The organism is Streptomyces sp. NPDC059696 (assembly GCF_042733745.1).
Lineage (GTDB): Bacteria > Actinomycetota > Actinomycetes > Streptomycetales > Streptomycetaceae > Streptomyces.
In genome coordinates, this window is sequence record NZ_JBHWFG010000041.1 from 1 (window position 1) to 57,026 (window position 57,026).

Sequence of the window (57,026 nt, forward strand, 5' to 3'; positions counted from 1 at the left end):
TGTCCGTCCTCGGAACGGCGCGATGGGGTTGCGCGCCGACTGACTGGCGTTGACGCGCCAACCGCTGCGGGCGGACACCCCCCGACACGTCCCCTTGCCTACGACGGCGGGTGCGGGTGCGTGGGGGCTTCCGCCGGCCCGGGCAGGTGGTGTCAGACCTTGTCCCGTACCGGAGTCGGTGTCGTCGTGCGGGCCGGGGCCAGGAACAGGGCCAGGGTCGGGATCAAATAGAGGAGCCAGACCGCTACTTGGAGGGTGGTGGGGTCGGGCTGGAAGTTGAGGACGCCCTTGAGGAGGGTGCCGTACCAACTGTCCGGCGGGATCGTGCCGGAGATGTCGAAGGCCTTGTCGGTGAGGCCGGGCAGGAAGTCGGCCTCCTGGAGGTCGTGGACGCCGTAGGCGAGGACACCGGCCGCGACGACCACCAGCATGCCGCCGGTCCAGGTGAAGAACTTGGCGAGGTTGATGCGCAGGGCGCCGCGGTAGAACAGCCAGCCCAGGAGGACCGCCGTGAGGAGGCCCAGGGCGACGCCGAGCAGCGGGCGGGGCGTGCCGTCGCTCGCCGCGTGGACCGACGCCCACACGAACAGAGCCGTCTCCAGGCCTTCCCGGCCCACCGCGAGGAACGCCGTGGCGACCAGTGCGCCCGTGCCCATCGCGAGGGCGGCGTCGAGACGGCCGTGCAGCTCCGACTTCAGATGCCGGGCCGTGCGGCGCATCCAGAACACCATCCACGTCACCAGTCCGACCGCGAGGATGGAGAGGGACCCGCCGAGCGCCTCCTGCGCCTGGAACGTCAGTTCCTGGGAGCCGAATTCGAGGGCGCAGCCGAAGCCGAACGCGAGGGCGATCGCCACGGCTATGCCGGACCAGATCGGCTTCAGGGCGTCCCTGCGGCCGGTCTTGACGAGGTAGGCGATGAGGATGCAGACGACGAGGCTCGCCTCCAGGCCCTCGCGCAGACCGATCAGGTAGTTGGAGAACATCGGGTCTACGCCTCCTTGGAGAACAGGGTGCGGCCCCACCAGTCGTCCTTGTCGCGGACGCCCGGCGGGACGGCGAAGAGGGCCGAACCCACGTGCTGGATGTACTCGTTGAGCGCGTCCGTGGCCAGGCTGCGCTGGATGGGGATGAAGCCCTTGCGGACGTCGCGCTGGAACGCAAGGAAGAACAGGCCCGCGTCCAGGCGGCCGAGACCGTCCGTGCCGTCGGTGAAGGAGTAGCCGCGGCGCAGGATCGTCGCCCCGTGGTTGCTGTCGGGGTGCGCGAGCCGGACGTGCGCGTCGGGCTTCATCGCCTTCAGGAACGGCTCGTCGCGCTCCTTGGCCTTGCCGACCGGCGCGCCCTCGCCCTTGTCCCGGCCGAAGATGTCCTCCTGCTCCTGCAGCGAGGTGCGGTCCCAGGTCTCGATGTGCATGCGGATGCGGCGGGCGACCAGGTAGGAGCCGCCCTCCATCCAGGACGGGCCGTCCTTGCCGTCCACCCAGACGAACTTCTTCAGGCGGTCCGTCTCCGTGCCCGCGATGTTGCGGGTGCCGTCCTTGAAACCGAACAGGTTGCGCGGGGTCTGCCCGTCGGGCGTCGTCGAGGACGTCTTGCCGAAGCCGAGCTGCGACCACTTGATGACGACCTTGCCGAAGCCGATGCGCGCCAGGTTGCGGACCGCGTGCACCGCGACCTGGGGGTCGTCGGAGCAGGCCTGGATGCACAGGTCGCCGCCGCTGCGGTTCTTGTCGAGGTTGTCGCCCGCGAACTTCGGCAGGTCGACCAGGGCCTCCGGGCGGCGGTCCGCGAGGTCGAACTTCTCGAACAGGGACGGGCCGAAGCCGATCGTGAGGGTCAGCCGGGAGGGCTTCAGGCCCAGTGCCTCGCCGGTGTCGTCCGGGGGAGCCTCGGCGAGGCCGCCGTAGGCGCCCTCGCCGACCGGGCGGCCGGCCGTCATGCGCCGGGCCGCCTCGGTCCAGTCCTTCAGCAGCTGGACGAAGGCCTCCCGGTCGTCGGTCGTCACGTCGAACGCGGCGAAGTGCAGGCGGTCCTGGACCGGGGTGGCGATGCCCGCCTGGTGCGGGCCGTGGAAGGCGATCGCCGAGCCGGACGCCGGTGCGGTGTCGTCCTCGGTGCGGGCCATCGCCACGGCGCCGCCCGCCGCGGCCGCGCCGAGTGCCAGGCCGGCGCCGCCCCAGCCGAGCAGGGAACGGCGGCTGGGGGAGGGGGAGCCGGTGTCCGTCATGGTTACTTCACCACCGCCGCGGCGAGCTTCGACAGCGGTTCCGCCAGGGCGTTGACCGCGTCGGAGAGCTCCTTGCGGTCGGCCTTGCCGACCTTGTCGTAGGAGGTGAACTCGTACGACGTGGTGTCCGGGCGGTACTGGTCGAGCAGCTTGTCCAGGGCCGCGAACTGCTTGTCGAGTTCGGTGACGAGGGCCGCGTCGTTCTCCTTGGCGACCGGCTTCAGCAGGTCGTAGGACTTCTCCGCGCCCTCGACGTTGGCCTTGAAGTCGACCAGGTCGGTGTGCGAGTAGCGCTCCTCCTCGCCGGTGACCTTGCCGGTGGCGACCTCGTCGAGGAGTTCCTTGGCGCCGTTGGCCATGGAGGTGGGGGTGATCTCGGCCTTGCCGACCCGGTTCTGCCAGTCCTTGAGGTCCTTGATCAGCAGGCCGGCGAGGTCCTTCTCCCGGTCGCCGATCTTCTTGTCCTGCCAGAGGGCCTTCTCCAGGCGGTGCCAGCCCGTCCAGTCGGTGGCCGGGTCCTGGCCGTCCTCCAGTCCGTCCTCGCGGACGTCGACCTTGGGGTCGATGTCGCCGAACGACTCGGCGACCGGCTCGGTGCGCTCCCAGCCGATGCGGGAGGGGGCGTAGGCCTTCTTCGCCGCCTCCAGGTCGCCGTCCTTGACCGCCTTGGCGAACGCCTCGGCCTTCGGCAGCGTCTCGTCGGCCTGCGCCTGCACGTAGGCGCGGTAGGCGGCGACGGCCTTGTCCAGGCGCGGGTCGCGCTGGACGGCCTTGCCGCCGGTGGCCTTGACGGCCTGGCGGATGCCGTCGCCCTTCATGCCGGGCTTGCAGGCGATCTGGTAGTCGCCTGCCTTCACCTCGGCGGTGACCCGCTGCTTGGTGCCGGGGCCTATGTTCTCCCGCTCGGTGACCACACGGTCGTCGGGGAAGAGCACGTAGACCTCGGTGGTCTTGGAGCCCTTGTTCTCGACGGCCAGCTCGACGTGCCCGGCCGGGAACTCCTTCTTCGACACCTGGCACTTGTCGTCGGTCGCCGTCACGTTGATCACGTGGTCGCCGTCCTTGCCGTCGCTCTTCGCGGTGCAGCCGGTGACGGCGGCCAGGGCCGCCGCGGCGACGAGGACGGCGGAAGCGGGACGAGCGGGTCGCATGTGGGCTCCAGGAGGGACGTAGGTGAGGCTCACCTAAGATAGCGCACATAAGGATGACCTAAGTGGCTCAAAGTCGCCGCAATGATTTGGTCAAGGGGAAGTCAAAGGTCGCGCGTGGTCCGGGCTGGGCCCGGTGGTGCGGACGTCCGGGACGGTGGCCGCGCGGGCGATGCTTGAATGCCTGCGTGACTGACTACGACGTGCTCCGCGTCTTCTGCGGGCCGAACGGTGGCTACGGCAACGAGCTCGGGGTCGTGCGCGAAGGATCCGTGATGCCCGAGCGGGACGAGCGGCAGGCGTTCGCCGCGAAGGCCGGGTTCAGCGAGACGGTGTTCGTCGACGACCCCGAGCGCGGTGTGATCGACATCTACACCCCCACGCTGCGGCTGCCCTTCGCCGGCCACCCCTGTGTCGGTACGGCCTGGCTGCTCGACGTGCCCGAGCTGGTCACGCCCGCCGGTGTGGTGGGGGCCCGGCAGGACGGGGAGTTCTGCTGGATCGAGGCCCGGGCGGAGTGGGTGTCGCCGCGGACGCTCCGGCAGTACGGCAGCGCCTCCGAGGTCGACGGCCTGGCCGTGCCGCCGCCGGGGGAGTGGCTGTACGCCTGGGCCTGGGAGGACGAGTCCGCCGGGCGGATCCGGGCCCGGGCCTTCCCCGGCCGGGACGACGGCATCGACGAGGACGAGGCGACCGGGGCGGCGGCCCTGCTGCTCACCGACCGGCTGGGCCGGGCCCTCAACATCACCCAGGGAGCGGGGTCCCAGATCCTCACCGCCCCCCAGCCGGGCGGGTGGACCGAGGTCGGCGGGCGGGTACGTCTGGAACGCTGACCCGGGCGGCGCGCGCCCGTACGGGTGGAACAGCGTGTGTGCACGGCGGCGAGCGGGGACCTCTGGGCGTGACCAAGCACCACCGCGAGAGGAATCTCATGCGCATTCGATCCGCTCTGGCCGTCGTCGCCCTGACCGCCGCCCTGTCCGCCACCGGCGCGGCCACGGCCTCCGCCCACGACGACGCGGAGTACCGCGACGACCACCACGTGGCGTGCAGCCCGTACTTCGGTGAGCTCGAGGCCGAGACCGCCGAGATCGAGTGGGGCGGGGCCGTCTGCCACAACGGTCCGTTCGACATCTGAGCCGGACGGGACCGGCTCTCTCCCGAGCCGGAGCCGGGGCCCCCTCGCCGCGCGTGAGGGGGCCCCGCCCGTTTCACGCCGTCAGGGGGAACTCCTCGCCCAGCGCCTCGAACATCTTGTTGTTCAGCGCGTACGCCCGCTTGCACTCGGCCACGGTCCGCTGCCGCTCCAGCTCGTCGCCGGGCAGCGCGTCGAGCAGCGCGCAGTAGGTCCGCTTGAAGGCGGCCGGGTTGGGGATCTCCTCGAAGACGTAGAAGCGGACCCCGTCGCCCTTCTTCGGGAAACCCCACGTCCGCTCGGCCGTGTCGCGGATGATCTGCCCGCCGGAGAGGTCGCCCATGTACCGCGTGTAGTGGTGGGCGACGTACCCGGCCGGCCAGGTGCGGGCGCACACGCTGATCCGCTCCGCGTACTCCAGGGTGGCCGGCAGCGCGTCGGCCGTCGTCCGCCAGCCGGGGCCGCGCAGATGCTCCAGGTCACGCTCCAGCGCCGCCATGCGGAACAGCTCGGGGCGGACGAAGGGGCCCGCCACCGGGTCCGCGGCCAGGTGCCGGGCGCCGGCCTCCAGGGCCCCGTACACGAACCACAGCTGCTCCGTGTAGCGCGCGAACGCCTCCACCCCGAGCTTGCGCCCCAGCAGGTCGCCGATGAAGGACGAGCCCCTGACCTCCTCGTGCTGCTCGCGGGAAGCCGTCCGAAGAAGCACCGAGAAGGATTCCATGGTCCCACTTTTCCCGACGTGCTGTCGGTAAAAACCCCGCGCGGCCGAAATCCCCGCAGCGCGAGATCAACAACAGCGTGAGATCAACAACAGCGTGTGATCACACAGCGTGTGATCGCACGGCGCGGACATGGCGGCGGCCCGCCCTCCGGAGAGGGCGGGCCGTGCCGTGCGGGACGGTGCGGGCTACGGGAGCGTGAGGATCTCCGCGCCCGAGTCCGTGACCACCAGCGTGTGCTCGAACTGGGCCGTCCGCTTCCGGTCCTTGGTGACGACCGTCCAGCCGTCGTCCCACATGTCGTACTCGTGCGTGCCGAGCGTCAGCATCGGCTCGATCGTGAAGGTCATGCCGGGCTGGATGACCGTCGTCGCGTGCGGGCTGTCGTAGTGCGGGATGATCAGGCCCGAGTGGAACGACGAGTTGATGCCGTGCCCGGTGAAGTCCCGGACCACCCCGTAGCCGAAGCGCTTGGCGTACGACTCGATGACCCGGCCGATGATGTTGATCTGCCGGCCCGGCTTGACCGCCTTGATCGCCCGCTCCAGCGACTCCCGGGTCCGCTCGACCAGCAGCCGCGACTCCTCGTCGACGTCACCCACCAGGTACGTGGCGTTGTTGTCGCCGTGCACCCCGCCGATGTACGCCGTCACGTCGAGGTTGACGATGTCGCCGTCGCGCAGGACCGTCGAGTCCGGGATGCCGTGGCAGATGACCTCGTTGACGCTGGTGCACAGCGACTTGGGGAAGCCGCGGTAGCCCAGCGTCGAGGGGTAGGCGCCGTGGTCGCACATGTACTCGTGCGCCACCCTGTCCAGCTCGTCCGTGGTGACCCCGGGCGCGATCAGCTTCGCCGCCTCCGCCATCGCCCGGGCCGCGATCCGGCCGGCGACCCGCATCGCCTCGATCGTCTCGGGCGTCTGCACCTCCGGACCGGTGTACGGCGTCGGCGCGGGCTTGCCGACGTACTCGGGGCGACGGATGTTTCCGGGCACGGAACGGATGGGGGACAGCTCCCCCGGAACGAGCAGCGACTGGCCAGACATGCCAGCGAGTCTAACCAGCGGCCATGGGGGAACATGACGATGGCGAGAGGAGCTGGTCATGGCCCTGTTCAAGAAGCGCACGGTCGGCAAACCGGGCGAGTGGTACTACTGCCTGGAGCACAAGAAGGTCGAAGAGGGGCCGGAGTGCCCCAACAAGGACCGGTTCGGGCCGTACGCCTCCCGCACGGAGGCCGAACACGCGATGGCGACCGCCCGCGAGCGCAACCTCCAGTGGGAGAACGACCCCAAGTGGCACGACGCCCCGGCGGGCGGCCGGGACGAGGACGCCTGATCCGCCCGGACGCCCCGGGCCGCGACCGTGCGGCCCGGGGCACCCGGGTCCGTCCGGGAGCCTCCGTCGGACCCGGTGTCACCAGCGGGCCGGCGGCGGTGCCGTCAGGTGCTCCGCCAGCCGCGCCACCCGGTCCCGCAGCCGGCGCCGCCCCCGGGGGTTGGGCAGGAAGTTCTCCCCGGCCGCGGCGCTGACCAGGTGCTGCACCGTGTCGAGGTCCAGTTCCGAGCCGTCGGGGACGCCCAGGGTCTCGTGCGCCATGGACGGCAGTTCCCCCTCGGCGGGGCCCAGGGCCAGGACCGTCGCCCCCGCGCGACGGGCGCCGGACACCCGTTCCAGGAGTGGCGCCGCGGGCCCCTCGGGGGCCACCACCAGCAGCGTCTCACCCCGCCGGGCCGCCTCCAGCCGGCCCAGGCCGACCGCCAAATGGGCCGGATCGGAGGGGCGCGCGTCGTGCCGTACCAGCGTCGGGGCCAGCTCCGGTGTGCCCGACCACGCGGCCTCGTCCACCAGATGCGCGGCCAGATGCCACGGCTCGTACTCCCGGGTGCCCACGAGCAGCAGCCCGCCGCCGTGCGACACCACCGAGCCGCGCAGCGCCCCGGCGAACCGCCGGGTGGCCCCCAGCCACTCCGTCCCGGCGAGCACTTCCCGAAGCAACGCGACCCGTACCGCATCCATGGGGCCGCATCCTGCCGCAAGCGGTCACCCGTGACGTGGAGTTCACCCCGCATTCGCCCCACCTGGGTAAGCCGACCGGTCATCCGTACCGTCGTCGAACGACCGGAGGAGCCCGCCCATGACCGAGGCCAGCGTCCCCTTCCGCGCCGGACAGGAGGGATACGCCAGTTTCCGTATCCCCGCCGTCGTCGCCACCCGCACCGGTGACCTGCTCGCCTTCTGCGAGGGCCGGGTCGGCTCCCGGGACGACTTCGGGAACATCGACGTCGTCCTGAAGCGCTCCACGGACGGCGGCCGCACCTGGGGCCCGCTCCAGGTCGCCGCGGCCAACGGCGACGCCCTCGCCGGCAACCCCGCCCCGGTCGTCCTCGACACCGGCCGGGTCCTCCTCGTGCACGTGTGCAACGCCGCCCACGCCACCGAGGACGCCATCCGGCGCGGCACGGTGAGCGCGGCGGACGGACGCCGGGTCTGGGTGCGGCACAGCGACGACGAGGGCCGCACCTGGTCGGCGCCCAGGGAGATCACCCGGGAGGCCAAGCGGCCCGCATGGCGCTGGTACGCCACCACCCCCGGCCACGCGATCCAGCTGACCACCGGCCGGGTCGTCGTCCCCGCCAACCACTCCCTGCCGCCCACCGGCACCGACAACGGCACCGAGGGCCGCTACAACGGCGGCCACTGCCTGCTCAGCGACGACGCGGGCGCCACCTGGCGGATCGGCTACGTCGACGACGACACCGACGGCTACATCAACGCCAACGAGACCACCGCCGCCGAACTCCCCGACGGCCGGGTCTACTTCAACACCCGCAACGACTCGCCCTCACCCGGCACCCGGGCAGACGCCCACTCGGCCGACGGCGGCCGGACCCTGGTGAAGCCCTTCCGCCCGCAGGCCTCACTCGCCGCCCCCGTCTGCGAGGCCGCCGTCCTCCAGCTCCGCGACCCCGACCTGCTCCTGTACTCCGGCCCCGCCGACCCGGGCTTCCGCGCCCTGATGACGATCCGCGCCTCCACCGACGGCGGCACCACCTGGCGCCCGGCGTACACGGTGGACGGCCTGCCCGCCGCGTACTCGGATCTCGTGCGGATCGACACGGACACCGTGGGCCTGCTGTACGAGACCGGCGACTTCGGCGCCTACGAGACGATCACCTTCCGGCGGGTGCCCGTGACGGAGCTGACCTGAACCGTCCGGGGCGGCGCCGCGGTCGTAGAGTCTGGCCATGACCTCTACCGACAGTGCTGCCACCGACAACGCCCAGAAGGCGCCCGCCAAGGACCCCTGGGACCTGCCCGACGTCTCCGGACTCGTGGTCGGGGTGCTCGGCGGAACCGGGCCGCAGGGCAAGGGCCTGGCCTACCGGCTCGCCAAGGCCGGCCAGAAGGTGATCATCGGCTCGCGGGCGGCCGAGCGGGCGCAGGCCGCCGCCGAGGAACTCGGCCACGGGGTCGAGGGCGCCGACAACGCCGAGACCGCGCGCCGCAGCGACATCGTGATCGTCGCCGTGCCGTGGGACGGCCACGGCAAGACCCTCGAATCCCTGCGCGGGGAACTGGCGGGCAAGCTCGTCGTCGACTGCGTCAACCCGCTCGGCTTCGACAAGAAGGGCGCCTACGCCCTCAAGCCGGAGGAGGGCAGCGCCGCCGAGCAGGCCGCCGCCCTTCTGCCGGACTCCCGGGTCACGGCCGCCTTCCACCACCTGTCGGCCGTCCTGCTCCAGGACCCGGAGATCGACGCGATCGACACCGACGTGATGGTGCTCGGCGAGGTCCGCGCGGACGTGGAGATCGTCCAGGCCCTGGCCGGCCGCATCCCCGGGATGCGCGGCGTCTTCGCCGGACGGCTGCGCAACGCCCACCAGGTGGAGTCGCTGGTGGCCAACCTGATCTCCGTCAACCGCCGCTACAAGGCGCACGCGGGGCTCCGCGTCACCGACGTGTGAGCCGGTGAGACACATGGGGGACACTGGACGGCACAGCCGTGCCAGCAGTGTCCCCCTGACAGGAGCCGACCGTCATGCCCCGCCTCGCCGTCTACGCCCTGATCGTCTGCGTGCTCTCCGTGGCCGCCGCCGTGGTCTCCTTCGTGCGCGGCAGCTTCCTCGGGGTCGTCTGGGTGCTGCTCGCCGGCCTGTCGTCGAACATGGCCTGGTACTACCTCAAGCGCGCCAAGGCGCAGAAGTCGGTCACGTCCTGACCGCCTCCGTCACGGGGCCGCCTGGCAGAACTCGTTCGAACCCTGCCAGAAGCGGTAGAGCTCCTGACCGCAGTACGTCTCGAAGTCGCTGATCCCGAGGGACTTCAGGATCGTGTCGATCACGTCGAAGAAGACGCCGTTGACCGCCGGCAGCCACAGCAGCGCGAACACGAACAGCAGGCCGAACGGCGCGAACGGCTCCACCTGGCGCCGGATGCCGTACGACAGCCACGGCTCGATGACGCCGTAGCCGTCCAGGCCCGGCACCGGCAGGAAGTTCAGCAGCGCGGCCGTCACCTGGAGCAGCGCGAGGAAGGCGAGGGCGAAGCGGAAGTCGTCCGGCACGCCGTCCAGCGCGCCCAGCCAGAACGGGGCGGTGCAGACCACGGCGAACAGCACGTTCGTCAGCGGGCCCGCCGCCGAGATCAGACTGTGCTTCCAGCGGCCCCGGATCCGCCCCCGCTCGATGAACACGGCACCGCCGGGCAGACCGATGCCGCCCATGATCACGAAGATCACCGGGAGCACGATGCTGAGCAGCGCGTGCGTGTACTTCAGTGGGTTCAGGGTCAGATAGCCCTTCGCGCCGACCGAGATGTCGCCGCTGTGCAGGGCGGTGCGCGCGTGCGCGTACTCGTGCAGGCACAGGGAGACGATCCACGCCGCCGTCACGAACAGGAACACGGCGACGCCGGGCTGCTCGGCGAACCCGGTCCAGGTCGCCCATCCCGTGACCGCCGTCACGGCGAGGATCCCGACGAACACGGGACTGACCCGCCGCTCGCTGTGGCGGGTGGTGGCGGTGGTCATGGGGCTCCCTGCACTCGTCGACACGGGATGGGACGGCCCGACGCTACCGGGCCCAGGTGAAAAACGTCTCGCGCGGGGCGGTCGGTTCCGGGGAGGGTGGGGGAATGGGGCTGTGGCACGTGATCTACGAAGACTGGCAGATGGAGTGCTGCGGCACACCGTTCTCGGTGGGGGACGAGGTGAGCTGGCCCCTGCTCCTGGAGGACGCCGGCCACGTGTTCGGCGGCGGCTGGCACGACCAGCTCAGCAAGGTGTGCGGGCCGGTGGAGGACGTCGGCGGTGTCCGGGTCGTGCGGGAGGAGACCGGCCTCACCGTCGCCCTGGGCGGGGACCCCGACGACGAGGAGGACCGGCGGCCGGAGCCGGGGGACCGGATCCGGTCGGTCGGGCTGCTGTCCGTCGAGCGGCACGGCGCGCGGTGGCCCGAGGCCGGCGGGCGGGTGCGGGCCGTGCAGGTGCTCACCCAGGCCTACGCGGAGACCGCGCCCGGCTCGCGCACCTGGCAGCCGGTGGCGGGGGAGCGGCGGCTGCGGCTGGTGGAGCGGTGCCCGAAGCGGTTCACCGAGGGACCTCGGGAGCAGGGCCGGCAGTGGAGGGAGTCGGGCGTGCTGGTGACCCTGGAGGTGCCGGGCACGGATTCCTGGCTCTCCCACACCCTCCGCGAGGCCCGGGGCATCTCCCACCGGGACGCCGCGCCCGGCACGGAGACGGAGGGCCTGCCCGCGGCGGAACTGGCGCTCCTGCTGGAGAAACTGAGCACGACGGCGACCCCGCCGAAGCACCGCGACCGCCCGAGACGCCGGCATGGCTGACCACGTTCCGCCGCCCGTCACCCGCACCGGCGGGCCGGCCCGCCCCCGCGGACCGGCCGACGGACGCCCGCCCCGCACCCCCACCAGTCGTCGTCGGGTCGTCGTGACCGGCCTCATGTCACCGGAGACAATGGACCCCGTGCGCTACCGCATCCTCGGCACCACGCAGGCGCTCCGCAGTGACGGGACGGCCGTCCCCGTCGGCGGGGCGCGGTTGCGTGCGCTGCTGACCGTGCTCGCCCTGCGGGCCGGACGGACCGTGCCCGCGGGGCTGCTCGTCGACGAGGTGTGGGGCGGGCAGCCGCCCGCCGACGCACCCGGGGCGCTGCAAGCCCTCGTCGGGCGGCTGCGCAGGACGCTCGGCGCCGACGCGGTCGCCTCCGTCGAGGGCGGGTACCGGCTCACCGCCGCGCCCGACGACGTCGACCTGCACCGGTTCGAGCGGCTGGCCGGCGAGGGGCTGCGGACGCTGGCCGACGGCGACCCCGCCAAGGCGGCCGTGCTCCTCGACGACGCCCTCGCCCTGTGGCACGGCCCCGCCCTCGCCGACCTGCCCGACCGCACCGCCGAGGCGGCCCGCCGGGAGACCCGCCGCCTCGACGTGCTGCGCGCCCGCCACACCGCCGCCCTCGCCCTCGGCCAGGCCGTGCAGTCCCTGCCGGAACTGACCGCCCTGTGCGACGCCCACCCGCTGGACGAGCCCCTCCAGAGCCTGCGGCTGCGCGCCCTGCGGGACGCCGGCCGTGCGGCGGAGGCGCTGGACGCCTACGAGGACGTGCGGCGTCTCCTCGCCGGCCGTCTCGGCGCCGACCCGGGACCGGAACTGCGTGCCCTGCACGCGGAGTTGCTCCGCCTCGGCGACGCCCCCGCGCCGGTGCCCGCCGCCCCGGGGCGCGGCGGCCCCGCCGGCAACCTCCGGGCCCGCCTCACCTCCTTCATCGGCCGCGAGGCCGACATCGAGACGATCCGCGGGGATCTCGCCGCGGCCCGGCTGGTCACCCTGCTCGGGCCCGGCGGCGCCGGGAAGACCCGCCTGTCGCAGGAGGCCGCCGAGTCCGTGCGCGCGGACATGTCCGGCGGTGTGTGGCTGGCCGAACTCGCCCCGGTCGACGACCCGGACGCCGTCCCCGAGGCCGTGCTCACCGCCCTCGGCGCCCGCGAGACCGTGCTGTACGGCGCGGGTGCCGAGGGCATCCGTGCCGCCGTCGCCGACCGGCTCGACGACCCCGTCGAGCGGCTCGCCGAGCACTGCTCCCGGCCCCGCATGCTGCTGATCCTCGACAACTGCGAGCACGTCGCCGACGCCGCCGCCCGCCTCGCCGAGGAGCTGCTGGCGCGTTGCCCCGACCTCACCGTCCTGGCCACCAGCCGTGAACCCCTCGGCGTGCCGGGGGAGTTGCTGCGTCCGGTGGAGCCGCTGCCCGAGCCGGTGGCGCTGCGGCTGCTCGCCGAGCGGGGGGCGGCGGCCCGGCCCGGGTTCCGCACCGAGGAGGACCCGGAGGCGTGCGCCGAGATCTGCCGCCGTCTCGACGGCCTGCCGCTCGCCATCGAACTGGCCGCCGCGCGCCTGCGGATGCTCACCCCCCGCCAGATCGCCGACCGGCTCGACGACCGTTTCCGTCTCCTCACCTCCGGCAGCCGCACCGTCCTGCCCCGCCAGCAGACCCTCAGAGCCGTCGTCGACTGGTCGTGGGACCTGCTCGACGAGGACGAACGGGACGTCCTGCGGCGGCTGTCGGTGTTCGCCGGCGGCTGCGACCTGCCCGCCGCCGAGGCCGTCTGCGGACCGGCCGCCCTGGAGGTGCTGGGCTCCCTCGTCGACCGTTCCCTGGTCGTGGCCGCCCCGCCCGGCGAGTCCGCCGAGGGGCAGATGCGCTACCGGCTGCTGGAGACCGTCGCCGAGTACGCCGCCGAACGGCTGGACGAGTCCGGGCAGCGCGCCGGGGCCGAGCGCGCCCACCTGACGTACTACCGCGAACTCGCCCGCACCAGCGACCCGTTGCTGCGCGGCCGGGACCAGCTCACCGCCATCCGCCGGCTGGAGCGCGAGTACGAGAACCTGCGCACCGCGCTGCGCCACGCCGTCGTCCTGCGCGACGAGCAGGAGGCGCTGTGCCTGGCGCTGTCCCTCGTCTGGTACTGGCAGATGCGCGACCTGCGCATCGAGGCCCGCAACTGGTGCCGCGAGGTCATGGCGCTCGGCCCCGACCCCTTCACCGAGCCCGTCCGCCCCGCCGCCGCGGTGTGGCAGCGCTGCACCGACGCCCCGCCGCCGATGACCGGCGAGGTCCTGCGGGAGGCCCGGCGCGGCATCCACCTGGCCCATCTGGCCTGCATGGACACCGAGTTGGACGCCTGGCAGAACGACCGGTCCCAGCGGAAGCTGCGGACCATCGCCGCCACCTACGAGCCGGGCCTTCCGCAGAACTGCCGCATGCCCGGTCTGCTCTGGTTCTTCGCCGTGATGCTGACCGGCGACATGGACCGGCTGCGCGTCATCGTGGACGCGTCCATCCGGACCTGCCGCGAGGCGCCGGGCTTCGACTGGGAGCTGGCCTCCGGCCTGCAGATGCGGGCCAACTTCCTCGCCAACCGCTCCGACTGGGCGGGCGACGCCGCCCGTGACGCCGACGAGGCACTGGAGATCTTCCGCCGCCTCGGCGACGACTGGGGCACCGCCGAGGCGCTCTCCGCCCGCGCCGAGGCCCATGAACGCAAGGGACACCACACCCTGGCCGCCGCCGACTACGAGGCGGCCATCGCGCACGCCGAGCGGCTCGGCGCCCGTGCCCAGGTGGCGGTGCTCAGCGCGCGGCTGGGCAGCGCGCTGCTGGAGGCGGGTGACGGTGAACGGGGGGAGCGGCTGCTGCGCGAGGTGATCGCCCAGCGCGAGGACTCGCACAGCGAGGCCATGCCCGCCGCCCGGTTGTTCCTCGCGGGCCGGCTCGGCATGACGGGCCGCTTCACCGAGGCCCGCGAGCAACTGCGGCGGCTGCGCCAGGACTTCAGGATCGCCAACTTCGTCGTCTTCGACGCGTTCATCCTCGGTGCGGAGGCCTGGCTGGACGCCGCCGAGGAACGCCACGAGGCGTGCCTGGACCGGGTCCGCTCGGCGCTGGAGCGGGCCGACGATCCGCTGTCCGCGGCCATCGCGCCCTATATGCGCGCGGTGTACCTGACCGTCGGGGCCGGAGCGCTGGCCGCCGTGGAGGGCGGGCGCCGCGCCGCGGACGCGGCCCGCTGCCTCGGCGCCGCCGACGCCCTGCTGCCCTGCGGCCACGTGGCCCCGATGCAGGAGCGCGAGGCCCGCGAGCGGGCGGAACGCCGGGCGCGCGCGGTCCTCGGCGACCCGGCGTACGAGAGCGCCTACGCGCAGGGCGGCGGTCTCTCCCTCGAGGAGGCCGCCGCCCTGCTGTGACGCGCACCGGGCGCGCCCGGTCAGCTCTTGGTCCGGAACTTGTGGATCGCGACGGGCGCCATCACCGCGGTGATGGCCACCGACCAGCCGAGCGTCACCCACAGGTCGTGGGCGACGGGCCCGCCCACCATCAGTCCGCGCGCGGCGTCCGCGAGCGTGGACAGCGGGTTGTAGTCGGTGAAGGTCTGCAGCCAGCCCGGCATCGACGTCGGCGGCGCGAAGATCGACGAGCCGAACTGGAGCGGGAACAGCACCAGGAAACCCATCGCCTGCACGGACTGCGCGCTCTTCATCATCACGCCCAGGGTGAGGAACACCCACATGATCGACGAGGCGAACACGGTGGACAGGGCCACGGCCGCGAACAGCCCCGGCCAGTGGGTGATGTCGAACCCGACCGCCACGGCGACGATCATCAGCACGGCCGTCGCGAACAGCATCCGCAGCAGTTCCACGGAGATCTTCGCGAACAGCACCGAGCCGCGCCCGATGGGCAGGGACCGGAAGCGGTCCATGACACCGGAGTTGAAGTCCTGGCTGAAGCCGGTGCCGACGCCCTGGGACAGCGTCATGCTCATCATCGCGATCATGCCGGGGATCACGTACTGCACGTACCGGTCCTGCCCGCCGCCCAGCGCCTGCCCGATCGAGCCGCCGAAGACGAACACGAACAGCAGGGTGAAGATGACCGGCATCAGCAGCGCGTCGGCCATCGACTCGGGGTCCTGGCGGATCCACAGCAGGTTGCGGCGGACGAGGGCACCGGTGTGCCGCAGGTGCCCGCGCAGCGAGATGCGCGCGTCGTCCGTGGTCGCCGGGCTGGAAAGGGTGGTGGCGCTCATACGGCGACCTCCTCGCGGTCCTCGGTGGGCGTGGCGTCCTGCGGGGCACTGGCACGGTGGCCGGTGAGGGACAGGAACACCTCGTCCAGGCTGGGCAGTTCGGTGGTGACGGCGGCGAGCGTGATGCCGCGGGCGGTGACGGCGCCGACGACGGCGGTCAGCTGCTCGTCGCTGAGGATCGGCACGAGGAGGGTGCCGGAGTCGGTGTCCACGGTGGTGGCCGCGAGTCCGGTGATGCCCAGGTCGTCGAGGTGTGCGGCGAGCGGCCGCAGGTGGAGGGCGTCGGCGGGCCGGATCCGCAGGGTCCGCCCGCCGACCCTGGCCTTGAGCTCCTCGATGCCGCCGCCCGCGACGACCCTGCCCTTGTCCACGACCGTGAGCTCGGAGGCGAGCTGCTCGGCCTCCTCCATGTACTGGGTCGTCAGCAGGACGGTCACACCGTCGCCGACCATGGCCTTGACCTCGTCCCACACCTCGTTGCGGGTACGCGGGTCGAGCCCGGTGGTCGGTTCGTCGAGGAACAGCACGTCGGGCCGCCCGATCATGGAGGCCGCCAGGTCGAGGCGGCGCCGCATGCCGCCGGAGTAGGTGCTCGCGGGCCGCTTGGCGGCCTCGGTGAGCGAGAACCGCTCCAGCAGTTCGTCGGCCCGCGCGCGGGCCTCCTTGCGGGGCAGGTCGAGCAGCCGGCCGATCATGTACAGGTTCTCCCAGCCGGGCAGCTTCTCGTCGACGGAGGCGTACTGCCCGGTGAGCCCTATCACCCGCCGCAGCTGCCGGGGCTGCCGCACGACGTCGTACCCGGCGACCGTGGCCTGTCCCGCGTCGGGCGCGAGCAGCGTGGACAGGATCCGCACGAGGGTGGTCTTCCCGGCCCCGTTCGGCCCGAGCACCCCCATCACGGTGCCTTCCCGCACGTCCAGGTCGACCCCGTCCAGGGCCTTGGTCTCCCCGTAATGCTTCACCAGCCCCCGCACGGTGACAGCGGCGCCGCCGGTTCGTGTGTCGATTCGCGTCATGGCACAGACGCTCCCAGTCCCCACCGACAAACCACCGACAAGCCACCGACAAGCCACCGACAGGCACCGCCGGCCCTTGTCGGTGGTGGTGTCGGTGCAGGGGGAGGGCCCTGTCGGTGGCCCGGCCGGAAAGGGGACAGCCCGCCGGCTGGGGGAAGGCCGACGGGCTGTCGTGGTACCGCTGTGGCTCTCTAGTGGACGGAGTGCTCCTCCTGCGGGAACGTTCCGCCGACGACCTCGTCCGCGAACGCCTTCACCGCGTCGCCCATGACCTCACGCAGGTTGGCGTACTGCTTCACGAACTTCGGCACCCGCCCGCCGGTCAGCCCCAGCATGTCGGTCCACACCAGCACCTGGGCGTCGGTCTCGGGGCCCGCCCCGATGCCGACGGTCGGGATGTGCAGCACCCGTGTGACCTCGGCGGCCAGCTCCGCGGGAACCAGCTCCAGCACCACCGCGAACGCGCCCGCGTCCTGCACGGCCTTCGCGTCCCGCAGCAGCTGCTGTGCGGCCTCCTCGCCCCGCCCCTGCACGCGGTAGCCCATGGCGTTGACCGACTGCGGGGTCAGGCCGATGTGCGCCATGACCGGGATGCCGGACTCGACGAGCAGCCGGATCTGCTCGTGCGACCGCTCGCCCCCCTCCAGCTTCACGGCCTGCACACCGGCCTCCTTCACCAGCCGGGTCGCCGAGCGCAGCGCCTGCACCGGACCCTCCTGGTAGGAGCCGAAGGGCAGGTCGCCGACAATCAGGGCGCGGGAGGTGCCCCGTACGACCGCCGCCGACAGCATCGTCATCTCGTCGAGGGTGACGGGCACGGTCGTCTCGTACCCGAGGTGGCAGTTGCCCGCCGAGTCGCCGACGAGCATCACCGGGATCCCGGCCTCGTCGAACACGGACGCGGTCATCGCGTCGTACGCGGTGAGCATGGGCCACTTCTCGCCGCGCTCCTTGGCGGCGGCGATGTCGCGCACGGTGATGCGGCGGGTGCCCTTGCCCCCGTACAGCGCCTTGCCGCCGTCGGAGGGCTTCGTCTGAGCAGTCTGGGCAGCCGGAAGCTGCGTCATGGCACGGCTCCTAACACGTCATCTCGAGGCGCCCTGACGGCGTCCCCGGACCACGTCCATGGTGGCACCTCGTGCCACCGAGGGCTAGGGGAGCCCCTGTGAGTTCCGTCCGGGAACCCGGAAGCAAAAGGCGCGTAAGATCTCGGTAAGAGATTTCCGATACGAGACGGTCTCGTATCGAAATGACCCTAGGCTCACCTCATGACTACTCCTGCCGATCCGGCCGCCCCCACCGGCCCGCGCGTACCGGAAGCGGTGCACCGGCGCCGCTGGGCGATCCTCGGCGTCCTGATGCTGAGCCTGCTGATCGTCGTGCTCGACAACTCGATCCTGAACGTCGCCATCAAGACGATCTCCACCCCGGCCCCGACCGGCCTGGGCGCCACACAGAGCGAGCTGGAATGGGCCATCAACGCCTACACCCTCGTCTTCGCGGGCCTGCTGTTCACCGCCGGACTGCTGGGTGACCGGCTGGGCCGCAAGAAGGTGCTGCTCGGCGGTCTCGCCGTGTTCGGCATCGGCTCGGCACTCGCCGCCTTCTCCGGTTCACCGGGCCAGCTGATCGCCTTCCGCGCGGTGATGGGGCTGGGCGCCGCGTTCGTCATGCCCGCCACCCTCGCCGTCCTCATGAACGTCTTCGAGCGCGACGAACAGCCCAAGGCCATCGGCATCTGGGCCGGCGGCGTCGGGCTCGCCATCGCCATCGGCCCGATCACCGGCGGCGTGCTGCTCGACCACTTCTGGTGGGGCTCGGTCTTCCTGATCAACGTGCCCATCGTGCTGCTCGCGCTCGCACTGATGCTCTGGCTGGTGCCCGACTCGCGCGACCCGCACCCCGGCCGGGTCGACCCCGTCGGCGTGGTGCTGTCCGTCGTCGGCCTGGTCCTGCTCGTCTACGGCATCATCAAGGGCGGCCAGCTCGCCGACTTCACCGACGTCACCGTGCTCTCCACCATCGGGGCCGGTCTCGCCGTGCTCGTCGCGTTCGTCGTCTTCGAGAAGCGCAGCGACCACCCGTCGATAGACGTCACGTACTTCAAGAACAAGGTCTTCTCGGCCGCCATCGCCGCCATCGCGCTGGTCTTCTTCGCCCTGATGGGCGTGACGTTCTTCTCCGTCTTCTACACCCAGAGCGTGCGCGGCTACTCGCCGCTGCAGACCGGTCTGCTGATGCTGCCGCTGGCCGCCGCCCAGATGATCTTCGCGCCGCGCGCCCGTCTGGTCGTCGACCGCTTCGGCAACAGGGCCACGACCACGGCCGGTCTCCTCGTCATCGCCGCCATGCTGGCCGCCTTCGCCGCCCTGGACGCGGACACCCCCATCTGGATCCTGGAAGTGATCTTCTTCCTGATGGGCACCGGCATGGCCCACATCATGACGCCGGTCAGCGTCGTCATCATGCAGGCCCTGCCCCGCGAGAAGGCCGGCTCCGCCTCCGCGCTCAGCAACACCTTCCGGCAGGTCGGCGGCGCCCTCGGCATCGCGGTCCTCGGTTCGGTGCTGTCCACTGCCTACCGCACGGGCATCGAGGACAAGCTCGGCGCCCTCCCCCCGGCGCTGCGGCACACCGCGGGCGAGTCCATCGAGGCCACCCTCGGCGTCGCGGACAAGCTGGGCCCGCGGGGCGCGTCCCTGGTCGCCCCGGCGCACGACGCCTTCCTGCACGCCATGCACATCACCGCCCTGTGGGGTGCGGGCGTCGCCGTGCTCGGCGCGGTCGTCGTGGCGCTGTTCCTCCCCGGCAAGCCGCCCACGGCCCGGGGGGCGCAGGACGACCAGGAGTTGTCGCACACCAGGTCGTAGGCCTGAGAGACGATTGACTCCCGCCCTCACGGGCGGCCGGCACCGGTCAGGAAAGGAAGCAGCGACGTGAGCCTCGCCGAACGGCAGCCCCCGCACGACGGTCCCGCCCGGGGGCGTCCCAGAAGCGAGGCCGTCGAGCGCGCCATCATCGAGGGCGTGATGAAGCTCCTGGAAGAGGGCGTGCCCCTCGCGGAGCTGTCCATCGAGCGCATCGCCCGCACCGCGGGCGTCGGCAAGGCCACCATCTACCGCCGCTGGAGCGGCAAGGAGGAACTCTTCGTCGACGTCGTGCGCGCCGCCGAGCCCCCCGACCCGCCGCTCCCCGGCACCTCCATGCGCGACGACCTCGTCGTCCTGCTGGAGCAGGTGCGCCGGCGCGGCCTGGCCCACCGCTCCTCGGCGATCCTGCACAGCGTCCAGGCCCAGATGAAGAGCAGCCCGAAACTCTGGGAGGCGTACCACTCCATCGTCGTCGCGCCGCGCCGGAGGCTCGGCCTGGAGGTCCTGCGGCGCGGCCGGCGCAACGGCGAACTGCGCACGGACCTCGACCTGGAACTGGTCAACGACCTGTTCGTCGGCCCGATGCTCGTGCGGTCCGTGCTGCGCACCGACGCCGACCTCCCCGACGACCTCGCCGAACAGGTCGTCGACACCCTCCTCGAAGGGCTGCGGCCGACCGGCTCACCCCCTGTCAGTTCGGCTCCGCACGGCTCCTAGTGTGCGCGTTTCGTCACAGAGGGCGCTTTCGCCGGGGCCGACCGGAACTCGTCGCGGGGACTCGAACGTCATCGCCCCCGTACGGCCGTCGCAGGACGGCGGGAACGGAACGGATCATCCCCTAGGGTCGTAAGGACACGGGGGCGATGGTGTGCACGGCAGGCAGTGAGGCGACGGTATGGCGCAGCAGGCGTACATGACGGAGACGGACAACGGCGGCTCGGGGCCCGAGCACCGGGGAACCCGGCTTCGGCGCCTGTTCGACCGGCTGGCGGGCCCCTGGCGGGGCGACCCACGGATCTGGCGGCGCGGGCTGCTCGTGGCGACGTGCGCGGTGCTGCTGGCCCTGGTCATGCTGCTGCACTCGCACATCCCGAACATGATCGGCAACCTGGGCAGCCTCACCGAGACGTTCCTGCCCTGGCTGGGCCTGCTCGTCCCGGTGCTGCTCGCCCTCGCCCTGTTCCGCAGGTCCGCGACCGCGCTGATCGCGGTGGTGGTGCCGTCCGTGGTCTGGCTGAACCTCTTCGGCGGCCAGCTCAGCGACAAGGCCGAGGCGGGCGGCGACCTCACGGTGGTCACGCACAACGTCAACGCCGAGAACCCGGACCCGTCCGGCACCGCCCGTGACGTCGCCGCCTCCGGGGCGGACGTCCTGGCCCTGGAGGAGCTGACGCCGGCCGCGGTGCCCACCTACGAGAAGGCGCTGGCGTCCACGTACCGCTACCACTCGGTGCAGGGCACGGTCGGAGTCTGGAGCAAGTACCCGCTGACCGGGGTGCGGGACGTCGACCTCGACATGGGGTGGACCCGCGCGATGCGCGCCACCGTGACCGCCCCGGCCGGACAGGTCGCGGTCTACGTCGCCCATCTGCCGTCGGTGCGCGTGAAGATGGAGGCCGGCTTCACGGCCCGGCAGCGCGACCGCAGCGCCGACTACCTCGGTGAGGCCATCGCCCGTGAACCGCTCGAGAACGTGGTCCTGCTCGGCGATCTGAACGGCACGATGAACGACCGCGCGCTCAACGCCGTCACCTCGCAGATGCGTTCCACGCAGGGCGCGGCCGGCAGCGGCTTCGGCTTCAGCTGGCCCGCGTCGTTCCCGATGGCCCGCATCGACCAGATCATGGTGCGGGGTCTGAAGCCCCAGAGCTCGTGGACCCTCCCGGAGACGGGAAGCGACCATCTGCCGGTCGCCGCCCGTGTGAGTGTCACCACAAGCGGTTCCTGAAACCCCCTGGTCACAGCCCTGCCGCCAGAAGATCGCATCGGAGGTGGCAGGGCGTGGAATAGTGCGCCTGAGAGACTTTGTTCCGTACTTGAACATACGCGTACGGATCTCCAAGCAAGTCTCGAAAGGCTCACTCATGCCCCTGGCCCTGCTCGCCCTTGCCGTGGGCGCCTTCGGCATCGGTACGACCGAGTTCGTGATGATGGGGCTGCTGCCCGACGTCGCGGACGACCTGAACATCTCGATACCCGACGCCGGCCATCTGGTGTCGGCGTACGCGCTGGGCGTCGTCATCGGCGCCCCGCTGCTGGCCGCGGTCACCGCGAAGATGTCCCGGCGCACGGTCCTGATCGGCCTGATGGGACTCTTCGTCGTGGGCAACGCCCTGTCGGCCCTCGCGCCCGGCAACGGCTGGCTGCTGGCCGCCCGCTTCCTGAGCGGACTGCCGCACGGCGCCTTCTTCGGTGTGGGCGCCGTCGTCGCGACGAACATGGTCGCCCCCGAACGCAAGGCGCGCTCGGTCTCGTTGATGTTCCTCGGCCTGACGGTCGCGAACGTCGCGGGCGTGCCGGTCGCGACCCTGATGGGCCAGCACCTCGGCTGGAGGGCGACCTTCCTCGGCGTCAGCGCCATCGGCCTGGCGGCCATCGCCGCGCTCGCGCTGCTCATCCCGCACGACCACGAGCACACCACCGCCAAGGGCCTGCGCGGTGAACTCGCCGCCCTGCGCTCGCTGCCGGTCTGGCTGTCGCTCGGCACGACCGTCGCGGGCTTCGGCGCGCTCTTCGCGGCCTACAGCTACATCACGCCGATGCTCACCGACGCCGCCGGCTACGCCGACGCCAGCGTCACCCTGCTGCTGGCGCTGTTCGGCGTCGGCGCGACCGCGGGGAACCTGCTGGGCGGCCGTCTGGCCGACCACTCCCTGCGCGGCACACTGTTCGGCGGGCTCTCCTCGCTGGTGGCGGTCCTGGCGCTGTTCCCGCTGCTGATGCGCACGGAGGTCACGGCCGCCGTGGCCGTGACCCTGCTCGGCATGGCGGCCTTCGCCACCGGCTCCCCGCTCCAGCTGATGGTCATGGAGAAGGCGGCCTCCGCCCCGTCCCTGGCCTCCTCGGCCAACCAGGCCGCCTTCAACCTGGCCAACGCCGGCGGTGCCTGGATCGGCGGCCTCGCCCTGGCCGCGGGCTTCGGCGTCACCTCCCCGGCCCTGGCCGGTGTGGCCCTCGCCGTCCTCGGCCTGGCCGTGGCCTCGCTCGCCTACGCGGTGGACCGGCGCCACGCGCCCGTGGCCGGGCGCGAGCGGATCGTGGCGAGCCATGTCCCGCAGGAGGCGGAAGCGGTACACCACTGACGCCTTCCCGCACACGGCAGCCCGCGGGTCACGGACCCGCGGGCTGCCGTTCTCCCGTTCACCGTTCTCCCGTTCACCGGGACCTGTGCCGCCGCGCCGCGACGACGGCCGAACTGGCCGGAGTGGTGAGCACTTCGGCCGCGTCCAGGTCCGGATGGGTCAGATAGAACAGGCGCAGCTCGTCCACCTCGCCCTCGAACCGGGGCGGCCACTCGGCCGAGGGGGTGAAGTCGTCCAGCACGAGGATCCCGCCCGGGGCGAGCAGTTCGACGACCCTGCGCGGATCGTCCCGCTTGCCGCCGCCGTCGCAGAAGAACACGTCGAAGGGGGCGTGCCGTTCGAGCAGCCGCCAGTCACCGGTCAGCACGCTGACCCGGTCGTCGTCAGCGAAGACCCCGGCCGCGCTGCGGGCCAGCTCCTCGTCCCGCTCCACGGTGACGAGCCGCGCACCGTCGCCGAGTCCGCTGTGCAGCCAGGCGGTCCCCACACCCGATCCGGTGCCGCTCTCGGCGACGACGCCGCCGGGCTTGGACGCGGCGGCCGTCCTCAGCAGCCTGCCGACCTCGCGGATGCAGCTCTTCGCGAACCCCGCCTCGGCGGCGAGGCGTTCGGCGGCGCGCACCCGCGCCGGCACAGCAAGTCCGTTCACGACCGGACCCCCCTTCACGACGGGCCCGACGTTACCCAACGGCCCGTCAGCGCACCGGCCGGTCGGCCGAGGTCGCCGAACCGCCCGCCGACGTCACCGGAGCCCGCGGACGGGCCCCGGACGGGTGGTGCACACGGTCCGCCGCCTACTCCTGCGGCTGGGTCGCGATCTGGATCAGGTTGCCGCAGGTGTCGTCGAAGACGGCCGTGGTCACGGGCCCCATGTCCACGGGCTCCTGGGGGAAGCGGACGCCGAGGCCGCTCAGGCGCTCGTACTCCGCGCGGACGTCGTCGACGGCGAACTGGGCCACCGGGATGCCGTCGGCGGCGAGCGCGTCACGGTAGGGCTTGACGGCCGGGTGACCGGCGGGCTCCAGGAGCAGCTCCGTGCCGCCGGGGTTCTCGGGGGAGACGACGGTCAGCCAGCGGTCCGTCTCGCCCACCGGGACGTCGTGCTTCTTCACGAAGCCGAGGACCTCGGTGTAGAAGCGCAGGGCCTTGGCCTGGTCGTCGACGAAGACACTGGTCAGATGGATCCTCATGGCGGGCTCCCGGGTAGCGGTCGTGGAGGACGGGGCCCGGCGGGTCCGGCGGTCCCCCCGCGCCGTGCGGCGCGGGAGACCGCCGGACCCCGCATGCCGGGCCGGTGGCCGTCCCTGACGACCCTGGCCCGTCAGAGCGACTCGCGCCACCCGTTCGTGATCGGCAGCCGCCGGTCCTTGCCGAAGCCCTTCGGGGAGATCTTCGTACCCGGCGGGTACTGGCGCCGCTTGTACTCGGCCGTGTCGACCATGCGCAGCGTCTTCGCGACCAGCTCCGCGTCGAACCCGGCCGCCACGATCTCGTCCGCACCCCGGTCCCGGTCGACGTACAGCTCCAGGATCGCGTCCAGCACCGGGTAGTCGGGCAGCGAGTCCGTGTCGACCTGGCCCGGGCGCAGTTCCGCGCTCGGGGGCTTGGTGAGGGAGTTCTCCGGGATCGGCGGGGTCTGGCCGCGCTCCCGGGCGGCCCGGTTGCGCCACTCGGACAGGCGGAAGACCGACGTCTTGTACACGTCCTTGATGGGCCCGTACGCGCCGACCGAGTCGCCGTAGAGCGTCGAGTAGCCGACCGCCAGCTCCGACTTGTTGCCCGGGGCCAGGACGATGTGGCCCTCCTGGTTGGAGATCGCCATGAGCAGCGTGCCGCGCAGGCGCGACTGGAGGTTCTCCTCCGCCAGGCCCGTCAGGCCCAGCGCGCCCATGTACGCGTCGAACATCGGCTCGATCGCCACGGTCCGGTAGTTCAGACCCGTGCGGCGGGCCAGTTCGGCGGCGTCGTCCTTGGAATGGTCCGAGGAGTACTTCGACGGCATCGACACGCCGTACACGTTCTGCGCGCCCACCGCGTCACACGCGATCGCCGCCACCAGCGAGGAGTCGATGCCGCCGGACAGACCGATCAGGACCGACGAGAAACCGTTCTTCGCGACGTACGCCCGCAGGCCCACGACCAGCGCCGAGTAGACCTCCTCGTCGTCGTCCAGCCGGTCCGCGTAGCCGCCCGTGAGCTCGGGCTCGTACGCGGGCAGCGGCTCCTCCGACAGCACCACGCGGTCGATGCGCAGCCCGTCGTCGACCACACCGGTGGGCGCGTCCGGCGACGCCGCCGGCAGATCCAGGTCCAGGACCACGCAGCCCTCGGAGAACTGCGGGGCCCGCGCCACGACCTCGCCGTCCTTGTCGACCACGATCGAGTCGCCGTCGAACACGAGCTCGTCCTGGCCGCCGATCATGGCCAGGTACGCCGTGGTGCAGCCGGCCTCCTGGGCCCGCTTGCGGACCAGCTCCAGGCGCGTGTCGTCCTTGTTGCGCTCATAGGGGGAGGCGTTGATGGACACCAGCAGGCCCGCCTGCGCCGAACGGGCGGCGGGGACGCGGCCCCCGTCCTGCCAGAGGTCCTCGCAGATGGCCAGGGCGACGTCCACGCCGTGCACCCGCAGCACCGGCATGCTGTCACCGGGCACGAAGTAGCGGAACTCGTCGAAGACGCCGTAGTTCGGCAGGTGGTGCTTGGCGAAGTTCAGGACCACCTCGCCGCGGTGGAGCACCGCCCCGGCGTTCTGCGGCGCGCCGGCCGGCTGGCCGTACTTCGGCTGGGCCGTGGCGCTGCGGTCGAGGTAGCCGACGATCACCGGCAGCTCTCCGAAGCCCTCCGCGGCCAGACGTGCGGCGAGAGCGCGCAGCGCCGCGCGAGAGGCCTCGACGAAGGACGACCTGAGCGCCAGGTCCTCGACGGGATACCCGGTCAGCACCATCTCCGGGAACGCGACCAGATGCGCTCCCTGTTCGGCGGAGTGCCGGGTCCAGCGGACGATCGACTCGGTGTTACCGGCGAGGTCGCCCACGCAGGCGTCGATCTGGTTCAGGGCGAGACGTAGTTGAGGCACGCCGCCCAGTGTAATCGTCAGTGCGACACAATGGGGTGGTGTGGGTCACCCCACACCACCCGATGTCCCTGTGAGGAGGCTGGGTCCGCGTCTGCCCGACCAGGAACCCGGTGTTCGGGTCGGCGATCGCCGTGATGTCCGGGACGACCCGGTCGCCGCCCGCGCTGTCGGCCTTCGCCGGCGCGTCCGGCACGACGCCCTGCTGGTGGGAGGGCTCGCCGGCAGCGCGATGTGAGGCTTACGCGTCCGGTGTCTCTAGGACCGCGGCGCCGCGCCTCGCTCCTCGAGCATGTCCGCCATCAAGGAGATCTCCGACTGCTGCGCGTCCACCATCCCCTGGGCGAGCCGCTTCTCCACGCCGACCGTGCACCTGCGCGCACACCCCTCGGCCATGTGGACGCCGCCCTGGTGATGGTCCGTCATCAACCGCAGGTAGAAGATCTCCGCCTGCTTCCCGCTGAGCTCGCCGAGCTTCTTCATCTCGGCGTCGGTCGCCATGCCCGGCATCAGCGCGCCGTCCTCGCCGGAGGCCATGCCGCCCATGTCCATCCAGGTCATGGGCGGTTCGGAGGACACCTTGGGCAGAGCCCACAAGTCGAGCCAGCCGAGCAGCATGCCGCGCTGGTTGGCCTGCGTCTGCGCGATGTCGTACGCGAGCCGCCGGACCTCCTCGTCCTCCGTGCGGTCGCGCACGATGTACGACATCTCCACGGCCTGCTGGTGGTGCACCGCCATGTCCCGGGCGAAACCGGCGTCGGCGGACTCGGCGGACGGCGTCCTGCCTCCGCCGTCGTCCCCCGCGACGGCGTAGGTGATGGCCCCGGCGGCGACCAGCGCCGCCGCCGCGGCCCCGGCGATCAGGCCGACCAGCCTCACTCGGACAGCCCGTTCGTGCAGGCGGCCCCCGGCTCGGGGGTCTGCGCGCCCTGGACGAACTTCTCGAAGAACGCGTCCACGTTCGGGTCCTTCGCACCCGTCACCGTGCGCTGGTGGCCCCACGCCGAGAGCATGATCGGGTCCTTCTGGTCGTCCATCGGGCTCATCAGCGTGTACGGCGTCTTCTTCACCTTCGCCGCGAGCGCGTCGACGTCGGCCTTCTCGGCGTCGGCGTTGTACGTCACCCACACCGCGCCGTGCTCCAGCGAGTGCACGGCGTTGGTGTTCTTCACGGGCTCGGTGTAGACGTCGCCGTCGCAGTTCATCCAGACCGGGTTGTGGTCGCCGCCGACCGGCGGTTCGGAGGCGTACTTCACGGGCTTGGTGACGTGGGTGCGGGACAGCTTGCCCTCCCACGTCTTCACGCCGTCCTTGCCCGTCACGAACCTGCCCTTGCCCGAGGAGTCGCTCGCCGCGGTGGTGCTGCCCTTGTCGTCCTGGGACCGCACGAGCACGACGCCGCCGACCACGAGTCCGGCGACGACCACCACACTGGCCGCGATGACGAGGACCCGGTTGCGGCGCTCACGGGCCTGCTCGGCGCGCCGCATCTCCTCTATGCGTGCCCTGCGGTCCGTGCTGCTGCTGTTGGCGGAGCCCATGGGGTGTCCTTCGGGGGGAAAGTGACGGTCGGGTGAGCTGATCGTAAGGGGGGAGACGGGGCGCCTCGTAGAGCAGCCGGGGAATGGGCCGAATCGATACGGCACCGACAGCGGGACGACAGCTTCGGCGGTCCCGGGTCGTTCTCCGGCCCGATGCCCGGCTCATGGAGCAACCGACCCGCTCCCGGATCAGCCGGTCCGCTCCCGGATCAGCCGGTCCGCTCCTGGGTCAGCCGGTCCGCTCCTGGGTCAGCCGGTCCGCTCCTGGATCAGCCGGTCCGCTCCCGGATCAGCCGACCCGCTCCTGGACCAGCCGGTCCGCTCCTGGATCAGCCGGTCCGTTCCTGGGTCCGCCGGTCCGCTCCCGGATCAGTCCTGGATCAGTCGGCCCGCTCCTGGCTCCGCGATAATTTGAACCGGGGATGCGCATTACCTACGCTGCCCGCATGCGGCTGCTGCGCTCCACCGACCTCGCCCTGCGGGTCCTGATGCGGCTCGCCGTCGCGGGCGGGTCGAGTCCGACGACCCGGGACGTCGCGGCCGGCATGGACGTGCCGTACACCCACCTGGCGAAGGTCGTCGCCGAGCTCCAGCACATGGGCCTGCTGGAGGCCCGCCGAGGCCGCGGTGGCGGTCTCACGCTCACCGAGGAGGGCCGTACGGCCTCCGTGGGTGCCGTGGCCCGCGCCTTCGAGGGCGGCGGCGACGTCGTCGACTGCGAGGGCCCGACGCCCTGCCCCCTCAACTCCGCCTGCCGCCTGCGCGGGGCCCTGCGCCGGGCCCAGGAGGCGTTCTTCACCTCACTGGACCCGGTCACGGTGGAGGACATCGTGGCGGAGCCGACGGGTGCGCTGCTCCTGGGGATCTCCCGGGGCCCCGACCGCCCTGCTCCCTAGACAGCGCGCCGGGCGCCGCAGGGCAGGCACGGCTTCGCGGATCCCCTAGTCCTGCCCCGCGAGCCACAGGTCCGGGCCGAACACCTCGTAATGGATGTCGGCGGGGGCGACGCCCTGCCCGATCAACCGGGTCCGCACCGCCCGCATGAACGGGAGCGGGCCGCACAGGTACGCGCGCGTGCCCGGGGCGACGGCGACGCCGGTGAGGTCGACCAGTCCGGAGTGCGTACCGGCCGGGGCGTCCTGCTCGTACCAGAGGTGGACGGCCGCGTCGGGCAGCTTGCCGGCGTAGGCCTGGTGGTCGGCGCGCAGGGCGTGCGTGGCGGGGGAGCGGTCCCCGTGCACGACGGTGACCGGGGCGCGGTGCCCCGAGTCGGCCAGGTGCGCCAGCATCGCGATCATCGGGGTCACGCCGATGCCGGCCGAGGCGAGCAGCAGCGGGGTGTCCACAGCGGCGTCCAGGACCAGGTCGCCGTACGGCTCGGACAGCTCCAGGAGGTCGCCCACCCGTACGCGCGCGTGCAGGTGGTTCGAGACCTCGCCCTCGGGGGCGCCGGTCTCGCGCACGCGCTTGACGCTGATCTGCCGCAGGCCGGGGCCGGGGACCCCGGACAGGCTGTACTGCCGTATCTGCCGGGCGCCGTCGGCGAGGGCGACGCGGACGGAGACGTACTGGCCCGCGAGGAACTCGCGCACCGGGCCGCCGTCGGTCGGCCGCAGCCGGAACGTGGCGACGTCGTCGGTCTCGGCGACCCGCTCGACGACCTCCCAGGGCCGCCAGGTGGGTCCGCCGCGCTCCTCGCGCAGCCGCTGCTCCATGGCGATCAGGGCGTGCGCCATCAGCCAGTAGACCTCGTCCCAGGCGGCGGCGACCTCGGGCGTGACGGCGTCGCCGAGCACCTCGGCGATCGCGGCGAACAGGTGCTCGTGGACGACGGCGTACTGCTCCGGCGCGACCCCGAGCGAGGCGTGCTTGTGGGCGATGCGCCGCAGCATCGCGTCCGGCCGCTGCCCGGGGTGCTCCAGCAGGTGGGTCGCGAACGCGGCGACGGAACCTGCGAGCGCCCGGCGCTGGGTGCCGGCGGCCTGGTTGCCCCGGTTGAACAGGTCCCGCAGCAGCTCCGGGTGGGCCGCGAACAGCCCGGCGTAGAAGCGCTCGGTGATCGTGCCGAGGGCGGCCCCGACGGCGGGGAGCGTGGCACGGACGGTGGCGGCGGACTGCTCGGACAGCATCAGGCCTCCTCAATGCTCGGTGTGCGCACGCTATTTAAAGTTGCATCTGAGATGCAACTTAAGTGGGCGGGTGACGACAGGAACCGGCCGTTACGGATGACGGTGCGAGCAGGCACTATGGGCGGCAGAGCAGTTCACCCGCCGGACGTGAGGCGTTCGACCCCGGCTCAGCCGGGCGATCATGGTGCGCAACGCGTTCGAAACGGTGGTGTGGTGGGATGCTCAGGTGCCCGACCGCCTCCCGTGGTACGGAAGACAGGCGGCCTGACCAGCAAGGATGGGGAAGCGGAAGATGGACAAGCAGCAGGAGTTCGTGCTCCGGACGTTGGAGGAGCGCGACATCCGGTTCGTACGCCTGTGGTTCACGGACGTGCTGGGCTTCCTCAAGTCCGTCGCCGTGGCCCCGGCCGAGCTGGAGCAGGCCTTCGACGAGGGCATCGGCTTCGACGGCTCCGCGATCGAGGGCTTCGCCCGGGTCTACGAGTCCGACATGATCGCCAAGCCGGACCCGTCGACCTTCCAGATCCTGCCGTGGCGCGCGGAGGCCCCGGGTACGGCCCGGATGTTCTGCGACATCCTCATGCCGGACGGCTCCCCGTCCTTCGCCGACCCGCGCTACGTCCTGAAGCGCGCCCTGGCCCGCGCCAGCGACCTGGGCTTCACCTTCTACACGCACCCGGAGATCGAGTTCTTCCTGCTGAAGGACCGCCCGCTGGACGGCACCCGCCCCACTCCGGCCGACAACTCCGGCTACTTCGACCACACCCCGACCAACGTCGGCATGGACTTCCGCCGCCAGGCGATCACCATGCTGGAGTCGATGGGCATCTCGGTGGAGTTCTCCCACCACGAGGGCGCACCGGGCCAGCAGGAGATCGACCTCCGCTACGCCGACGCGCTCTCCACGGCCGACAACGTCATGACGTTCCGCCTCGTCATGAAGCAGGTGGCCCTGGAGCAGGGCGTGCACGCCACGTTCATGCCGAAGCCGTTCTCCGAGCACCCGGGCAGCGGCATGCACACCCACCTGTCCCTCTTCGAGGGCGACCGCAACGCCTTCTACGAGTCGGGCTCGGAGTACCAGCTGTCCAAGGTGGGCCGCTCCTTCATCGCGGGCCTGCTGCGGCACGCGGCGGAGATCTCCGCGGTCACCAACCAGTGGGTCAACTCCTACAAGCGCATCTGGGGCGGCGCGGAGCGCACGGCGGGCGCGGGCGGCGAGGCGCCCTCCTACATCTGCTGGGGCCACAACAACCGCTCGGCGCTGGTCCGCGTGCCGATGTACAAGCCCGGCAAGACGGGCTCGGCACGGGTCGAGGTCCGTTCCCTCGACTCCGGCGCGAACCCCTACCTGGCGTACGCGCTCCTCCTCGCCGCCGGCCTCAAGGGCATCGAGGAGGGCTACGAACTGCCGCCGGGCGCCGAGGACGACGTCTGGGCCCTCTCCGACGCGGAGCGCCGCGCAATGGGCATCGAACCCCTCCCGCAGAACCTGGGCGAGGCCCTGACCCTGATGGAGCGCAGCGACCTCGCCGCCGAAACCCTCGGCGAACACGTCTTCGACTTCTTCCTGCGCAACAAGCGGCAGGAGTGGGAGGAGTACCGCTCGGAGGTCACGGCGTTCGAGCTGCGGAAGAATCTGCCGGCGCTGTAGGGGCAGGTCGGAGACGCTCGTCAGAACTCTGCAGTGAGTGTCGCTGACGGACGCATCCCTTGAATTCGGTCAGGCCTGGTCCCGGCGGGCTTGAGGCAGACCCTGTTCACCAGGTCAATACGCAGGGCCGACGGTCACGGTGCCGTCGGCCCCCGTCTCGTTCCAACGGCCGGGTGGGCCGTAGATGCTGCCGAGCCGCTGGTGTGCTCAGGCTTCCTCGGTGTCAAAACGGGCGGAATGTACTGCTATCGCAGATGGTCTCTCGGAAACACTCCCAACTGTGCATGGATATGCGCAGAGGATCAATTTTCGCATTCTTGGTGTCGCGGACCCAGACTGCAGTCGGTGTCGAAGCGATTTCTACGCAGGTCGCCGCACTGGTGGAGTGTGAGCTTTTCCGCCATTCCATCTGCACGTTCATAATATCTCCTCGGCTGGTGACCCAACGCTTTCGCGTCGTAAATGAAATTTTACGGTTGTTGACGCAGGTGGTTCTCCAGTTGCCTGACCTCTCGTGTGATGGGGTGCGTATGCGGCAGGTGAGTGCAATCGGCAGCAAGAGAGGATGCCTCCTGCCGTGCATCGGCAATAAGGCCCGATTCTGCCAAAGCCTCAGCCACACGTTTACGTCTGTACAACACCGCTAGGTCTGTCGATCCCAGTTTCTCGGTGCTCTGCTGCAGGGCAGCCTGAAGCAGGGTCATACCTTCTTCGCGAGCCCCTGAACTGAATGTGCTGTTGGCGAGTCCGAACCGTACTCCCAGAACGAGACGGTCATCGTCTCCCAGGGTGGAGGCTGCTCTGTCCGCCAGCGACTCGTAGAGTTGGCGAGCTTCGGTGTGCCTACCGCAGTGCATGGTGAACGATGCCACCATGCTTTCCGCCAGCAGCGACTCCTCATGGTCAGCGCCGAACTCTTCTCGAAGAGCTTCCATTCTCTGTCGAGCGACGGTCAGCGCTTCCTCTGCCGAACGTAGCGGTGCGTCCGATTCCCACAACATTCTCTCGGCTTCTCCGATGCCTGCCTCGGCTGCACGGCGCAGTGCTGGGACGGCCAGTGTGAAATGGCCCGCCAACCATGCGTTGCACGCAATGGTGTAGGCCTCATGGAGCGGGGCAAGCTCCATCGCTGCCGTCCATACCGGTTCAGGTATGGCCTCCTGCACAGGGAGATCGATCAAGTAGTCAAAGGCCAGGCACCCATGTCGGGCATGGCCGAGCAACAGGCTGTTCGCACCTGCGGGAACCGTGGGAGTCAGCGCCCATTCCAGCGCCTCTTCGAATGGTTCGGGACGCAGTTCCACGCCGCCGCGGCGAGCAAGGTAGTCCTCGTGCAGGCGCTGGAGCACCTCTGTGGGCAGAGGGCGGTGATAGCCCGCGCGGCGGACGTCTACGGCCGCTGCTACCAGGGCCGCTCCTCGCGGATGGCGTCCCGGTGTCCAGGCGTGCTGCCAGGCTTCGACCAGTTCGGGGCCGGCCGCTAGTAGTTCGGCCACCCCGAAGCGCTTGTCCCCGGCCAGTGCGCGCACGAGCCGAGGATCGGTCGCCACAGCTTGGGCCCGTTCGCGCTCGCCATCGGTCCACCTTCTCTCGACGTGAACAATCTGGGCTTGTCGCAGTACGGCCCGGCCCTGACGCCAGACTTCTTGTGCAGCCCCGGAGGCCTCCGTCTCCGCGCGATCGCGATAACGGTCGTACTCGTGGCTGCGCATGGTGGCCATGACCAGAACCCGTCGGCCCGAAACAAGCAGACGATTCAAGAGGGAGATGGTCAGCCCTCCCGAGCCAAGGAAGCGCTCCAGGTCATCCAGCCAGACCACGCAGCGGTCGAGTGCTTGCCAGCCATCCAGTAGTACCCCGACAGCCTCGCGCGTAGAGGGAGCTGCGAAGTGATGGTCAGGGTGCAGGAGCCGGATGGCCTCGAAAGCGGCTCGAGTCTTTCCCGCAGTCGATTCTCCGACCAGCAGTACGAAGCCTCCGCGCCGCAGGACGGCGTGCAGCTGCGGCTCAATGTCACGTGTGACGTAGGGCGGGACCCGGTTGACTGCCCCGTCTTGTTCAATGGTTTCGGCAGGGTGCACCCCCACCGCAACCGGATCATGCAGATCGCGTACCAGAGGGAGTTGCCCATCCGGTGAGGCGATGGCCAAGGCATCGGGTCGACGACGAGCAGCTTCAATTCGCCGCTGCCATTCCGTTTGCGCGCCGACCACAACGGCGCTCACTACGGCCGCGACAGCAGCCCCGAGTACTCCCGCCCACGTCTCCGCCCCCCACTGCGCAGTGAGCAGCCCGATCAATGCGCTGACGGCAATCACTGCCACCAGACGAACCCACAGTCGGTACGGCCCCCCAGAAGCCCTCACAGTTCCCCCCTATCGACAGCAAGGAACTTCCTGGGAAGCCTTCCCTGAACAGGCCCCGGCGAACCGGCACCCATGGGCAAGCGAACGGCGCTGCATGGACGGTGCGGGCCCGGTCCGGCATCGCGTCACGGGTCTGAACAACAAGCGGCAGGATGAGAGGAAGACCGCTGTCGGATCGCTGGCCATCTGCACTCGGCCCAGCACCCTCGTGAACCCGCTCCTGTCCGGAGCCGCCACGGAAGGAAACTCGCCAAGGAGGCGAGAGCCATGGCAGCGGGCCACAGTGAGCACAGCATCGCGGCGCTGACCGAGAGGCTCAAGACCGAGCGGTCACAGTGACGCCGCCTTCGACACCTGCTCCCACGTGAAGCCGTCCGGGTCGGTGAACGGCCCGGCGTCGCTGCCGATGGTGAGGCGGTGGGAACCCGTGCCGTCGGGGGAGACCCCGGCGACCTTGGCCAGGCCCCGGCGCTTGTACAGGGCCAGCTTGACGGGGCCGTCGGCGGCGAACTCCACGTACTTGGAGCCGAAGCTCTTGCCCACGGCCAGACCGTGGTCGACGTAGAACTGCTTGCTGGCCTTCACGTCCTCCACCCCGAGCAGGAGCACGAAGTCGTCGACCCGCCCGGTCGCCGGGCCGGTGTTCTTCTTCGACGACGACGCCAGCTGCCAGATCGTCCCGTCGGGTGCCTGCACGACACCCCCGTAGCCCCACAGCGACTTGGCGGCGGGCTTCAGCGTCGTCGCGCCGGCCCGCACCGCCGACTCGACGAGGGCGTCCACGTCGGCCGGCTGGGGGACCACGAGCGACAGCGTGAACCCGCGGAAGCCGGAGGTCGGTGCCTCCGACGCCCGCAGGCGCAGCCGGTCGCCCAGACCGAAGGCGGCGGAGTAGAAGCGGTCGGCTGCGGCGGGGTCGGCCACCTCGAGGGTGACGGATGCGATGGAAGTCATGACAACGACGCTAAGCGTGCCCCGCGAGACGTGCTTCTTGATTCCTGACCGGGTTCTCTCCTGGTTCTCCCCGTGGCTCTCCGGGTTCGTTCCGGGCGCTCAGGCCTGCTTGCGCTTCAGGTCCGCCAGCAGCTGGTGCAGCGGCTCCGTGGCCCGGCGCCGGTACTCCTGGACCGCCCAGCCGTTGCCGTCCGGGTCCTGGAAGTGCATGAACGTGGCGCCGTCGTCCGGGGAGTACTGGACCGGCTCCGAGACGTCGAGCCCGCGGGCGACCAGCTCCGCGTGGGCCGCCTTGATGTCGGCGACGCACAGCTGCAGGCCCTGGTAGGTGCCCGGAGCCGGGGTGGGGCCGGGCGTCATCTCCCAGATCGACGCGCCCAGGGCGATCGAACAACCGGAACCCGGCGGGGTCAGCTGCACGATCCGCATCCCGGGCATGACCTCCTGGTCGATGTCCACGTGGAAGCCGACCTTGTCCCGGTAGAAGTCCCGGGCACGGTCGATGTCGGACACGGGCAGCGGGATGACTTCGAGGGTGAGGTCCATGGCATGACTCCTTCGTCCGGCCTCATGGAAAGCGGTCCGCGGGTCCGGCTGAAGCCGGCTCGACGGCGCCCTCTCACCGAAGCCGAAAACGCCGGGCCGCGCCACCGAGTGGACGGCCGGCGGACCCGTGCCGTGGCCGAAACGGCCCCCGCGTCCCGCGGAGCGCCGCCGACAGCCGTACCCGCGCCTCCCCCCGCGCGGCCAGTCCGCGTAGGCGCCCGCCCCGGCGGCCGCGCGGGTGGCTTCCCGGCCCGTTCGCGGGCACGGGGCATCATCCCGGTGGCCCGGCCCCGGCCCGCACCGGCCCGGCCCCGGCCCGCTCCCATCCGCCTCGGTCCGCCCTGGTCCGCTCCGGCCCGCTCCGATCCGCCCTCGCCCGCTCCGGCCCGTCCCGGCCCGCCCCGCTCTGCCCCGCCCCGCCCCGCCCCGCTCCGTCCGGCGAACTCCCCGGCGCTTCCCCCGGCCCGGGCGGTTAGGCTCAAAGCGGTAGGACCTTGATCCGACCCAGGTCCGAGGAACAGTGCGAGGGAGGCCCGGATGACGGCGGTGCCGGGGCGCAGGAGCAGCACCTTCACCCGACTGCTGCGGCACGGCTTCACCGACGCCTCCGCCGCCGAGCGGCTCCTGGACAGCCCCGAACTCGCACCCCTGCGCGACGACCCGGTCCTGCTGGAGGCGCTGGGCGCCACCGCCGACCCCGATCTCGCCCTGCTCGGGCTGGTCCGGCTGCTGGAGGCCCAGCAGGGCCCCGGCGCCCGCCGGGAGCTGCTCGACACGCTGATCTCCTCCAAGCCGCTGCGCGACCGCCTCCTCGGCGTCCTGGGCGCCTCCACCGCCCTCGCGGACCACCTCGCCCGGCACCCGGACGACTGGCAGGCCCTCGTCATGTACGAGGCGTACGACCTGCACCCCGGGGTGGAGGAGTTCGAGGCCGGTCTCGCGGAGGCCACCGACCCCGTCTCCCTGCGCGTCGCCTACCGGCGCTGCCTGCTGTCCATCGCCGCCCGGGACGTCTGCGGCACCACCGGCGTCGCCGAATCCGCCGCCGAGCTGGCCGACCTCGCCACCGCCACCCTGCGCGCCGCCCTGGGGATCGCCGAGGCGGCCGCGCCCGAGGACGCCGCGCTGTGCCGTCTCGCGGTCATCGCGATGGGCAAGTGCGGCGGCCACGAGCTGAACTACGTCTCGGACGTGGACGTCATCTTCGTCGGGGAGGCCGCCGAGGGGGCCGACGAGACCAAGGCGGTACGCGCCGCGACCCGGCTCGCCTCGCACATGATGCGGGTCTGCTCCGAGACCACCGTCGAGGGCTCCATCTGGCCCGTCGACGCCAACCTGCGGCCCGAGGGCCGCAACGGCCCCCTGGTGCGGACCCTCTCCAGCCACCTGGCCTACTACCAGCGCTGGGCCAAGACCTGGGAGTTCCAGGCGCTGCTCAAGGCCCGCCCGGTGGCCGGCGACCTCGACCTCGGCGCGGAGTACGTCGCCGCCGTCCAGCCCCTGGTGTGGAAGGCCGCCGAGCGCGAGAACTTCGTCCCCGACGTGCAGAAGATGCGCCGCCGGGTCGTGGAGAACATCCCCGTCGGCGAGGTCGACCGCCAGCTGAAGCTGGGGCCGGGCGGCCTGAGGGACGTCGAGTTCGCCGTGCAGCTGCTCCAGCTGGTGCACGGCCGGACCGACACCTCCCTGCGCAGCGGTACGACCCTGGACGCGCTCGAAGCCCTCGCCGCGGGGGGCTACGTCGGCCGGGCGGACGCGGCCCAGCTCGACGAGGCCTACCGGTTCCTGCGTTCCATGGAGCACCGCATCCAGCTGTTCCGGCTGCGCCGCACCCACCTCGTTCCCGAGGACGAGGCCGAGCTGCGCCGCATCGGCCGCTCCCTCGGCATGCGCAAGGACCCCGTCGCCGACCTGCACCGCGAGTGGCGGCGGCACGCGGGCGTCGTACGCCGTCTGCACGAGAAGCTCTTCTACCGGCCGCTGCTCGACGCGGTCGCCCAGCTCGCCACCGGGGAGGCCCGGCTGAGCACCGAGGCGGCCCGGGAGCGCATGGTCGCCCTCGGCTACGCCGACCCCGCCTCCGCCCTGCGCCACCTGGAGGCCCTGGCCTCCGGCGTCACCCGCAAGGCCGCCATCCAGCGCACCCTCCTCCCGGTGCTGCTCGGCTGGTTCGCCGACTCGGCCGATCCGGACGCGGGCCTGCTGGGCTTCCGCAAGGTCTCGGACGCGCTCGGCAAGACACCCTGGTACCTGCGGCTGCTGCGGGACGAGGGCGCCGCCGCGCAGAACCTCGCCAGGGTGCTGTCCGCCGGCCGGCTCGCGCCCGATCTGCTGATGCGCGCCCCGGAGGCCGTCGCGCTGCTCGGCGACGGGGACGGCGGCGGGCTGGAACCCCGGTCGCGGGACCACCTGGAGCAGGAGATACTCGCCGCGGTGCGGCGCGCCGACGGTGTCACCCAGGCCGTCACGGCCGCCCGCGGTGTGCGCCGCCGCGAGCTGTTCCGCACGGCCGCCGCCGACATCGTCGGCTCCTACGGCACCGAGGAGCAGCCCGCTGAGGCCGACCAGGGCGCCCTGGTGGACCGGGTCGGCGGCGCGGTGTCGGACCTGACCGCCGCGACCCTGGCCGGCACGCTCCGCGCGGTCGTGCGGGACGGCTGGGGCGACGACCTGCCCACCCGGTTCGCGATCATCGGCATGGGCCGGTTCGGCGGCCACGAGCTGGGCTACGGCTCCGACGCGGACGTGCTGTTCGTGCACGAACCGCGCGACGGCGTCGACGAACGGGAGGCCGCACAGGCGGCGAACAAGGTCGTCTCCGAGATGCGCCGCCTGCTGCAGCTCCCGAGCGCTGACCCGCCCCTGCTCATCGACGCCGACCTGCGCCCCGAGGGCAAGTCCGGGCCGCTGGTGCGCACCCTCACCTCGTACGAGGCCTACTACCGCCGGTGGGCCCTGACCTGGGAGTCGCACGCGCTGCTGCGGGCCGAGCCCGTCGCCGGCGACGAGGACCTGGGCCGGCGCTTCATCGAGCTGATCGACCCGCTGCGCTACCCGGCGGCCGGGCTCGCCGACGAGGCCGTGCGTGAGATCCGGCGGCTGAAGGCCCGCATGGAGTCCGAGCGGCTGCCGCGGGGCGCCGACCCCAAGCTGCACGCCAAGCTCGGGCCGGGCGGCCTGTCCGACGTGGAATGGACCGTGCAGCTCATGCAGCTGCGGCACGGCGCGACGGAGCCGGGCCTGCGCACCACCCGCACCCGTGAGGCCCTGGCCGCCGCCCGCGCCGCCGGGCTCGTCACGGACGAGGACGCGGCGACCCTCGACGAGGCCTGGGTCCTCGCGACCCGGGTCCGCAACGCGGTGATGCTGGTCCGCGGCCGGGCCGGCGACACGTTCCCGACGGAGCCCCGGGAGCTGGCCGCGGTGGGCCGGTACCTGGGGTTCGGCCCGGGCCACGCGGGCGACATGCTGGACGCCTACCGGCGAACGGCCCGCCGCGCCCGTGCCGTGGTGGAGGAACGGTTCTACGGCGTCACCGAGCGCTAGCGGCGCGTCAGCCACGGGCGACCTTGACTGACGCGGCGCTTGCAGGCCCCACGGGGCCGCCGGTTCACGCCCTGGCCGGGTTCCCGGACCGGCCGCGCCGGCGCTCCGGTGCCGTCCTCGGCAGCGCGTACGGCTGCCGTCCGTACCAGAGCCGGGCGACCGTGAACCCGAAGGCCAGGCACAGCAAGCCGCCGACCGCGTCCAGCCAGAAGTGGTTGGCCGTGGCGACGATGACCACCAGTGTCAGCGCCGGGTACAGCAGGCCCAGCACCCGCACCCAGGGCACCGAGGCCAGGGCGAAGATCGTCAGCCCGCACCACACGGACCAGCCGATGTGCATCGACGGCATCGCGGCGTACTGGTTGGACATGTGCTTCAGGTCGCCCGAGGCCATCGAGCCCCAGGTCTGGTGGACCATGACCGTGTCGATGAAGTCGCCGCCGTTCATCAGCCGCGGGGGCGCCAGCGGATACGAGTAGTAGCCGAGCAGGGCGACCGCGGTCGTCGCGAACAGCACCAGGCGCGTCGCCGCGTAGCGGCCGGGATGGCGACGGAACAGCCACACGAGCACACCCAGCGTCACCACGAAGTGCAGCGTCGCGTAGTAGTAGTTCATCCCGACGATGAGCCAATGCACCGAGTTGACCGCGTGGTTGACCGACTCCTCGACGGCGATGCCCAGATGGTGCTCGACCCGCCAGATCCAGTCGGCGTTGCGCAGTGCCTCGGTCCGCTGCTCGGGCACGGCGTTGCGGATGAGCGAGTACGTCCAGTAACTCACCGCGATCAGCAGGATCTCGAACCAGAACCGGGGCCGGCGCGGGGTGCGCAGCCGGCGCAGCGGGCCGGGCACCGCATCGGCCGCAACGGGGTCCGGGAGGGCGGCTTCCAGGCCCTCCGGCTTCGTTACGGTCGTTTCACCCATAGGCGCAGAGTCTGCCAGAAAAGGACTTACCCACCGATCATCCCGCGGCCCCGTCCGGGCCGCATGTCCTACGGCGACTTCAGGCCGCGGACCTCAGGAACGACCACGTTCCCCGGGAGCCGAAGCGGTCGACCCGCGCACCACCAGTTCCGGCATGAACACGAACTCGCTGTGCGGCGCGGGCGTCCCGCCGATCTCCTCCAGCAACGTGCGCACGGCGGCCTGCCCCATGGCGGGGACGGGCTTGCGGATCGTGGTGAGGGGCGGGTCGGTGAAGGCGATCAGCGGGGAGTCGTCGAAGCCGACCACGGAGATGTCCTTCGGCACGTCCAGACCGAGCTGCCGGGCCGCCCGGATCGCCCCCAGCGCCATCATGTCGCTGGCGCACACCACGGCCGTGCACTCGCGGTCGATCAACGCCGCGGCCGCCGCCTGACCACCCTCAAGGGTGTACAGCGAGTGCTGTACCAGCTCCGACTCGACGGTTTCGGCGCGCAGACCCAACTGGTCGTGCATCGTGCGCACGAACCCCTCGATCTTGCGCTGCACCGGCACGAACCGCTTGGGTCCGAGGGCCAGGCCGATCCGGGTGTGCCCGAGGGACGCCAGGTGCGTGACCGCGAGGCTCATCGCCGCCCGGTCGTCGGGGGAGATGAACGGCGCCTGCACCTTCGGCGAGAAACCGTCGACCAGCACGTAGGGCACGCCCTGGGCGCGCAGCCGGTCGTAGCGCTGCATGTCGGCGGTGGTGTCGGCGTGCAGCCCGGAGACGTAGATGATGCCGGCGACCCCGCGGTCCACGAGCATCTCCGTGAGCTCGTCCTCGGTCGAGCCGCCCGGTGTCTGGGTGGCCAGCACCGGCGTGTAGCCCTGCCGGGTCAGCGCCTGGCCGATGACCTGTGCCAGGGCCGGGAAGATCGGGTTCTCCAGCTCCGGGGTGATCAGGCCGACCAGGCCCTCGCTGCGCTGGCGCAGCCGTACCGGGCGTTCGTAGCCGAGGACGTCGAGGGCGGCCAGCACGGACTGGCGGGTGGTGTCGGCGACGCCCGGCTTCCCGTTGAGGACCCGGCTGACGGTCGCCTCGCTCACCCCCGCCTGCAACGCGATGTCCGCAAGCCGTGTGGTCACAGCACCGGACTGTAGCGGCCGGCCCTCCGCTTGCACACCGACGGGGCGCCTGGTGCGCGCGGTCGCGCGGCCCACTGCGGGTGGCTTGGTCATCGCGGTCCCTCAACTCGTGGTCGGCGTCCGCTCCGCAACGGATGATTCCCCCGACGGAAACGGATGGCAAGTGCTTGCAGAGTCTTGCACAACTGTCCGAGTCCCCGTCCAGCAGCGGTAAACCAGGGCCTCGGAGCGATCGAGGGGAGGTCACGGCGGGATAACCATCCGCACCTCTTGCAACTTTTTGCTGCAAGGTCTTTCGCAACGCCTTGCAGCGAAGCTAATGTCACCGACGCCCGGCGGCCAACGGCGCAGTCGGCAGCACGAAACGGGCTTCACCCTCAAGGAGAACTCATGCGGCGTGGCATAGCGGCCACCGCGCTGGTGGCGTCCCTCGCCCTGGCAGCGACGGCGTGCGGCGGAAGCGACAGCGGCGACAAGGCCGACGGTCCCGTCACCATCACCTGGTGGGACACCTCCAACGCCACCAACGAGGCGCCGACGTACAAGGCCCTCGTCAAGGAGTTCGAGGCCGCCAACAAGGACGTCAAGGTCAAGTACGTCAACGTCCCCTTCGACCAGGCGCAGAACAAGTTCGACACCGCCGCCGGCTCCAAGGGTGCCCCCGACGTGCTGCGCTCCGAGGTCGGCTGGACCCCCGCCTTCGCCAAGAAGGGCTTCTTCCTGCCGCTGGACGGCACCGACGCCCTGGCCGAGCAGGACAAGTTCAAGCCGAACCTGATCAAGCAGGCCCAGTACGAGGGCAAGACCTACGGCGCGCCGTTCACCACGGACACCCTCGCCCTGGTCTACAACAAGGCCCTGTTCGAGAAGGCCGGCGTCGAGGCCCCCAAGACCTGGGACGACCTGAAGAAGGCCGCGGCCACGATCAAGGCCAAGACCGGCGTCGACGGCTACTGGGGCTCGACCCAGTCCTACTACGCCCACTCCTTCCTCTACGGCGAGGGCGCCGACACCGTCGACGTCGACGCCAAGAAGATCACGGTCACCTCGCCCGCGGCCGAGAAGGCCTACGGCACCTGGCTGAGCCTCTTCAAGGGCAAGGGCCTGCACAAGGCCGACACCACCGCCGACGCCTACGCCCACATCCAGGAGGCGTTCGTCAGCGGCAAGGTCGCCTCGATCATCCAGGGCCCGTGGGAGATCACGAACTTCTACAAGGGCTCGGCGTTCAAGGACAAGGCCAACCTCGGCATCGCCACCGTCCCGGCCGGCTCCTCCGGCAAGGCCGGCGCCCCGACCGGCGGCCACAACCTCTCGGTGTACGCGGGCTCGGACAAGGCCCACCAGGAGGCCTCGCTGAAGTTCGTGAAGTTCATGACCTCGGCCAAGGCCCAGGAGACCATCGCGCTGAAGAACAACACGCTGCCGACGCGCGACGACGCCTACACCGCCGAGGTCAAGGCCGACCCGGGCATCGCCGGCTACCAGGGTGTGCTCGCCGCCGCCCAGCCGCGGCCGGAGCTGCCCGAGTACAGCTCGCTGTGGACGCCGCTGGACGACGAGCTGCTCGCGATCGCCGGTGGCAAGAAGTCCCTGGACCAGGGGCTGAAGAGCGCCGAGACCTCCATCGCCAAGCTGCTGCCGGACTACAGCAAGTAGGCCCCTTCGGCCGCCGGATCCTCCAGACAGAGGGGGAAGGATCCGGCGGCCATCGGCCTGTGTGCCGTATCCCCTGATCTCCAGCTGATCTCCAGTTCGCGAAGAAGGTTGTCGAACATGACAGTCGCCATCGACCGAGCGACCGGCAAGCGGAGCGGTGACCGCGGTCCCCGGTCCGGGCTGGGCCGGCGCCTCAAGCACAGCTACCAGAAGCACTGGTACGCCTACGCGATGATCGCGCCCGTGGCCGTCGTGCTCGGCGTCCTCGTGCTGTACCCCCTGGCCTACGGCCTCTACCTGACGCTCACCGACGCGACCAGCCTCAACACGGCCCGGACGATCGGCGTCAACGAGATCGAGGCCACCTACAAGTTCATCGGCTTCGACAACTACGCCGACATCCTGTGGGGGGAGACGGCCTACGACCGCTTCTGGTCGCACTTCATCTGGACGATCGTGTGGACGGCCCTGTGCGTCGCCCTGCACTACTCCATCGGCCTGGGCCTGGCGCTGCTGCTCAACCAGAAGCTGCGCGGGCGCACCTTCTACCGGCTGATCCTCATCCTGCCCTGGGCCGTGCCGACCTTCGTCACCGTGTTCGGCTGGCGCTTCATGCTCGCCGACTCCGGCATCATCAACTCCGCCCTGGAGATGCTGCACCTGCCGAGCCCGGCGTGGCTGGAGGACACCTTCTGGCAGCGCTTCGCCGCGATCATGGTCAACACCTGGTGCGGTGTGCCGTTCATGATGGTCTCCCTGCTCGGCGGCCTGCAGTCCATCGACTCCTCCCTCTACGAGGCCGCCGAGATGGACGGCGCCAGCCGCTGGCAGCAGTTCCGCTACGTCACCCTGCCGGGCCTGCGGTCCGTCAGCTCCACCGTGGTGCTGCTCGGCGTGATCTGGACGTTCAACCAGTTCGCCATCATCTTCCTGCTGTTCGGCAACACCGCCCCGGACGCGCAGATCCTCGTCACCTGGGCCTACCAGCTCGGCTTCGGACAGCAGCCGCGTGACTTCGCGCAGTCCGCCGCCTACGGCATCCTGCTGCTCGGCATCCTGATCGTCTTCACCTCCTTCTACCGCCGCTGGCTGAACCGCGATGAGCAGCAGCTCGCGATCTGAGGCAGGAGTCCCCATGAGCACCACGACCGTCCAGCAGTCCGCGGGCGGGGCCCCGGTCCCCGCCGCCCCCGCCGCCGCCCCCGCGCGCCCGCGCGGCCGCCGCGGCACGGCCGGGAGCCTCGTCTCCCACGGCCTGCTGATCATCGCGAGCCTGATCGCGATCTTCCCGATCGCCTGGCTGGTCTTCCTGTCCCTCGGCCCGGACAAGGACGACTACCTGCACCCCGGGGGCATCTGGTCGAAGATGACCCTGGACAACTACAGCTTCGTGCTCCAGGAGACCGCGTTCTTCCACTGGCTCCAGAGCACGCTGATCGTGTCGCTGGGAACCACGGTCATCGGAGTGGTCATCGCCGCCACGACCGGATACGCCGTGTCCCGCATGCGCTTCCCGGGCTACAAGAAGTTCATGTGGGTCCTGCTGTGCACGCAGATGTTCCCCATCGCCGTGCTGATCGTGCCGATGTACCAGATCCTGTCGAGCCTGCAGCTCGTCGACACCTACCTCGGCCTGATCCTGGTCTACTGCTCGACCGCGGTGCCCTACTGCGCCTGGCTGCTCAAGGGCTACTTCGACACCATCCCGTTCGAGATCGACGAGGCCGGCCGCGTCGACGGACTCACGCCCTTCGGCACGTTCTTCCGGCTGATCCTGCCGCTCGCCCGGCCCGGTCTGGCGGTGGCCGCCTTCTACAGCTTCATCACGGCCTTCGGTGAGGTCGCCTTCGCCACCGTGTTCATGCTGGACGACGAGAAGTACACCTTCGCCGTCGGTCTGCAGAGCTTCATCAGCGAGCACGACGCCCAGCGCAACCTGATGGCCGCGACCGCGGTCCTCATCGCGATACCCGTCTCCGCGTTCTTCTACCTCGTGCAGAAGAACCTGGTGACCGGGCTCACCGCCGGCGGCACCAAGGGCTGACCCGGCGCCGATCGAGGCACTGCCGCACGGCAGTCCACCAGCCCGAGGCGGCCGCGGTGCCCATCCGACCCCGCTGTACCGCGGCCGCCTCGTCACCCCCACCGACGCCCTCCATGACCGACTTCCTGTTACGCATCAAGGACGACATGAGCCAGCACTCAGCCGCACCTGCCCCCACCCCCGCGTCCACCGTCACCGTCGCCAAGCGCCGCGACTGGTGGCGGGACGCGGTGATCTACCAGGTGTACCCGCGCAGCTTCGCCGACAGCAACGGCGACGGCATGGGCGACCTGGAGGGTGTCCGCACCCGTCTTCCCTACCTGCGCGACCTCGGCGTGGACGCCGTGTGGCTCAGCCCCTTCTACGCCTCGCCGCAGGCCGACGCCGGCTACGACGTCGCCGACTACCGTGCCGTCGACCCCATGTTCGGCAACCTCCTGGACGCCGACGCCCTGATCCGCGACGCCCACGCGCTGGGCCTGCGCATCATCGTCGACCTGGTGCCCAACCACTCCTCCGACCAGCACGAGTGGTTCAAGCGGGCCGTCGCCGAGGGCCCGGGCTCCTCGCTGCGGGACCGCTACCACTTCCGCCCCGGCAAGGGCGAGAACGGCGAACTGCCGCCCAACGACTGGGAGTCGATCTTCGGCGGCCCGGCCTGGACCCGCGTCACCGAACCCGACGGCACGCCCGGCGAGTGGTACCTGCACCTCTTCGCCCCCGAGCAGCCCGACTTCAACTGGCAGCACCCGGCGGTCGGCGACGAGTTCCGCTCGATCCTGCGCTTCTGGCTGGACATGGGCGTCGACGGCTTCCGGATCGACGTCGCCCACGGCCTGGTGAAGGCGGAGGGCCTGCCCGACCTCGGATCCCACGACCAGGTGAAGCTGCTGGGCAACGATGTCATGCCGTTCTTCGACCAGGAGGGCGTGCACGAGATCTACCGGCAGTGGCGGCTCATCCTCGACGAGTACGCGGGCGAGAGGATCTTCGTCGCCGAGGCCTGGACACCGACCATCGAGCGCACGGCCCACTACGTCCGCCCGGACGAGCTGCACCAGGCGTTCAACTTCCAGTACCTCAGCACCCACTGGGACGCCGCGGAGATGCGCGAGGTCATCGACCGCACCCTGGAGGCCATGCGCCCGGTCGGCGCCCCCGCCACCTGGGTGCTGTCCAACCACGACGTGACCCGCCACGCCACCCGCTTCGCCAACCCGCCCGGCCTGGGCACCCAGATCCGCCTGGCCGGCGACCGCGACCTGGGGCTGCGCAGGGCCCGGGCGGCGAGCCTGCTCATGCTGGCCCTGCCCGGCTCGGCCTACGTCTACCAGGGCGAGGAGCTCGGCCTGCCCGACGTCGTCGACCTGCCGGACGAGGTGCGCCAGGACCCGGCGTACTTCCGGGGCGCCGGTCAGGACGGCTTCCGCGACGGCTGCCGGGTGCCGATCCCGTGGACCCGCACGGGCTCGTCGTACGGCTTCGGCGACGGCGGCAGCTGGCTGCCGCAGCCCGACGGCTGGGGTGAGCTGAGCGTCGAGGCGCAGAGCGGCGAGGCCGGTTCGACCCTGGAGCTGTACCGGGCCGCGCTGCGCGTGCGGCGCGAGCAGCCCGACCTGGGCGCCGGCACCTCCGTGGAGTGGCTGCGCGCGCCCGAGGGCGTACTCGCCTTCCGCCGCGGGGAGTTCGTGTGCGTCGCCAACACCACCGGGGAGTCGGTGGCGATGCCGGCCTACGGCCGGGTGCTGGTCGCGAGCGGCGAGATCGTGCAGGTCGACGACGAGGCGAAGGTGCCGGCCGACACCACGGTGTGGTGGACCACCGCGACCGCGGAGGCCCGCGCCTGATTTTCCTTTGAATTTCGCACGGCCCGCTGCCCTTTCGGGTGGCGGGCCCTTACTATCTGCGTCACCGCAAGGTTTCTGAACCTTGCAGCAAGAGCCTTCAACGAAGAAGGAAACCCCACATGGCACGCAGATACCTCGCCTCCGCCGTCGCGCTCGCCGCGGCTGCGGTTGTCATGAACCCAACCAGTGCCGAGGCCTCCCCGCCCGGCACCAAGGACGTCACCGCCGTCCTCTTCGAGTGGAACTTCGCCTCGGTCGCCCGCGAGTGCACCACCACCCTCGGACCCGCCGGATACGGCTACGTCCAGGTCTCCCCGCCCGCCGAGCACATACAGGGCCCGCAGTGGTGGACCTCGTACCAGCCGGTGAGCTACAAGATCGCCGGCCGGCTCGGCGACCGCGCGGCCTTCCAGAACATGGTGAACACCTGTCACGCGGCCGGTGTGAAGGTCGTCGCGGACACCGTCATCAACCACATGGCGGCCGGCAGCGGCACCGGCACCGGCGGCTCGTCGTACACGAAGTACACCTACCCCGGCCTGTACTCCGCGCCCGACTTCGACGACTGCACGAGCCAGATCGGCAACTACCAGGACCGCTGGAACGTCCAGCACTGCGAACTGGTCGGCCTCTCCGACCTCGACACCAGCGAGAACTACGTCCGCGGCGCCATCGCCGGGTACATGAACGACCTGCTCTCCCTCGGCGTCGACGGTTTCCGCATCGACGCGGCCAAGCACATCGACACCGCCGACCTCGCCGACATCAAGTCCCGGCTGAGCAACCCGTCGGTGTACTGGAAGCAGGAGGTCATCTACGGCTCAGGCGAGGCGGTCCAGCCCACCGAATACACGAGGAACGGCGACGTCCAGGAGTTCCGCTACGCCTACGACCTCAAGCGGGTCTTCAACAACGAGAACCTCGCGTACCTGAAGAACTACGGCGAGGGCTGGGGCTACATGAACAGCGGTGTCTCCGGCGTCTTCGTCGACAACCACGACACCGAGCGCAACGGCTCGACCCTCAGCTACAAGGACGGGGCGAACTACACCCTGGCCAACGTCTTCATGCTGGCCTGGCCCTACGGCGCCCCCGACATCAACTCCGGCTACGAGTTCTCCGACCAGGACGCCGGACCGCCCAACGGGGGCCGGGTGAACGCCTGCTGGCAGGACGGCTGGAAGTGCCAGCACAACTGGCCGGAGATCAAGTCCATGGTCGGCTTCCGCAACGCCACCCGGGGCCAGGCCGTCACCAACTGGTGGGACAACGGAGGCGACGCCATCGCCTTCGGCCGGGGCAGCAAGGGCTTCGTGGCCATCAACCACGAGTCGGGCTCCCTGACCCGGACCTACCAGACGTCGCTGCCCGCCGGGACGTACTGCAACGTCCAGAACGGCACGCCGGTGACGGTGAACACGAGCGGGCAGCTCACGGCCACCCTGGGCGCGAACACCGCCCTGGCGGTGCACGTCGGCAAGTCGAGCTGCTGAACGGGCAACTGAAAGTTTTTTCCGATGGTTTCAAGCCTCTTGCTGTAAGTGTTGCGGCGGCGATACGGTCGCGCGGGGTCGGACCCGAAGAGCCGTAATCGCAAGGAGCCCATCTGTGATACCGAGATGGCCGACGCCGTCGAGGCGCCGAACCACCCATGCCGGACGGGTCGCTGCGGTCACCGTGACCGCGCTGGCCGCAGCGCTCGTCCAGCCCCTCACGGCGCGGGCCGACACACCGCCTCCGCCCCCCTCCGATGCCAAGCTGGCCGCCCAGCCCGCCCGGCACGACGCCACCCGCGAGCAGTTCTACTTCGTCCTGCCGGACCGTTTCGCCAACGGCGACCCGCGCAACGACAAGGGCGGCCTGACCGGTTCACGCCTGTCGACCGGCTACGACCCGACCGACAAGGGCTTCTACCAGGGCGGCGACCTCAAGGGCCTGACCAAGAAGCTGGACTACATCAAGGGCCTGGGCACCACCGCCCTGTGGATGGCCCCCCTCTTCAAGAACCGGCCCGTGCAGGGCACCGGCGCCGACGCCTCCGCCGGCTACCACGGTTACTGGATCACCGACTTCACCCAGGTCGACCCCCACTTCGGCACCAACGAGGACCTCGAGACCCTCATCGACAAGGCCCACGACAAGGGCATGAAGGTCTACTTCGACGTCATCACCAACCACACCGCCGACGTCGTCGACTACGAGGAGAAGTCCTACGACTACCTCTCCAAGGGCGCCTTCCCGTACCTGACGAAGGACGGCGTGCCCTTCGACGACGCCGACTACGCCGACGGGCGGCGCGGCTTCCCCGCGGTCGACCGGGACTCCTTCCCGCGCACCCCGGTCGTCACGAAGAAGAACAAGGTGCCGTCGTGGCTCAACGACCCGACGATGTACCACAACCGCGGCGACTCCACCTTCGCCGGTGAGAGCTCCACTCACGGCGACTTCTCCGGGCTCGACGACCTGTGGACCGAGCGGCCCGAGGTCGTCTCCGGCATGGAGAAGATCTACCAGCGCTGGGTGCGGGACTTCGACGTCGACGGCTTCCGGATCGACACCGTGAAGCACGTGAACATGGAGTTCTGGACGCAGTGGGCCACCGCCCTCGACGCTTACGCCGCCCAGCGCGGCCGGGACGACTTCTTCATGTTCGGCGAGGTCTACTCCGCCGACACGAGCGTCACCGCCCCGTACGTCACCGAGGGCCGTCTCGACGCCACCCTCGACTTCCCCTTCCAGGAGGCGGCCCGCCAGTACGCCTCCCAGGGCGGCAGCGCCCGCAAGCTCGCCGGCGTCTTCGGCGACGACTACAAGTACACGACCGGCAAGGCCAACGCCTACGAGCAGGTCACCTTCCTCGGCAACCACGACATGGGCCGCATCGGGTCGTTCCTCAAGCAGGACAACCCCAAGGCCGGCGACGCCGAGATCCTCGCCAAGGACAAGCTCGCCAACGAGCTGATGTTCCTCAGCCGCGGCAACCCGGTCGTCTACTACGGCGACGAGCAGGGCTTCACCGGCCCGGGCGGCGACAAGGACGCCCGGCAGTCCCTGTTCGCCTCGCGCACCGCCGACTACCTCGACGACGACCGCATCGGCACCGACGCCACGCACGCCGAGGACGCCTACGACACCAAGGCGCCCCTCTACCGGCAGATCAGGACCCTCGCGGGGCTCCGCAAGGCCAACCCGGCGCTGACCGACGGCGTCCAGCAGGAGCGCTACGCGGCCGACGGCCCGGGCGTCTACGCCTTCTCCCGCACCGACGCGAAGACCGGCACCGAGTACGTCGTCGCCTTCAACAACGCCGGCGAGAAGAAGACCGCGACCTTCCCGACCGGCTCGGCCGGCATGACCTTCCAGGGCATCCACGGCACCGACGCCCGCCTGAAGAGCGACGGCGACAAGAAGCTCACCGTCACCGTCCCGGCCGGCTCCGCGATCGTCCTCAAGGCCGGCGGAAAGCTCGCCGAGCCCGCCACCGCGCCCACGCTCACCCTCAAGGCCCCGGCGGCCGGGGCGACCGGCACCGTCGAGGTCACGGCCGATGCCGACGGCGGACAGCTCAACCGGGTCGTCTTCGCCGCGCAGACCGGCAACGGCACGTGGCGGGTCCTCGGCTCCGCCGACCACGCCCCGTACAAGGTCACCCACACCATCGCCAAGGACGTGGCCCCCGGCACGGCCCTGCGCTACAAGGCCGTCGTGATCGACTCGGCCGGCCGCACCGCGAGCGCCCTGGCCGCCTCCACCACCGGCACCCCGCCCGCCCCGGAACCGCCCACCGCGTCCTCCCGCGACTACGCGATCGTCCACTACAAGCGCACGGACGGCGACTACGCCGACTGGGGCCTGTACGCCTGGGGCGACCTCGCCGAGGGCGAGGCCACCGAGTGGCCCAGGAGCCACCCCTTCACCGGCCGGGACGCCTACGGCGCCTTCGCCTGGGTCAAGCTCAAGCCCGGTGCCTCGAACGTCGGCTTCCTCGTCATCGACAAGGACGGCACCAAGGACGTCTCCACCGACCGCACGATCGACGTCACCAAGACCGGTGAGATCTGGATCGAGCAGGGCAAGGAGACCGTCACCACCGAGCGCCCCGACCATCCGGCGCCGGACAAGACCAAGGCCGTCCTGCACTACCACCGGGCCGACGGCAACTACGACGGCTGGGGACTGCACGTCTGGACCGGCGCCGCGAACCCCACCGACTGGTCGAACCCCCTGAAGCCGGTCAAGACTGACAGCTATGGCGCAGTCTTCGAGGTACCGCTCACCGACGGGGCCACCAGCCTCAGCTACATCCTCCACCGGGGCGACGAGAAGGACCTGCCCACCGACCAGTCGCTCGACCTCAAGGCGAACGGCCACGAGGTGTGGCTGGTGAACGGCCAGGAGAAGTACCTGCTCCCGCAGCCCGCGGGGAGTGCCGCCGCCCTCGACCTGACGGCCTCCAAGGCCGTCTGGATCGACCGGAACACCCTCGCCTGGAACGGCTCCGACGCCGCCGCCTCCACCCAGCTGCTGTACTCCCGCGACGGCTCGATCAAGGCCGAGGACGGCGCCCTGACCGGCGACGCGAAGTGGCTGCGCCTGGCGAAGAGCGAGCTCACCGACGCCCAGAAGGCGAGGTTCCCGCACCTCGAGGCGTACGAGGCCTGGACCGTCGACCCCCGCGACCGCGACCGGGTCCGTGAGGCCCTGCGCGGCCAGGTCGTCGCCACCCAGCACGCGGCGACCGGTGCCGTGCTCACGGCCACCGGTGTCCAGATCGCCGGAGTCCTCGACGACCTGTACCCCGGCGCCACCCGGGCCGATCTCGGGCCCACCTTCTCCCAGGGCCGCCCCACCCTGTCCGTGTGGGCACCGACCGCGCAGTCCGTCGCCCTGGAGCTCGACGGCAAGGCCGTCGCCATGCGCCGCGACAGCGCCACCGGCGTCTGGTCCGTCACCGGCCCGGCGTCCTGGAAGGGCAAGCCCTACCGCTACGTCGTGAAGGTCTGGGCGCCCGCCGCCCGCAAGGTCGTCACCAACAAGGTCACCGACCCCTACGCCCTCGCCCTCACCACCGACTCCCGGCGCAGCCTCGTCGTCGACCTGGACGACAAGGCCCTCAAGCCCGCCGGCTGGTCGTCGTACACCAAGCCCAAGGCCGTGCCGCTGCGGGACGCGCAGATCCAGGAGCTGCACATCCGGGACTTCTCCGTCGAGGACCGCACGGCGAAGCACCCCGGCACCTACCTCGCCTTCACCGACAAGGCGAGCGACGGCAGCAAGCACCTGCGCGAGCTGGCGAAGGCGGGCACCTCCTACGTCCACCTGCTGCCCGCGTTCGACATCGCCACCATCCCGGAGCGGAAGGCCGACCAGGCGAGGACCGACTGCGACCTGGCATCCTTCCCGGCCGACTCCGACAAGCAGCAGGAGTGCGTCGGGAAGATCGCCGCGAAGGACGCCTACAACTGGGGCTACGACCCGTACCACTACACGGTCCCCGAAGGCTCCTACGCCACCGACCCGGACGGCACCGCCCGCACGGTCGAGTTCCGCAAGATGGTCAAGGCCCTCAACGACGACGGGCTGCGGGTCGTCATGGACGTCGTCTACAACCACACCGCCGCGAGCGGCCAGGCCGGCACCTCCGTCCTGGACCGGGTCGTGCCCGGCTACTACCAGCGCCTCCTCGCCGACGGTTCGGTCGCCAACAGCACCTGCTGCGCCAACACGGCCACCGAGAACGCCATGATGGGCAAGCTGGTCGTCGACTCGATCGTCACCTGGGCCAAGGAGTACAAGGTCGACGGCTTCCGTTTCGACCTCATGGGCCACCACCCGAAGGCCAACATCCTGGCCGTGCGCAAGGCCCTGGACGAGCTGACCCTCGCGAAGGACGGCGTCGACGGCAAGAAGATCATCCTGTACGGCGAGGGCTGGAACTTCGGCGAGGTCGCCGACGACGCCCGGTTCGTCCAGGCCACGCAGAAGAACATGGCCGGCACCGGCATCGCCACCTTCTCCGACCGGGCCCGTGACGCCGTGCGCGGCGGCGGCCCCTTCGACGAGGACCCCGGCGTCCAGGGCTTCGCCTCCGGCCTGTACACCGACCCCAACTCCTCCGGCGGCAACGGCACGCCCGCCGAGCAGAAGGCCCGGCTCCTGCACTACCAGGACCTCATCAAGGTCGGCCTCTCCGGCAACCTCGCCGGCTACCGCTTCACCGACACCGGCGGCAAGGAGGTCAAGGGCTCCGAGGTCGACTACAACGGCGCCCCCGCCGGATACGCCGACGCCCCGGGCGACGCCCTCGCCTACGCCGACGCCCACGACAACGAGTCCCTGTTCGACGCCCTGGCCTTCAAGCTGCCTGCCACGACCAGCGCGTCCGACCGGGCCAGGATGCAGGTCCTCGCCATGGCGACGGCCGCCCTCTCCCAAGGCCCGGCCCTCTCCCAGGCGGGCACCGACCTGCTGCGCTCCAAATCCCTGGACCGCAACTCCTACGACAGCGGCGACTGGTTCAACGCCGTCCACTGGCGGTGCGAGGACGGCAACGGCTTCGGCCGCGGACTGCCCATGGCGGCCGACAACACCGACAAGTGGCCGTACGCCAAGCCCCTGCTGACCACCGTCGAGGTGGGCTGCGAGCAGATCCGGGGCACCTCGGCCGCCTACCGCGACCTGCTGCGGATCCGGAGCACCGAGAAGGACTTCTCCCTGGGCACGGCCGCGCGGGTGCAGTCCCGGCTCTCCTTCCCGCTGTCCGGCACGGACGAGACACCCGGCGTGATCACCATGCGGCTCGGTGACCTGGTCGTCGTGTTCAACGCCACGCCCGAGCGGCAGGAGCAGCGCGTGTCCGCACTCGCCGGAACCGGCTACCGGCTGCACCCGGTGCAGGCGACGGGCGCGGACACCACCGTGAAGTCCTCCGCCTACGCGCGCGAGTCCGGCACCTTCGCCGTACCGGCGCGCACGGTCGCGGTCTTCACCCGGACCGCGGGGTAACGCACCCGGTACGGGCGGGGCGGACCGCGACCGGCGGCCCGCCCCGCCCGCGGCCAGTGCCACGTCAGCGGCACTAGGGTGAGCACACCGACCTGGAACAGGAGTGCTGATGCCGCAGATCACCGTCGACTATTCCGCCGACCTCGCCGGCGGCTTCGACCGGCCCGGATTCGCCAGGGCGCTGCACGAGGCGACGGTCGAGATCGCGGCCGCCAAGCCGCCCGCCTGCAAGACCCGGTTCCGCCCGACCGAGGACATCGTGGTCGGCCCCGAGACCGAGGGGCACGCCCATGTGCACATCCACATCGCGCTGCTCGCCGGCCGCACCGACGAGACCAAGGCCCGCCTCACCGAGGCCGCGCTGGAGCTGCTGCGGACCCACCTGAAGCAGCCCGAGGGCCTCGCCCTGCACGCCTCCGCCGAGGTCCGCGACCTCGACGCGTCGTACGCGAAGTACGAGAGCTGAGACCGCTCAGCTCGCCAGGGCGAGGAGCCGGCCGACCAGGTGCGCGAACGGGCCGTCGGCCGGCTCGTCCTTGAGGGCACCGCGCAGCAGCTCCGCCATCTCCTCGTCGTAGGCGGCGCTGACGGCGGCGAGCGCGGCGAAGTCGTTCACCAGCTGCGACTCCAGCTCCTCACGCGGGATGCGCCGGCCGTCCAGCCAGATCAGCGCCGTCGACTCGGCGAGCGAGATCCAGGACCGGACGACCAGTTCGAGACGCGGGGGCGGATCGGTCACACCCAGGTGCGAAAGGATCTGGACATACGCGGCCTGCCGTACGGAGTCCACGAGCGCGTTGGTCGTCGAGATGGTGCTCATCGAGCAGGCTCCGCCTGCGGAGACGGCCGGACCGCCGCGCATCAGGGCGGAGAATCCCGGCCCGTGCTCGTCCACGAAGTCGAAGTAGCGGCGCATCACGCGCAGCAGCCGCGCCCCCAGCGGGCCCTCGTGGGGCTCCACGAACCGGGCCGCCAGATCGTCCGAGGCCCGCTGCAACGCGGCCTCGTACAGGCTGAGTTTGCCCGGGAAGTAGTGGTAGACCAGCGGGCGTGAGATGCCCGCGGCCGACGCTATCTCGTCGATGGACACGTCGTCGGGCGAGCGGCGGCTGAACAGTTCGAGGGCGACGCCGATCAACTGCTGCCGCCGTTCCTCGACTCCCATTCTGCGGCGAACCCCGGTAGTCATACGAACACCTTACCGATCGATTTCAGCCTCGAACGGGCCGGATCGATCACCGGACCCCGCCGACCGCAGCGGACGGGCCCGGAATCCGCCCCGGTCAGCGCAGCCCGCGGAGCGAACGCCCGTCCTTCAGCGACCCCTTGAGCTGAGCCTGCGCCCCCTGCTCGGCCGGCACGGTCAGCAGACTGCTCCGCGCCTGCCCGTTCACACCCCCCGTCGCCCGGACCGTCGCCGTGTCCCGGCCGCCCGCGGCGAGCAGGTACCAGTCACCGGCCTTCGACTTCCACAACACCCCGGCCAGGACATGCGGATCACGCGCCCCGCAGGCCGGCACGTTCTCGGCCTGCGCCGCGGCCGCCCCGTACGCACCGCCCGGCGTGTGGAACTGCGCCAGTACCCGGGCGCCACCGCCCCGCCAGGTCTCGGCCCGCGTGCACACCCACGCCGCCGACCCGCTCGCGTCGGGCAGCGGCTGTTCGTTGAAGGCCCACGCGTTGACGTCGCGCACCCCCGCCGAGCGCATCGTGCCCAGCGAGCAGGCGAACGGCTGCCAGGTACGCAGCGCCGAAGCACCCGACACCTCACCCGGGGAGCCCGGCCGTCCGGTGGTGAGCCTGGCCGGGACCAGCTCACCGAGGTCGGTCAGCATCCGGGTCCGGCCGCCGTCGCTCACCTGCAGCACGTTCCACGAGGTGCAGGGGCCGGACCGCAGGGCCGGACTGGCCAGCGGTGCGGTCACACCGTCGGTGAGCGTGAGGTCCATCGCACCGGAACCCGGCTTCATCAGGTCCCGCTCGGCGGCCTTCTTCACCCAGGGCGCCATCAGGTACCGGACGTTGCCGTCGGACCGGCCCAGGACCACCGCGCCCGCCTCGGCCCGGCCGGCCCCGTCGACCCGGGCGAAGTCGAGGGCCGCGCCCTGCGTGCCGTCCCTCGGCTCCGCGTACCGGGCGATGCGCAGACCGTCGTAGAGGATCACCACACGGGCCGCGTCCAGCGTGCCCGCGTACAGCAGCTGGGGCGGTCCGGCCGGGCCGCCGGAGAGGGTGCCGGGGGTCACCGACACCTGGACCGTCTCGCCGGGGCGGGCCCACACCGCCAGGGCGCGGCGCAGCAGGGCCCGGTCGCCGGTGAGGTCGCCGCGGGCCGGCCACACGGAGAAGTCGGTGCGCGCCGAGCTGCGCCACGCGGTGGGCGGCACCCGCGTCAGCTTCGTCGGGTCCAGGGCGGCCTGCGCGGCCGGGTTCCGGGCGTACGGGGGTGCCGCCGCGCCCTCCGGGCCCCAGCCCTCACCGGGCAGGCCGAGCAGTGCCCCGCACACCAGCAGGGCGGCACCGGCGGCCAGCGCCGCCTTCAGGTGCTGGCGGCGGCGCATCAGGTCGGTGGGCCGGGCCTGGAGCGAGCAGGGGTCGAACTCGGGGGAGTCGAGCAACTCGTACAGGGCGGGGATCCCGCCGGCCTCCAGCACGGCGCCCTCCGGGTCGGCGACGTCGGCGGCGGCGAGGACCTCGCACACCCCGTCGTCCGTGAGCCGCTCCAGGCCGGACAGGGCGTAGGCGGCCCGAGCCGGTCCGGACAGGGTGGACAGCCGCTGGTCCAGGGCGAGTTCGTCGGCCCCGCCGGAGCGCGGGAACAGCTTCAGGCCCCACACGTGCGGCAGCAGCGGCGGCAGCTGGGCCCGCTTGGGCCAGGCCTTCGCCTTCAGCGGCAGCCCCGCCTCCAGCGCCGTGCGCAGCACCTTCAGCCGGACCAGGGCGTAGCCGGGGTCGCCGTCCCGCCCGGTGGACTGCGCCGGGATCACCGGGGCGGGGGTGCGGTTGCGGGGGAGGGCCCGCTGGACGAGGGAGTGTGCGGTCAGGACGCGGCGGCTGCGGCCCAGACCGGGTGGCAGGACCAGGTAGGCCAGCCGGACGAGCCGCGGGTAGTGCTCGACGAGCGCGGCCTCGGCCTGCTCGACGTCGACGACCGGGCCGGCGGGGGAGGGGGGTGCGGGGCGCTGGGCGACATCCTGTGACTGCACGTTCAGCAGAACGAGCGAATCGTTGGTTGGTCACCTGGCCGCGGGGTGTCACGCCCCCGGGTGGGCTCCGGGCTCCACGAGCAGCCGGGCGTAGTTCGCCATGGACCGCTGGTAGCGCGGCAGGTGCGGGGCCAGGGCGCCCAGGGTCAGCGCCAGCGCCTCCCGGTCACGGCCGAGGCTCGACAGGCACAGCGCGAGGCAGGCGCGTACGGGGTCGTCCAGCTCGTCCGACGGGGCGAGGAGCTCGGGCGTCAGCAGCGCGACGCCCTCATCGGCCCGGCCGATGTTCCGCAGGGAGCTGGCCAGCTGGATCTTCGTGCGGCGGGCCTTGTAGGGGGCGGCGTCGGCGAGGCCGTTCGCCAGCGCCTGTTGGTACAGGGGGACCGCCCGGTCGCTGTGGCCCGTGGAGTCCCAGGCGCAGGCCCGCTCGAACAGGCCGAGCGGACTGCCCTCGGGCAGCTCGGCGACGAGCGCGTCGACGTCGGCGCGGAAGCGGGCCCCGTCCTCCTCCGTCTCGGCGTAGTCGTCGAAACGGTCCCACAGGGCGGCCACGCGCTCTTCCCAGTCCTGATCCACCCGGACACCCTCGCACACGCGTGCACACGGGGGCAGCGGATTTTGAGCACGCCGGGCTCCGCAGCCGTATCGAAGGCGAGAGCCTCTTGCCGGGGCTCCGTGCGGCATGCGTCCGGATTCGTGCCGTGACAGGGACCGTGCCGACAAGGACCGGAGGAACAGATGAGGGTGACCCGACCGATGCTCGCGCTGAGCGGCGCGGTGGCGATACTGGCGCTGGCCGGCTGCGGCGGATCCGGTGACAAGGACGCGGCGGCCGTTCCGAAGGAGGTGAGCGGCAGCCTGGAGCACATCGCGGCC

48 protein-coding genes (1 of these 48 running past the window's edge) are annotated in these 57,026 nt (G+C 71.3%); 23 read left to right on the forward strand and 25 right to left on the reverse strand.

Features of this window, described 5'->3' with window-relative positions; all coding sequences use genetic code 11:
- Positions 1-152: 152 nt before the first annotated feature.
- From efeU to efeO, 3 genes are read right to left on the reverse strand one after another with little or no spacing between them, the layout of a single operon-like run.
- The gene (efeU, locus tag ACFV20_RS31870) at positions 153-986 is read right to left on the reverse strand and encodes an iron uptake transporter permease EfeU (protein ID WP_385663092.1); all 834 of its coding nucleotides are present in this window, start codon (positions 984-986) and stop codon (positions 153-155) included.
- Between the two features lie 5 nt (positions 987-991).
- Positions 992-2,230, reverse strand: a complete 1,239-nt coding sequence (gene efeB / locus ACFV20_RS31875) for an iron uptake transporter deferrochelatase/peroxidase subunit (protein WP_385663095.1) — start codon at positions 2,228-2,230, stop codon at positions 992-994.
- A gap of 2 nt (positions 2,231-2,232) precedes the next feature.
- Complete coding sequence (gene efeO, locus ACFV20_RS31880) at positions 2,233-3,381, reverse strand: iron uptake system protein EfeO (protein WP_385663098.1); 1,149 nt, start codon at positions 3,379-3,381, stop codon at positions 2,233-2,235.
- Between the two features lie 185 nt (positions 3,382-3,566).
- On the opposite strand from efeO, the gene ACFV20_RS31885 reads away from it, so the two are divergent.
- Both ACFV20_RS31885 and ACFV20_RS31890 read left to right on the forward strand, forming a co-directional pair.
- Positions 3,567-4,211 carry a PhzF family phenazine biosynthesis protein gene (locus ACFV20_RS31885; RefSeq protein WP_385663100.1) on the forward strand — a complete coding sequence of 215 codons (645 nt, stop codon included), beginning with the start codon at positions 3,567-3,569 and terminating at the stop codon, positions 4,209-4,211.
- A gap of 98 nt (positions 4,212-4,309) precedes the next feature.
- The gene (locus ACFV20_RS31890) at positions 4,310-4,516 is read left to right on the forward strand and encodes a hypothetical protein (protein WP_385663103.1); all 207 of its coding nucleotides are present in this window, start codon (positions 4,310-4,312) and stop codon (positions 4,514-4,516) included.
- Between the two features lie 73 nt (positions 4,517-4,589).
- On the opposite strand, the gene ACFV20_RS31895 is transcribed toward ACFV20_RS31890, so the two are convergent.
- Both ACFV20_RS31895 and map read right to left on the reverse strand, forming a co-directional pair.
- Positions 4,590-5,237, reverse strand: a complete 648-nt coding sequence (locus tag ACFV20_RS31895; protein WP_385663105.1) for a heme oxygenase (biliverdin-producing) — start codon at positions 5,235-5,237, stop codon at positions 4,590-4,592.
- Between the two features lie 186 nt (positions 5,238-5,423).
- On the reverse strand, positions 5,424-6,281 hold the full coding sequence (gene map, locus ACFV20_RS31900; protein WP_104783942.1) for a type I methionyl aminopeptidase: 858 nt from the start codon (positions 6,279-6,281) through the stop codon (positions 5,424-5,426).
- Positions 6,282-6,339: 58 nt separating this feature from the next.
- Here map and ACFV20_RS31905 point away from each other — a divergent pair, with 58 nt between their 5' ends.
- Positions 6,340-6,573, forward strand: a complete 234-nt coding sequence (locus ACFV20_RS31905; protein ID WP_385663108.1) for a hypothetical protein — start codon at positions 6,340-6,342, stop codon at positions 6,571-6,573.
- A gap of 78 nt (positions 6,574-6,651) precedes the next feature.
- Here ACFV20_RS31905 and ACFV20_RS31910 read toward each other — a convergent pair whose 3' ends face one another.
- Positions 6,652-7,254 (reverse strand): hypothetical protein, encoded by a 603-nt coding sequence (locus ACFV20_RS31910; protein ID WP_385663111.1) that lies wholly within the window; start codon positions 7,252-7,254, stop codon positions 6,652-6,654.
- A gap of 118 nt (positions 7,255-7,372) precedes the next feature.
- Here ACFV20_RS31910 and ACFV20_RS31915 point away from each other — a divergent pair, with 118 nt between their 5' ends.
- From ACFV20_RS31915 to ACFV20_RS31925, 3 genes are all read left to right on the forward strand, one after another.
- Entirely contained in the window at positions 7,373-8,446 is a 1,074-nt protein-coding gene (locus tag ACFV20_RS31915) for an exo-alpha-sialidase (RefSeq protein WP_385663112.1), read from the forward strand.
- A 37-nt stretch (positions 8,447-8,483) separates the two neighbouring features.
- The gene (npdG, locus tag ACFV20_RS31920) at positions 8,484-9,203 is read left to right on the forward strand and encodes an NADPH-dependent F420 reductase (protein WP_385663115.1); all 720 of its coding nucleotides are present in this window, start codon (positions 8,484-8,486) and stop codon (positions 9,201-9,203) included.
- A 74-nt stretch (positions 9,204-9,277) separates the two neighbouring features.
- Positions 9,278-9,457 carry a hypothetical protein gene (locus ACFV20_RS31925; RefSeq protein WP_385663118.1) on the forward strand — a complete coding sequence of 60 codons (180 nt, stop codon included), beginning with the start codon at positions 9,278-9,280 and terminating at the stop codon, positions 9,455-9,457.
- A 9-nt stretch (positions 9,458-9,466) separates the two neighbouring features.
- Here ACFV20_RS31925 and ACFV20_RS31930 read toward each other — a convergent pair whose 3' ends face one another.
- The gene (locus ACFV20_RS31930) at positions 9,467-10,267 is read right to left on the reverse strand and encodes a site-2 protease family protein (RefSeq protein WP_385663120.1); all 801 of its coding nucleotides are present in this window, start codon (positions 10,265-10,267) and stop codon (positions 9,467-9,469) included.
- A 119-nt stretch (positions 10,268-10,386) separates the two neighbouring features.
- On the opposite strand from ACFV20_RS31930, the gene ACFV20_RS31935 reads away from it, so the two are divergent.
- Together ACFV20_RS31935 and ACFV20_RS31940 are read left to right on the forward strand one after the other, a co-directional pair.
- A complete protein-coding gene (locus tag ACFV20_RS31935; RefSeq protein WP_385663122.1) occupies positions 10,387-11,079 on the forward strand; it encodes a DUF6578 domain-containing protein in 693 nt (230 codons plus the stop codon).
- Between the two features lie 130 nt (positions 11,080-11,209).
- Positions 11,210-14,497: a BTAD domain-containing putative transcriptional regulator gene (locus ACFV20_RS31940; RefSeq protein ID WP_385663225.1), complete on the forward strand. Its 3,288-nt coding sequence runs from the start codon at positions 11,210-11,212 to the stop codon at positions 14,495-14,497.
- Between the two features lie 20 nt (positions 14,498-14,517).
- Here the strand turns inward: ACFV20_RS31940 and ACFV20_RS31945 are convergent, their stop codons facing one another.
- The 3 genes from ACFV20_RS31945 to panB form a co-directional block, all read right to left on the reverse strand.
- Positions 14,518-15,339 carry an ABC transporter permease gene (locus tag ACFV20_RS31945; RefSeq protein ID WP_385663125.1) on the reverse strand — a complete coding sequence of 274 codons (822 nt, stop codon included), beginning with the start codon at positions 15,337-15,339 and terminating at the stop codon, positions 14,518-14,520.
- On the reverse strand, positions 15,336-16,355 hold the full coding sequence (locus ACFV20_RS31950) for an ATP-binding cassette domain-containing protein (RefSeq protein WP_234848596.1): 1,020 nt from the start codon (positions 16,353-16,355) through the stop codon (positions 15,336-15,338). The genes ACFV20_RS31945 and ACFV20_RS31950 overlap by 4 nt, the downstream gene beginning before the upstream one ends.
- 191 nt (positions 16,356-16,546) lie before the next feature.
- Positions 16,547-17,422, reverse strand: a complete 876-nt coding sequence (gene panB, locus ACFV20_RS31955) for a 3-methyl-2-oxobutanoate hydroxymethyltransferase (protein ID WP_385663127.1) — start codon at positions 17,420-17,422, stop codon at positions 16,547-16,549.
- Between the two features lie 201 nt (positions 17,423-17,623).
- Here panB and ACFV20_RS31960 point away from each other — a divergent pair, with 201 nt between their 5' ends.
- From ACFV20_RS31960 to ACFV20_RS31975, 4 genes are all read left to right on the forward strand, one after another.
- Positions 17,624-19,225 (forward strand): MFS transporter, encoded by a 1,602-nt coding sequence (locus ACFV20_RS31960; protein ID WP_385663129.1) that lies wholly within the window; start codon positions 17,624-17,626, stop codon positions 19,223-19,225.
- A 66-nt stretch (positions 19,226-19,291) separates the two neighbouring features.
- Positions 19,292-19,942, forward strand: a complete 651-nt coding sequence (locus tag ACFV20_RS31965) for a TetR/AcrR family transcriptional regulator (protein ID WP_385663132.1) — start codon at positions 19,292-19,294, stop codon at positions 19,940-19,942.
- 178 nt (positions 19,943-20,120) lie between these two features.
- Positions 20,121-21,173 (forward strand): endonuclease/exonuclease/phosphatase family protein, encoded by a 1,053-nt coding sequence (locus ACFV20_RS31970; RefSeq protein WP_385663134.1) that lies wholly within the window; start codon positions 20,121-20,123, stop codon positions 21,171-21,173.
- A 136-nt stretch (positions 21,174-21,309) separates the two neighbouring features.
- Positions 21,310-22,527: an MFS transporter gene (locus ACFV20_RS31975; RefSeq protein WP_385663137.1), complete on the forward strand. Its 1,218-nt coding sequence runs from the start codon at positions 21,310-21,312 to the stop codon at positions 22,525-22,527.
- 73 nt (positions 22,528-22,600) lie between these two features.
- Here the strand turns inward: ACFV20_RS31975 and ACFV20_RS31980 are convergent, their stop codons facing one another.
- The 5 genes from ACFV20_RS31980 to ACFV20_RS32000 all read right to left on the reverse strand — a co-directional run bounded on the left by ACFV20_RS31980 (position 22,601) and on the right by ACFV20_RS32000 (position 27,141).
- Positions 22,601-23,176 carry an O-methyltransferase gene (locus ACFV20_RS31980; RefSeq protein WP_385663140.1) on the reverse strand — a complete coding sequence of 192 codons (576 nt, stop codon included), beginning with the start codon at positions 23,174-23,176 and terminating at the stop codon, positions 22,601-22,603.
- 145 nt (positions 23,177-23,321) lie between these two features.
- Positions 23,322-23,717 carry a VOC family protein gene (locus ACFV20_RS31985; protein WP_385663142.1) on the reverse strand — a complete coding sequence of 132 codons (396 nt, stop codon included), beginning with the start codon at positions 23,715-23,717 and terminating at the stop codon, positions 23,322-23,324.
- Between the two features lie 131 nt (positions 23,718-23,848).
- Positions 23,849-25,603: an NAD+ synthase gene (locus tag ACFV20_RS31990; RefSeq protein ID WP_385663145.1), complete on the reverse strand. Its 1,755-nt coding sequence runs from the start codon at positions 25,601-25,603 to the stop codon at positions 23,849-23,851.
- 255 nt (positions 25,604-25,858) lie between these two features.
- Entirely contained in the window at positions 25,859-26,479 is a 621-nt protein-coding gene (locus ACFV20_RS31995; protein WP_385663147.1) for a DUF305 domain-containing protein, read from the reverse strand.
- Positions 26,476-27,141, reverse strand: coding sequence for a DUF3105 domain-containing protein (locus tag ACFV20_RS32000; RefSeq protein WP_385663149.1), 666 nt, complete (start codon positions 27,139-27,141; stop codon positions 26,476-26,478). Before ACFV20_RS32000 ends, ACFV20_RS31995 begins: the two co-directional genes overlap by 4 nt.
- Before the next feature lie 446 nt (positions 27,142-27,587).
- Here ACFV20_RS32000 and ACFV20_RS32005 point away from each other — a divergent pair, with 446 nt between their 5' ends.
- Complete coding sequence (locus ACFV20_RS32005) at positions 27,588-28,037, forward strand: RrF2 family transcriptional regulator (RefSeq protein ID WP_385663152.1); 450 nt, start codon at positions 27,588-27,590, stop codon at positions 28,035-28,037.
- A 45-nt stretch (positions 28,038-28,082) separates the two neighbouring features.
- On the opposite strand, the gene ACFV20_RS32010 is transcribed toward ACFV20_RS32005, so the two are convergent.
- Positions 28,083-29,270 (reverse strand): globin domain-containing protein, encoded by a 1,188-nt coding sequence (locus ACFV20_RS32010; RefSeq protein WP_385663154.1) that lies wholly within the window; start codon positions 29,268-29,270, stop codon positions 28,083-28,085.
- Positions 29,271-29,562: 292 nt separating this feature from the next.
- Between ACFV20_RS32010 and ACFV20_RS32015 the strand changes: the two genes are divergently transcribed.
- Positions 29,563-30,924, forward strand: coding sequence for a glutamine synthetase family protein (locus tag ACFV20_RS32015; RefSeq protein WP_385663157.1), 1,362 nt, complete (start codon positions 29,563-29,565; stop codon positions 30,922-30,924).
- Between the two features lie 223 nt (positions 30,925-31,147).
- On the opposite strand, the gene ACFV20_RS32020 is transcribed toward ACFV20_RS32015, so the two are convergent.
- From ACFV20_RS32020 to ACFV20_RS32035, 4 genes are all read right to left on the reverse strand, one after another.
- The gene (locus tag ACFV20_RS32020; protein ID WP_385663160.1) at positions 31,148-31,507 is read right to left on the reverse strand and encodes a DUF397 domain-containing protein; all 360 of its coding nucleotides are present in this window, start codon (positions 31,505-31,507) and stop codon (positions 31,148-31,150) included.
- Positions 31,395-33,248: a hypothetical protein gene (locus ACFV20_RS32025; protein ID WP_385663163.1), complete on the reverse strand. Its 1,854-nt coding sequence runs from the start codon at positions 33,246-33,248 to the stop codon at positions 31,395-31,397. Before ACFV20_RS32025 ends, ACFV20_RS32020 begins: the two co-directional genes overlap by 113 nt.
- A gap of 372 nt (positions 33,249-33,620) precedes the next feature.
- Complete coding sequence (locus tag ACFV20_RS32030) at positions 33,621-34,244, reverse strand: glyoxalase (RefSeq protein ID WP_385663165.1); 624 nt, start codon at positions 34,242-34,244, stop codon at positions 33,621-33,623.
- Between the two features lie 99 nt (positions 34,245-34,343).
- The gene (locus tag ACFV20_RS32035) at positions 34,344-34,790 is read right to left on the reverse strand and encodes a VOC family protein (protein ID WP_385663168.1); all 447 of its coding nucleotides are present in this window, start codon (positions 34,788-34,790) and stop codon (positions 34,344-34,346) included.
- Positions 34,791-35,327: 537 nt separating this feature from the next.
- On the opposite strand from ACFV20_RS32035, the gene ACFV20_RS32040 reads away from it, so the two are divergent.
- On the forward strand, positions 35,328-38,336 hold the full coding sequence (locus ACFV20_RS32040) for a bifunctional [glutamine synthetase] adenylyltransferase/[glutamine synthetase]-adenylyl-L-tyrosine phosphorylase (RefSeq protein ID WP_385663171.1): 3,009 nt from the start codon (positions 35,328-35,330) through the stop codon (positions 38,334-38,336).
- A 64-nt stretch (positions 38,337-38,400) separates the two neighbouring features.
- Here the strand turns inward: ACFV20_RS32040 and ACFV20_RS32045 are convergent, their stop codons facing one another.
- Positions 38,401-39,261 carry a phosphatase PAP2 family protein gene (locus ACFV20_RS32045; RefSeq protein ID WP_385663174.1) on the reverse strand — a complete coding sequence of 287 codons (861 nt, stop codon included), beginning with the start codon at positions 39,259-39,261 and terminating at the stop codon, positions 38,401-38,403.
- 93 nt (positions 39,262-39,354) lie between these two features.
- On the reverse strand, positions 39,355-40,389 hold the full coding sequence (locus tag ACFV20_RS32050; protein WP_385663176.1) for a LacI family DNA-binding transcriptional regulator: 1,035 nt from the start codon (positions 40,387-40,389) through the stop codon (positions 39,355-39,357).
- 390 nt (positions 40,390-40,779) lie between these two features.
- On the opposite strand from ACFV20_RS32050, the gene ACFV20_RS32055 reads away from it, so the two are divergent.
- The 7 genes from ACFV20_RS32055 (at position 40,780) to ACFV20_RS32085 (ending at position 53,410) form a co-directional block, all read left to right on the forward strand.
- A complete protein-coding gene (locus tag ACFV20_RS32055; protein ID WP_385663179.1) occupies positions 40,780-42,048 on the forward strand; it encodes an extracellular solute-binding protein in 1,269 nt (422 codons plus the stop codon).
- Between the two features lie 117 nt (positions 42,049-42,165).
- Positions 42,166-43,170, forward strand: coding sequence for a sugar ABC transporter permease (locus tag ACFV20_RS32060; RefSeq protein WP_366713392.1), 1,005 nt, complete (start codon positions 42,166-42,168; stop codon positions 43,168-43,170).
- A 13-nt stretch (positions 43,171-43,183) separates the two neighbouring features.
- Positions 43,184-44,092, forward strand: a complete 909-nt coding sequence (locus tag ACFV20_RS32065; protein ID WP_385663182.1) for a sugar ABC transporter permease — start codon at positions 43,184-43,186, stop codon at positions 44,090-44,092.
- 146 nt (positions 44,093-44,238) lie between these two features.
- Positions 44,239-45,939, forward strand: coding sequence for a glycoside hydrolase family 13 protein (locus ACFV20_RS32070; RefSeq protein WP_385663184.1), 1,701 nt, complete (start codon positions 44,239-44,241; stop codon positions 45,937-45,939).
- A gap of 119 nt (positions 45,940-46,058) precedes the next feature.
- Positions 46,059-47,432, forward strand: a complete 1,374-nt coding sequence (locus ACFV20_RS32075; RefSeq protein ID WP_385663186.1) for an alpha-amylase family protein — start codon at positions 46,059-46,061, stop codon at positions 47,430-47,432.
- Positions 47,433-47,547: 115 nt separating this feature from the next.
- The gene (pulA, locus tag ACFV20_RS32080; RefSeq protein WP_385663189.1) at positions 47,548-52,944 is read left to right on the forward strand and encodes a pullulanase-type alpha-1,6-glucosidase; all 5,397 of its coding nucleotides are present in this window, start codon (positions 47,548-47,550) and stop codon (positions 52,942-52,944) included.
- 109 nt (positions 52,945-53,053) lie between these two features.
- Complete coding sequence (locus ACFV20_RS32085) at positions 53,054-53,410, forward strand: 5-carboxymethyl-2-hydroxymuconate Delta-isomerase (protein WP_385663192.1); 357 nt, start codon at positions 53,054-53,056, stop codon at positions 53,408-53,410.
- A 6-nt stretch (positions 53,411-53,416) separates the two neighbouring features.
- On the opposite strand, the gene ACFV20_RS32090 is transcribed toward ACFV20_RS32085, so the two are convergent.
- From ACFV20_RS32090 to ACFV20_RS32100, 3 genes are all read right to left on the reverse strand, one after another.
- Positions 53,417-54,133: a TetR/AcrR family transcriptional regulator gene (locus tag ACFV20_RS32090; protein WP_385663194.1), complete on the reverse strand. Its 717-nt coding sequence runs from the start codon at positions 54,131-54,133 to the stop codon at positions 53,417-53,419.
- 94 nt (positions 54,134-54,227) lie between these two features.
- Complete coding sequence (locus tag ACFV20_RS32095; RefSeq protein WP_385663197.1) at positions 54,228-56,150, reverse strand: hypothetical protein; 1,923 nt, start codon at positions 56,148-56,150, stop codon at positions 54,228-54,230.
- A 48-nt stretch (positions 56,151-56,198) separates the two neighbouring features.
- Positions 56,199-56,726, reverse strand: coding sequence for a tetratricopeptide repeat protein (locus ACFV20_RS32100; protein ID WP_385663199.1), 528 nt, complete (start codon positions 56,724-56,726; stop codon positions 56,199-56,201).
- A gap of 162 nt (positions 56,727-56,888) precedes the next feature.
- Here ACFV20_RS32100 and ACFV20_RS32105 point away from each other — a divergent pair, with 162 nt between their 5' ends.
- Positions 56,889-57,026: the beginning of a hypothetical protein gene (locus tag ACFV20_RS32105; protein ID WP_385663202.1), read on the forward strand. The gene runs 312 nt beyond the window's last position; the window shows 138 of its 450 coding nt (coding positions 1-138); it begins with the start codon at positions 56,889-56,891; its stop codon lies off the right edge, out of view.

Coding starts and splice junctions, on each gene's coding strand:
- efeU (WP_385663092.1), bottom strand. CDS start 986: ATGTTCTCCAACTACCTGATCGGTCTGCGCGAGGGCCTGGAGGCGAGC.
- efeB (WP_385663095.1), bottom strand. CDS start 2,230: ATGACGGACACCGGCTCCCCCTCCCCCAGCCGCCGTTCCCTGCTCGGC.
- efeO (WP_385663098.1), bottom strand. CDS start 3,381: ATGCGACCCGCTCGTCCCGCTTCCGCCGTCCTCGTCGCCGCGGCGGCC.
- ACFV20_RS31890 (WP_385663103.1), top strand. CDS start 4,310: ATGCGCATTCGATCCGCTCTGGCCGTCGTCGCCCTGACCGCCGCCCTG.
- ACFV20_RS31895 (WP_385663105.1), bottom strand. CDS start 5,237: ATGGAATCCTTCTCGGTGCTTCTTCGGACGGCTTCCCGCGAGCAGCAC.
- map (WP_104783942.1), bottom strand. CDS start 6,281: ATGTCTGGCCAGTCGCTGCTCGTTCCGGGGGAGCTGTCCCCCATCCGT.
- ACFV20_RS31905 (WP_385663108.1), top strand. CDS start 6,340: ATGGCCCTGTTCAAGAAGCGCACGGTCGGCAAACCGGGCGAGTGGTAC.
- ACFV20_RS31910 (WP_385663111.1), bottom strand. CDS start 7,254: ATGGATGCGGTACGGGTCGCGTTGCTTCGGGAAGTGCTCGCCGGGACG.
- ACFV20_RS31915 (WP_385663112.1), top strand. CDS start 7,373: ATGACCGAGGCCAGCGTCCCCTTCCGCGCCGGACAGGAGGGATACGCC.
- npdG (WP_385663115.1), top strand. CDS start 8,484: ATGACCTCTACCGACAGTGCTGCCACCGACAACGCCCAGAAGGCGCCC.
- ACFV20_RS31925 (WP_385663118.1), top strand. CDS start 9,278: ATGCCCCGCCTCGCCGTCTACGCCCTGATCGTCTGCGTGCTCTCCGTG.
- ACFV20_RS31930 (WP_385663120.1), bottom strand. CDS start 10,267: ATGACCACCGCCACCACCCGCCACAGCGAGCGGCGGGTCAGTCCCGTG.
- ACFV20_RS31940 (WP_385663225.1), top strand. CDS start 11,210: ATGGACCCCGTGCGCTACCGCATCCTCGGCACCACGCAGGCGCTCCGC.
- ACFV20_RS31945 (WP_385663125.1), bottom strand. CDS start 15,339: ATGAGCGCCACCACCCTTTCCAGCCCGGCGACCACGGACGACGCGCGC.
- ACFV20_RS31950 (WP_234848596.1), bottom strand. CDS start 16,355: ATGACGCGAATCGACACACGAACCGGCGGCGCCGCTGTCACCGTGCGG.
- panB (WP_385663127.1), bottom strand. CDS start 17,422: ATGACGCAGCTTCCGGCTGCCCAGACTGCTCAGACGAAGCCCTCCGAC.
- ACFV20_RS31960 (WP_385663129.1), top strand. CDS start 17,624: ATGACTACTCCTGCCGATCCGGCCGCCCCCACCGGCCCGCGCGTACCG.
- ACFV20_RS31970 (WP_385663134.1), top strand. CDS start 20,121: ATGGCGCAGCAGGCGTACATGACGGAGACGGACAACGGCGGCTCGGGG.
- ACFV20_RS31975 (WP_385663137.1), top strand. CDS start 21,310: ATGCCCCTGGCCCTGCTCGCCCTTGCCGTGGGCGCCTTCGGCATCGGT.
- ACFV20_RS31985 (WP_385663142.1), bottom strand. CDS start 23,717: ATGAGGATCCATCTGACCAGTGTCTTCGTCGACGACCAGGCCAAGGCC.
- ACFV20_RS32000 (WP_385663149.1), bottom strand. CDS start 27,141: ATGGGCTCCGCCAACAGCAGCAGCACGGACCGCAGGGCACGCATAGAG.
- ACFV20_RS32005 (WP_385663152.1), top strand. CDS start 27,588: ATGCGGCTGCTGCGCTCCACCGACCTCGCCCTGCGGGTCCTGATGCGG.
- ACFV20_RS32010 (WP_385663154.1), bottom strand. CDS start 29,270: ATGCTGTCCGAGCAGTCCGCCGCCACCGTCCGTGCCACGCTCCCCGCC.
- ACFV20_RS32015 (WP_385663157.1), top strand. CDS start 29,563: ATGGACAAGCAGCAGGAGTTCGTGCTCCGGACGTTGGAGGAGCGCGAC.
- ACFV20_RS32020 (WP_385663160.1), bottom strand. CDS start 31,507: ATGCACGGCAGGAGGCATCCTCTCTTGCTGCCGATTGCACTCACCTGC.
- ACFV20_RS32030 (WP_385663165.1), bottom strand. CDS start 34,244: ATGACTTCCATCGCATCCGTCACCCTCGAGGTGGCCGACCCCGCCGCA.
- ACFV20_RS32035 (WP_385663168.1), bottom strand. CDS start 34,790: ATGGACCTCACCCTCGAAGTCATCCCGCTGCCCGTGTCCGACATCGAC.
- ACFV20_RS32040 (WP_385663171.1), top strand. CDS start 35,328: ATGACGGCGGTGCCGGGGCGCAGGAGCAGCACCTTCACCCGACTGCTG.
- ACFV20_RS32045 (WP_385663174.1), bottom strand. CDS start 39,261: ATGGGTGAAACGACCGTAACGAAGCCGGAGGGCCTGGAAGCCGCCCTC.
- ACFV20_RS32055 (WP_385663179.1), top strand. CDS start 40,780: ATGCGGCGTGGCATAGCGGCCACCGCGCTGGTGGCGTCCCTCGCCCTG.
- ACFV20_RS32060 (WP_366713392.1), top strand. CDS start 42,166: ATGACAGTCGCCATCGACCGAGCGACCGGCAAGCGGAGCGGTGACCGC.
- ACFV20_RS32065 (WP_385663182.1), top strand. CDS start 43,184: ATGAGCACCACGACCGTCCAGCAGTCCGCGGGCGGGGCCCCGGTCCCC.
- ACFV20_RS32070 (WP_385663184.1), top strand. CDS start 44,239: ATGAGCCAGCACTCAGCCGCACCTGCCCCCACCCCCGCGTCCACCGTC.
- ACFV20_RS32075 (WP_385663186.1), top strand. CDS start 46,059: ATGGCACGCAGATACCTCGCCTCCGCCGTCGCGCTCGCCGCGGCTGCG.
- ACFV20_RS32085 (WP_385663192.1), top strand. CDS start 53,054: ATGCCGCAGATCACCGTCGACTATTCCGCCGACCTCGCCGGCGGCTTC.
- ACFV20_RS32090 (WP_385663194.1), bottom strand. CDS start 54,133: ATGACTACCGGGGTTCGCCGCAGAATGGGAGTCGAGGAACGGCGGCAG.